Annotated in this window: 52 protein-coding genes, 19 tRNA genes, 2 rRNA genes, 1 pseudogene and 4 riboswitches (2 of these 78 cut by a window edge); of the genes and pseudogenes, 18 read left to right on the top strand and 56 right to left on the bottom strand. The window is 46.3% G+C overall.

Features of this window, described 5'->3' with window-relative positions:
• Window positions 1-749: the 5' portion of an HD domain-containing protein gene (locus tag DNHGIG_RS01810; protein ID WP_282198070.1), read on the bottom strand. It extends 520 nt beyond the left edge of the window; 749 of the gene's 1,269 nt are visible here — the first part of the coding sequence; it begins with the start codon at window positions 747-749; its stop codon lies beyond the left edge, outside the window.
• Between the two features lie 168 nt (window positions 750-917).
• Between DNHGIG_RS01810 and DNHGIG_RS01815 the strand changes: the two genes are divergently transcribed.
• Entirely contained in the window at window positions 918-1,355 is a 438-nt protein-coding gene (locus tag DNHGIG_RS01815) for a hypothetical protein (protein ID WP_282198071.1), read from the top strand.
• Between the two features lie 49 nt (window positions 1,356-1,404).
• Here the strand turns inward: DNHGIG_RS01815 and erpA are convergent, their stop codons facing one another.
• Together erpA and bcp are read right to left on the bottom strand one after the other, a co-directional pair.
• Entirely contained in the window at window positions 1,405-1,758 is a 354-nt protein-coding gene (gene erpA / locus DNHGIG_RS01820; protein ID WP_282198072.1) for an iron-sulfur cluster insertion protein ErpA, read from the bottom strand.
• A gap of 142 nt (window positions 1,759-1,900) precedes the next feature.
• A complete protein-coding gene (gene bcp / locus DNHGIG_RS01825; protein WP_282198073.1) occupies window positions 1,901-2,368 on the bottom strand; it encodes a thioredoxin-dependent thiol peroxidase in 468 nt (155 codons plus the stop codon).
• A 229-nt stretch (window positions 2,369-2,597) separates the two neighbouring features.
• On the opposite strand from bcp, the gene DNHGIG_RS01830 reads away from it, so the two are divergent.
• Window positions 2,598-3,347 carry an SDR family NAD(P)-dependent oxidoreductase gene (locus tag DNHGIG_RS01830; protein ID WP_282198074.1) on the top strand — a complete coding sequence of 250 codons (750 nt, stop codon included), beginning with the start codon at window positions 2,598-2,600 and terminating at the stop codon, window positions 3,345-3,347.
• Window positions 3,348-3,448: 101 nt separating this feature from the next.
• Here DNHGIG_RS01830 and DNHGIG_RS01835 read toward each other — a convergent pair whose 3' ends face one another.
• From DNHGIG_RS01835 to DNHGIG_RS01875, 9 genes are all read right to left on the bottom strand, one after another.
• Window positions 3,449-5,656: an alkaline phosphatase family protein gene (locus DNHGIG_RS01835; protein WP_282198075.1), complete on the bottom strand. Its 2,208-nt coding sequence runs from the start codon at window positions 5,654-5,656 to the stop codon at window positions 3,449-3,451.
• Window positions 5,634-6,788, bottom strand: a complete 1,155-nt coding sequence (locus DNHGIG_RS01840; protein ID WP_282198076.1) for a glycosyltransferase family 4 protein — start codon at window positions 6,786-6,788, stop codon at window positions 5,634-5,636. Before DNHGIG_RS01840 ends, DNHGIG_RS01835 begins: the two co-directional genes overlap by 23 nt.
• A gap of 109 nt (window positions 6,789-6,897) precedes the next feature.
• The gene (locus tag DNHGIG_RS01845; RefSeq protein WP_282198077.1) at window positions 6,898-7,674 is read right to left on the bottom strand and encodes a LysM peptidoglycan-binding domain-containing protein; all 777 of its coding nucleotides are present in this window, start codon (window positions 7,672-7,674) and stop codon (window positions 6,898-6,900) included.
• Between the two features lie 4 nt (window positions 7,675-7,678).
• A riboswitch (cyclic di-AMP (ydaO/yuaA leader) is annotated at window positions 7,679-7,813 on the bottom strand.
• Between the two features lie 98 nt (window positions 7,814-7,911).
• Window positions 7,912-9,375: an aminotransferase class I/II-fold pyridoxal phosphate-dependent enzyme gene (locus tag DNHGIG_RS01850; RefSeq protein WP_282198078.1), complete on the bottom strand. Its 1,464-nt coding sequence runs from the start codon at window positions 9,373-9,375 to the stop codon at window positions 7,912-7,914.
• 91 nt (window positions 9,376-9,466) lie between these two features.
• Window positions 9,467-9,931 carry a YwhD family protein gene (locus tag DNHGIG_RS01855; protein ID WP_282198079.1) on the bottom strand — a complete coding sequence of 155 codons (465 nt, stop codon included), beginning with the start codon at window positions 9,929-9,931 and terminating at the stop codon, window positions 9,467-9,469.
• Between the two features lie 199 nt (window positions 9,932-10,130).
• Complete coding sequence (dapF, locus tag DNHGIG_RS01860) at window positions 10,131-10,997, bottom strand: diaminopimelate epimerase (protein ID WP_282198080.1); 867 nt, start codon at window positions 10,995-10,997, stop codon at window positions 10,131-10,133.
• 10 nt (window positions 10,998-11,007) lie between these two features.
• Window positions 11,008-11,634, bottom strand: a complete 627-nt coding sequence (gene ytpR / locus DNHGIG_RS01865) for a YtpR family tRNA-binding protein (protein ID WP_282198081.1) — start codon at window positions 11,632-11,634, stop codon at window positions 11,008-11,010.
• Window positions 11,635-11,774: 140 nt separating this feature from the next.
• Complete coding sequence (locus DNHGIG_RS01870) at window positions 11,775-12,134, bottom strand: arsenate reductase family protein (protein ID WP_282198082.1); 360 nt, start codon at window positions 12,132-12,134, stop codon at window positions 11,775-11,777.
• A 69-nt stretch (window positions 12,135-12,203) separates the two neighbouring features.
• Window positions 12,204-13,382 (bottom strand): MalY/PatB family protein, encoded by a 1,179-nt coding sequence (locus DNHGIG_RS01875; RefSeq protein ID WP_282198083.1) that lies wholly within the window; start codon window positions 13,380-13,382, stop codon window positions 12,204-12,206.
• A 467-nt stretch (window positions 13,383-13,849) separates the two neighbouring features.
• Here DNHGIG_RS01875 and DNHGIG_RS01880 point away from each other — a divergent pair, with 467 nt between their 5' ends.
• Both DNHGIG_RS01880 and DNHGIG_RS01885 read left to right on the top strand, forming a co-directional pair.
• Window positions 13,850-14,815 carry an FTR1 family iron permease gene (locus DNHGIG_RS01880; RefSeq protein ID WP_282198084.1) on the top strand — a complete coding sequence of 322 codons (966 nt, stop codon included), beginning with the start codon at window positions 13,850-13,852 and terminating at the stop codon, window positions 14,813-14,815.
• Between the two features lie 260 nt (window positions 14,816-15,075).
• A riboswitch (cyclic di-AMP (ydaO/yuaA leader) is annotated at window positions 15,076-15,215 on the top strand.
• 11 nt (window positions 15,216-15,226) lie between these two features.
• Window positions 15,227-15,862 carry a LysM peptidoglycan-binding domain-containing protein gene (locus tag DNHGIG_RS01885; RefSeq protein ID WP_282198085.1) on the top strand — a complete coding sequence of 212 codons (636 nt, stop codon included), beginning with the start codon at window positions 15,227-15,229 and terminating at the stop codon, window positions 15,860-15,862.
• 37 nt (window positions 15,863-15,899) lie between these two features.
• Here DNHGIG_RS01885 and DNHGIG_RS01890 read toward each other — a convergent pair whose 3' ends face one another.
• From DNHGIG_RS01890 to DNHGIG_RS01935, 10 genes are all read right to left on the bottom strand, one after another.
• Window positions 15,900-16,925 (bottom strand): LacI family DNA-binding transcriptional regulator, encoded by a 1,026-nt coding sequence (locus DNHGIG_RS01890; RefSeq protein WP_282198086.1) that lies wholly within the window; start codon window positions 16,923-16,925, stop codon window positions 15,900-15,902.
• Between the two features lie 47 nt (window positions 16,926-16,972).
• On the bottom strand, window positions 16,973-17,629 hold the full coding sequence (locus DNHGIG_RS01895; RefSeq protein ID WP_282198087.1) for a bifunctional 4-hydroxy-2-oxoglutarate aldolase/2-dehydro-3-deoxy-phosphogluconate aldolase: 657 nt from the start codon (window positions 17,627-17,629) through the stop codon (window positions 16,973-16,975).
• A gap of 14 nt (window positions 17,630-17,643) precedes the next feature.
• Window positions 17,644-18,600: a sugar kinase gene (locus DNHGIG_RS01900; protein WP_282198088.1), complete on the bottom strand. Its 957-nt coding sequence runs from the start codon at window positions 18,598-18,600 to the stop codon at window positions 17,644-17,646.
• A gap of 337 nt (window positions 18,601-18,937) precedes the next feature.
• Window positions 18,938-19,465 carry a 1,2-dihydroxy-3-keto-5-methylthiopentene dioxygenase gene (locus DNHGIG_RS01905; RefSeq protein ID WP_282198089.1) on the bottom strand — a complete coding sequence of 176 codons (528 nt, stop codon included), beginning with the start codon at window positions 19,463-19,465 and terminating at the stop codon, window positions 18,938-18,940.
• A gap of 44 nt (window positions 19,466-19,509) precedes the next feature.
• Window positions 19,510-20,199: a methylthioribulose 1-phosphate dehydratase gene (locus DNHGIG_RS01910; RefSeq protein ID WP_282198090.1), complete on the bottom strand. Its 690-nt coding sequence runs from the start codon at window positions 20,197-20,199 to the stop codon at window positions 19,510-19,512.
• Window positions 20,196-20,873 carry a 2-hydroxy-3-keto-5-methylthiopentenyl-1-phosphate phosphatase gene (locus DNHGIG_RS01915; protein WP_282198091.1) on the bottom strand — a complete coding sequence of 226 codons (678 nt, stop codon included), beginning with the start codon at window positions 20,871-20,873 and terminating at the stop codon, window positions 20,196-20,198. Before DNHGIG_RS01915 ends, DNHGIG_RS01910 begins: the two co-directional genes overlap by 4 nt.
• The gene (locus DNHGIG_RS01920) at window positions 20,873-22,111 is read right to left on the bottom strand and encodes a 2,3-diketo-5-methylthiopentyl-1-phosphate enolase (RefSeq protein WP_282198092.1); all 1,239 of its coding nucleotides are present in this window, start codon (window positions 22,109-22,111) and stop codon (window positions 20,873-20,875) included. The genes DNHGIG_RS01915 and DNHGIG_RS01920 overlap by 1 nt, the downstream gene beginning before the upstream one ends.
• A gap of 362 nt (window positions 22,112-22,473) precedes the next feature.
• Window positions 22,474-22,588, bottom strand: a riboswitch (SAM riboswitch).
• Between the two features lie 77 nt (window positions 22,589-22,665).
• Window positions 22,666-23,838, bottom strand: coding sequence for a pyridoxal phosphate-dependent aminotransferase (locus DNHGIG_RS01925; RefSeq protein ID WP_282198093.1), 1,173 nt, complete (start codon window positions 23,836-23,838; stop codon window positions 22,666-22,668).
• Between the two features lie 614 nt (window positions 23,839-24,452).
• Entirely contained in the window at window positions 24,453-25,610 is a 1,158-nt protein-coding gene (rodA, locus tag DNHGIG_RS01930; protein WP_282198094.1) for a rod shape-determining protein RodA, read from the bottom strand.
• A gap of 51 nt (window positions 25,611-25,661) precedes the next feature.
• The gene (locus DNHGIG_RS01935; protein WP_282198095.1) at window positions 25,662-26,252 is read right to left on the bottom strand and encodes a DedA family protein; all 591 of its coding nucleotides are present in this window, start codon (window positions 26,250-26,252) and stop codon (window positions 25,662-25,664) included.
• Between the two features lie 263 nt (window positions 26,253-26,515).
• Between DNHGIG_RS01935 and DNHGIG_RS01940 the strand changes: the two genes are divergently transcribed.
• The 6 genes from DNHGIG_RS01940 (at window position 26,516) to DNHGIG_RS01965 (ending at window position 31,652) form a co-directional block, all read left to right on the top strand.
• Window positions 26,516-27,016, top strand: a complete 501-nt coding sequence (locus tag DNHGIG_RS01940) for a hypothetical protein (protein WP_282198096.1) — start codon at window positions 26,516-26,518, stop codon at window positions 27,014-27,016.
• A gap of 109 nt (window positions 27,017-27,125) precedes the next feature.
• On the top strand, window positions 27,126-27,470 hold the full coding sequence (locus DNHGIG_RS01945) for a hypothetical protein (RefSeq protein ID WP_282198097.1): 345 nt from the start codon (window positions 27,126-27,128) through the stop codon (window positions 27,468-27,470).
• A gap of 128 nt (window positions 27,471-27,598) precedes the next feature.
• Window positions 27,599-28,792 (top strand): putative lipid II flippase FtsW, encoded by a 1,194-nt coding sequence (ftsW, locus tag DNHGIG_RS01950; RefSeq protein WP_282198098.1) that lies wholly within the window; start codon window positions 27,599-27,601, stop codon window positions 28,790-28,792.
• 68 nt (window positions 28,793-28,860) lie between these two features.
• Complete coding sequence (locus tag DNHGIG_RS01955) at window positions 28,861-29,835, top strand: MBL fold metallo-hydrolase (RefSeq protein WP_282198099.1); 975 nt, start codon at window positions 28,861-28,863, stop codon at window positions 29,833-29,835.
• Between the two features lie 51 nt (window positions 29,836-29,886).
• Window positions 29,887-30,066: a hypothetical protein gene (locus DNHGIG_RS01960; protein ID WP_282198100.1), complete on the top strand. Its 180-nt coding sequence runs from the start codon at window positions 29,887-29,889 to the stop codon at window positions 30,064-30,066.
• Window positions 30,067-30,160: 94 nt separating this feature from the next.
• Window positions 30,161-30,262, top strand: a riboswitch (purine riboswitch).
• Window positions 30,263-30,350: 88 nt separating this feature from the next.
• Window positions 30,351-31,652 carry an NCS2 family permease gene (locus DNHGIG_RS01965; RefSeq protein WP_282201328.1) on the top strand — a complete coding sequence of 434 codons (1,302 nt, stop codon included), beginning with the start codon at window positions 30,351-30,353 and terminating at the stop codon, window positions 31,650-31,652.
• 71 nt (window positions 31,653-31,723) lie between these two features.
• On the opposite strand, the gene DNHGIG_RS01970 is transcribed toward DNHGIG_RS01965, so the two are convergent.
• From DNHGIG_RS01970 to DNHGIG_RS01985, 4 genes are all read right to left on the bottom strand, one after another.
• Window positions 31,724-32,449 (bottom strand): phosphocholine cytidylyltransferase family protein, encoded by a 726-nt coding sequence (locus DNHGIG_RS01970; protein ID WP_282198101.1) that lies wholly within the window; start codon window positions 32,447-32,449, stop codon window positions 31,724-31,726.
• A gap of 1 nt (window position 32,450) precedes the next feature.
• Window positions 32,451-34,289: an aminotransferase class V-fold PLP-dependent enzyme gene (locus DNHGIG_RS01975; protein ID WP_282198102.1), complete on the bottom strand. Its 1,839-nt coding sequence runs from the start codon at window positions 34,287-34,289 to the stop codon at window positions 32,451-32,453.
• Window positions 34,286-34,999, bottom strand: a complete 714-nt coding sequence (locus DNHGIG_RS01980; RefSeq protein WP_282198103.1) for a CDP-alcohol phosphatidyltransferase family protein — start codon at window positions 34,997-34,999, stop codon at window positions 34,286-34,288. Before DNHGIG_RS01980 ends, DNHGIG_RS01975 begins: the two co-directional genes overlap by 4 nt.
• A 169-nt stretch (window positions 35,000-35,168) precedes the next feature.
• Window positions 35,169-35,666, bottom strand: a complete 498-nt coding sequence (locus DNHGIG_RS01985; RefSeq protein WP_282198104.1) for a free L-methionine (R)-S-oxide reductase MsrC — start codon at window positions 35,664-35,666, stop codon at window positions 35,169-35,171.
• Between the two features lie 473 nt (window positions 35,667-36,139).
• Here DNHGIG_RS01985 and DNHGIG_RS01990 point away from each other — a divergent pair.
• The 4 genes and pseudogenes from DNHGIG_RS01990 to queC all read left to right on the top strand — a co-directional run bounded on the left by DNHGIG_RS01990 (window position 36,140) and on the right by queC (window position 39,046).
• A pseudogene (locus tag DNHGIG_RS01990) lies at window positions 36,140-36,891 on the top strand (tRNA threonylcarbamoyladenosine dehydratase).
• 374 nt (window positions 36,892-37,265) lie between these two features.
• Window positions 37,266-37,691: a 6-carboxytetrahydropterin synthase QueD gene (gene queD / locus DNHGIG_RS01995; protein ID WP_282198105.1), complete on the top strand. Its 426-nt coding sequence runs from the start codon at window positions 37,266-37,268 to the stop codon at window positions 37,689-37,691.
• Window positions 37,678-38,334 (top strand): radical SAM protein, encoded by a 657-nt coding sequence (locus tag DNHGIG_RS02000; protein ID WP_282198106.1) that lies wholly within the window; start codon window positions 37,678-37,680, stop codon window positions 38,332-38,334. Before queD ends, DNHGIG_RS02000 begins: the two co-directional genes overlap by 14 nt.
• A gap of 1 nt (window position 38,335) precedes the next feature.
• The gene (gene queC, locus DNHGIG_RS02005; RefSeq protein ID WP_282198107.1) at window positions 38,336-39,046 is read left to right on the top strand and encodes a 7-cyano-7-deazaguanine synthase QueC; all 711 of its coding nucleotides are present in this window, start codon (window positions 38,336-38,338) and stop codon (window positions 39,044-39,046) included.
• Between the two features lie 41 nt (window positions 39,047-39,087).
• Here queC and murC read toward each other — a convergent pair whose 3' ends face one another.
• From murC to DNHGIG_RS02045, 8 genes are all read right to left on the bottom strand, one after another.
• On the bottom strand, window positions 39,088-40,437 hold the full coding sequence (gene murC, locus DNHGIG_RS02010; RefSeq protein WP_282198108.1) for a UDP-N-acetylmuramate--L-alanine ligase: 1,350 nt from the start codon (window positions 40,435-40,437) through the stop codon (window positions 39,088-39,090).
• A gap of 238 nt (window positions 40,438-40,675) precedes the next feature.
• A complete protein-coding gene (gene yfmH, locus DNHGIG_RS02015; protein WP_282198109.1) occupies window positions 40,676-41,959 on the bottom strand; it encodes an EF-P 5-aminopentanol modification-associated protein YfmH in 1,284 nt (427 codons plus the stop codon).
• Window positions 41,952-43,238 (bottom strand): EF-P 5-aminopentanol modification-associated protein YfmF, encoded by a 1,287-nt coding sequence (yfmF, locus tag DNHGIG_RS02020; protein WP_282198110.1) that lies wholly within the window; start codon window positions 43,236-43,238, stop codon window positions 41,952-41,954. The genes yfmH and yfmF overlap by 8 nt, the downstream gene beginning before the upstream one ends.
• Window positions 43,239-43,497: 259 nt before the next feature.
• On the bottom strand, window positions 43,498-43,731 hold the full coding sequence (locus DNHGIG_RS02025; RefSeq protein WP_282198111.1) for a hypothetical protein: 234 nt from the start codon (window positions 43,729-43,731) through the stop codon (window positions 43,498-43,500).
• Between the two features lie 346 nt (window positions 43,732-44,077).
• Window positions 44,078-44,368: a hypothetical protein gene (locus DNHGIG_RS02030; protein WP_282198112.1), complete on the bottom strand. Its 291-nt coding sequence runs from the start codon at window positions 44,366-44,368 to the stop codon at window positions 44,078-44,080.
• Window positions 44,369-44,463: 95 nt separating this feature from the next.
• A complete protein-coding gene (locus DNHGIG_RS02035; protein ID WP_282198113.1) occupies window positions 44,464-45,948 on the bottom strand; it encodes an AGE family epimerase/isomerase in 1,485 nt (494 codons plus the stop codon).
• 102 nt (window positions 45,949-46,050) lie between these two features.
• Window positions 46,051-46,278, bottom strand: coding sequence for a hypothetical protein (locus DNHGIG_RS02040; RefSeq protein ID WP_282198114.1), 228 nt, complete (start codon window positions 46,276-46,278; stop codon window positions 46,051-46,053).
• Window positions 46,275-47,444, bottom strand: a complete 1,170-nt coding sequence (locus DNHGIG_RS02045) for an NAD(P)/FAD-dependent oxidoreductase (RefSeq protein ID WP_282198115.1) — start codon at window positions 47,442-47,444, stop codon at window positions 46,275-46,277. The genes DNHGIG_RS02040 and DNHGIG_RS02045 overlap by 4 nt, the downstream gene beginning before the upstream one ends.
• A 198-nt stretch (window positions 47,445-47,642) precedes the next feature.
• Between DNHGIG_RS02045 and DNHGIG_RS02050 the strand changes: the two genes are divergently transcribed.
• Entirely contained in the window at window positions 47,643-48,566 is a 924-nt protein-coding gene (locus tag DNHGIG_RS02050) for a selenium metabolism-associated LysR family transcriptional regulator (RefSeq protein ID WP_282198116.1), read from the top strand.
• A 125-nt stretch (window positions 48,567-48,691) separates the two neighbouring features.
• Here the strand turns inward: DNHGIG_RS02050 and DNHGIG_RS02055 are convergent.
• The 3 genes from DNHGIG_RS02055 to DNHGIG_RS02065 all read right to left on the bottom strand — a co-directional run bounded on the left by DNHGIG_RS02055 (window position 48,692) and on the right by DNHGIG_RS02065 (window position 49,544).
• Window positions 48,692-48,768, bottom strand: a tRNA-Pro gene (locus tag DNHGIG_RS02055).
• 5 nt (window positions 48,769-48,773) lie between these two features.
• A tRNA-Ser gene (locus tag DNHGIG_RS02060) sits at window positions 48,774-48,863 on the bottom strand.
• Between the two features lie 123 nt (window positions 48,864-48,986).
• Window positions 48,987-49,544, bottom strand: coding sequence for a UbiX family flavin prenyltransferase (locus tag DNHGIG_RS02065; RefSeq protein ID WP_282198117.1), 558 nt, complete (start codon window positions 49,542-49,544; stop codon window positions 48,987-48,989).
• Window positions 49,545-49,672: 128 nt separating this feature from the next.
• Here DNHGIG_RS02065 and DNHGIG_RS02070 point away from each other — a divergent pair, with 128 nt between their 5' ends.
• The 3 genes from DNHGIG_RS02070 (at window position 49,673) to DNHGIG_RS02080 (ending at window position 51,715) form a co-directional block, all read left to right on the top strand.
• Window positions 49,673-49,798: a hypothetical protein gene (locus tag DNHGIG_RS02070; RefSeq protein WP_282198118.1), complete on the top strand. Its 126-nt coding sequence runs from the start codon at window positions 49,673-49,675 to the stop codon at window positions 49,796-49,798.
• A gap of 392 nt (window positions 49,799-50,190) precedes the next feature.
• Window positions 50,191-51,048, top strand: coding sequence for an AraC family transcriptional regulator (locus tag DNHGIG_RS02075; RefSeq protein ID WP_282198119.1), 858 nt, complete (start codon window positions 50,191-50,193; stop codon window positions 51,046-51,048).
• Window positions 51,049-51,169: 121 nt separating this feature from the next.
• A complete protein-coding gene (locus tag DNHGIG_RS02080) occupies window positions 51,170-51,715 on the top strand; it encodes an SRPBCC family protein (RefSeq protein ID WP_282198120.1) in 546 nt (181 codons plus the stop codon).
• 217 nt (window positions 51,716-51,932) lie between these two features.
• On the opposite strand, the gene DNHGIG_RS02085 is transcribed toward DNHGIG_RS02080, so the two are convergent.
• The 19 genes from DNHGIG_RS02085 to DNHGIG_RS02175 all read right to left on the bottom strand — a co-directional run.
• Window positions 51,933-52,006, bottom strand: a tRNA-Gly gene (locus DNHGIG_RS02085).
• Between the two features lie 6 nt (window positions 52,007-52,012).
• A tRNA-Leu gene (locus DNHGIG_RS02090) sits at window positions 52,013-52,095 on the bottom strand.
• Between the two features lie 4 nt (window positions 52,096-52,099).
• Window positions 52,100-52,176 (bottom strand) — tRNA-Pro (locus tag DNHGIG_RS02095).
• A 37-nt stretch (window positions 52,177-52,213) separates the two neighbouring features.
• A tRNA-Ile gene (locus tag DNHGIG_RS02100) sits at window positions 52,214-52,290 on the bottom strand.
• Window positions 52,291-52,293: 3 nt separating this feature from the next.
• Window positions 52,294-52,367: transfer RNA gene (locus tag DNHGIG_RS02105), tRNA-Gly, on the bottom strand.
• Between the two features lie 12 nt (window positions 52,368-52,379).
• Window positions 52,380-52,471: transfer RNA gene (locus DNHGIG_RS02110), tRNA-Ser, on the bottom strand.
• 3 nt (window positions 52,472-52,474) lie between these two features.
• Window positions 52,475-52,558, bottom strand: a tRNA-Leu gene (locus DNHGIG_RS02115).
• 19 nt (window positions 52,559-52,577) lie between these two features.
• Window positions 52,578-52,654 (bottom strand) — tRNA-Pro (locus tag DNHGIG_RS02120).
• Window positions 52,655-52,658: 4 nt separating this feature from the next.
• Window positions 52,659-52,745, bottom strand: a tRNA-Leu gene (locus DNHGIG_RS02125).
• Between the two features lie 3 nt (window positions 52,746-52,748).
• A tRNA-Gln gene (locus DNHGIG_RS02130) sits at window positions 52,749-52,823 on the bottom strand.
• A gap of 11 nt (window positions 52,824-52,834) precedes the next feature.
• Window positions 52,835-52,911, bottom strand: a tRNA-Met gene (locus DNHGIG_RS02135).
• 5 nt (window positions 52,912-52,916) lie between these two features.
• Window positions 52,917-53,000 (bottom strand) — tRNA-Tyr (locus DNHGIG_RS02140).
• A gap of 4 nt (window positions 53,001-53,004) precedes the next feature.
• A tRNA-Thr gene (locus DNHGIG_RS02145) sits at window positions 53,005-53,080 on the bottom strand.
• Between the two features lie 6 nt (window positions 53,081-53,086).
• Window positions 53,087-53,162 (bottom strand) — tRNA-Phe (locus DNHGIG_RS02150).
• Between the two features lie 3 nt (window positions 53,163-53,165).
• Window positions 53,166-53,241 (bottom strand) — tRNA-Met (locus DNHGIG_RS02155).
• 66 nt (window positions 53,242-53,307) lie between these two features.
• Window positions 53,308-53,383 (bottom strand) — tRNA-Ala (locus DNHGIG_RS02160).
• A gap of 87 nt (window positions 53,384-53,470) precedes the next feature.
• A tRNA-Thr gene (locus DNHGIG_RS02165) sits at window positions 53,471-53,546 on the bottom strand.
• A 10-nt stretch (window positions 53,547-53,556) separates the two neighbouring features.
• A 5S ribosomal RNA gene (gene rrf / locus DNHGIG_RS02170) occupies window positions 53,557-53,673 on the bottom strand.
• A gap of 63 nt (window positions 53,674-53,736) precedes the next feature.
• Window positions 53,737-53,972 (bottom strand): 23S ribosomal RNA (locus DNHGIG_RS02175) (it continues 2,819 nt past the right edge of the window).

Below are 53,972 nucleotides of genomic sequence, written 5' to 3' on the forward strand. Positions count from 1 at the left end.
CGGCTTAAAATTTTCCCTAAAAGCACGTCGCTTCCAATGGTCGTGGAATGAAGATACACCTGTGTATACATGAAGTAGCGTGCCAACAAATACTGTTCGACCGTATGCATCCCGGATTGCTTGATAACAATATCATGCCCGAATGGTCTCATGATTCGTATCAGACGCTCCAACTCAAACCGTCCGTACGTCACGCCTGTATGTAACGCATCACGCAACAGATAATCCATGCGGTCAACATCCATTTCTGAGGCGATGAGACGCTCCAACAGGGGAAATTTCTGCCCTTTACTGATCACGGAGAGAAGGTCGGAAGGGAAATCTGTATCGATCTGAGACAAGATGCCGTGAATCTCGCGATCCTCCATGAGAATACGCCTCGTCCACGTTTCATGGTGGGTTTTGAAAACGCCCTCGAATGCATGAGAAAAGGGTCCGTGCCCGATGTCATGAAGCAACGCGGAAGCCAGAGCCAATCGTACCATTCTCTCATCTTGCGGCCAATTATGATTGCGGGAAAAATGGGAGAGCACTTGCCGCATGATTTCATAGGTTCCCAACGAATGTGTAAATCGGCTATGTTCAGCTCCGTGAAACACAAGAAACGATGTTCCCATTTGCCGGATCCTGCGAAGCCGTTGGAATGCACGTGTGTTTATTAATGACCAAACGAACGGGTCTTTGACATAAATGTAATCGTGCACAGGATCTTTAAATACTTTTTCTTCGCGAAAATGCAGGTCGGCCACGCTTCTCCCCCCTGCTTAAACATTTGTAGTCATTCAGATTGAACACCATAAACCTAGTTTACCATATTTAGGGTGGCTGTTTAACCTCTTTTGCGGCCATGGTATTTTTGAGAAATAATTCGTATAATGATTGGAGACGACTATCTCTTGCGAGAAGGAGCAAAAACGATGATAGTGAACCGGGAACGTTTCCTTGAACTCCTCGAACAGATCACTCCGGAACAACAGGAAGATCTGTTGCGCTTGATGGAAAAATGGGCGGCTATGCCGAAACCGGGTCATAACGCGACGGATGGGGAGCTATCACCTTCTCACTCTGTGTTATCCAATCCCATTCTCTCTAAGGAATGGCATTGCTTGTCCGCGTTGAAGAAAGTGGTTGAAAAACATTTTCCGGCCCAGATTGAACTTGCATATATCGCTTTCCATCCTGACTTAAACAGTATCTCGACTGCCAAGACGAAACCCGCGGCACGTAAAATGTACGCATTGGAAGCCGCCTATGAATTAAAAAGCATCCTTGAACATTCACCGGATTCCGACCTTTTGGACGAGGATGTACTCAAAACATTACATGATTATCTGCACTTAAAACATGATGACTAAAGACAAAGAGCGTATCTCAGAAGCAAGATACGCTCTTTGTTATGCAGGTTCAACAACAAGAACCCGGTTGACCGTGTTCCTTTGCAGTTCGGAAAGAGCTTCCGCACCCGCAGGTTGAAACGGCGTTAGGATTGTCGATTTTGAAGCCTCCGCCCATCATGTTTTCAACATAATCGATCGTTGCCCCTTCTACAAAGGGTGCGCTGTTCGGATCGACAAAGATGTTGATTTCATGTTGCGTAAAGGTCTGATCATCCTCTTTTTGCACATCCAGCGCAAGACCATAGTTAAAACCACTGCAACCGCCCGGTTTGATAAAGAGACGAAGACCAAGCTCTGGCTTGTTCTTTTGCTCAATCAAAGCGCGCACTTTATCGGCTGCCGCTTCTGTCAATGTGATCATGTTTCTCACCCCTTTACTTACTATTCTATACCCTTTATCAATCATTCGGCAAACTCATGTTCACCAGTTATTTTGTGAAGGCTCATCAAAGATGTTGTTTGTTAAACATCTCGACTTCTTTGTATGGGGCTGTGAACACTCTTTATAAAGTTTTCACAAAAGCGAGAACCTCTTCCATATGTCCATTTACCTTGACTTTTGGATAAATCTTGCGGATTACACCAGTTTTGTCAATCACAAATGTCGTCCGCTCAATCCCCATATAGGTTCGTCCGTAATTTTTCTTCTCCTTCCATACACCGTAAAGCTCAGCCACTCGATGTTCTGTATCCGCCAGCAACAAAAATGGCAACCCATACTTTTCAATAAATTTCACATGTTTGTTCACTGGATCGGGGCTGACACCTAAGATGACCGCATCTGCACTCGCAAAATCATCATGAAGATCGCGGAAACCGCATGCTTCCGTCGTACATCCAGGCGTATCATCTTTCGGATAAAAATAAAGAACCACATGTTTCCCGCGGAAGGAAGAGAGTGTTACATCTTCTCCGTTGGATGCAGGCAAAGTGAAATCAGAAGCAGACATGCCTTCTTGTATGTTTTCCATACGAAATACTCCTTTCGTTTTTACACTATTAACCATTCTAACACAGAAACGAATGCTTGTCTTTTCTCGTGAAACCGAAAGAAAATCCTCTATAAAGCCATGATCCTTTTGATTCGACACTTCTTTCCATGCAGAGATGTATAAAAATTGATACACTAATTGCTGGAGACTTCCGGTATGTTTGGCAAAGCCGGCAAACCAATCTCTCTATTCGAGAAAGGAGTAGACGATGAGCAAACGTGTCGTACTGATCACAGGAGGAGCACAAGGGATCGGCGAGGCGATCGTACGTTCTTTTGTGCAAGCTGGAGAGCAAGTGGTATTTATTGATGTAAACGAAGAAAAAGGTTTGTCTTTACTCGCCCAATTGAGGGAAATGGGCGGGCATGCCCATTTTATCTGTGCTGATGTGGCAAAAGCAGATGATGTCAAACGTGTGATCAAAGAGATCGAGACGAAATTCGGAAACTTGCATGTCCTGATCAACAATGCTGGAGTTTCATGGTTTCACCCCCTCGAAGAGATCGAGATCGAAACGTTTGATCGCATATTGGCCATCAATCTGCGCGGTCCGTTCCTCTTGGCTAAATTTGCTGCTCCATTGATCAAAAAAAGTGTTCAACAAAATGGGGAAGGTGCCATCATAAATATCGCCTCGACACGAGCTTTGATGTCCGAACCGCACAACGAAGCGTATGCCGCATCCAAAGGCGGACTGCTGGCATTGACACACGCACTCGCCAACTCCTTGGGGCCAGCCATTCGCGTGAATGCAATCTGCCCGGGATGGATCGATACGACCGGCGGAAAAGATATACGCCCGGAAGATCATTCCCAACATCCGGTGGGACGGGTAGGAACTCCTTGCGACATCGCCGAAGCCTGCCGTTTTCTCGCGAGTGAGGCGGCCGGCTTCATTACAGGACAAAAGATCGTCATCGACGGCGGCATGACGATCAAGATGCAATATGTGGAGTAGCGGCCCCTCCGACAACCACAACCAGGCGAAATAGACCGCTACGATACTTCCGCTTCCCGGCCAAAGGCTTCCTCTTCGTTCCGTAGTAAAGGCCGGGGGGATTATCTTTCATATCCGATGACTGGAACGACCATATACAAAAGAACACTAGCAGCGGCCACGACTCCCGAATCATTAAGTGCGAAAACGGCGAGACCTGTGACGAGCGCAGTCAATAACCCTTTCTTCCAGAGTGAACTCAGGGTGAACCACTTGCTTCTCATGGGACTGAACAGGAAGAAACATACGCCAGCGAGTGTGATTAGAAATAATTTCCCCCATAATGAAACGGCGAGTAAACGCAAATTCAATTCCGCCTTACGGACGATAATAGAAGCGATCGCATGCAGATCACCCTGTAACAATACAAATCCCGCTCTACCGATATGCGTCTGTTCCCCGTTCGGGACGATCAGATTAAGGGCCAGCAAGGCGATAAAACCGAGAATTGTCGCTCCCGTCAAAAGCCATCCTTTTTGTTTCGGAGTCTGCACATGGGCAAACAGACAGAGCGAATACGTATAGCCGATCACGGCGGCTAGCGCTCCCCCCGCATTGGTACCGAATTGGGGAGCGGCCAACAGGTAGATCACCCCGAGAAAAAGAAGAAATGAAAACGCATACGTCTGTTTTTTGTGGCGCGGATACAATTCTAATAACGTATACACAAACAAAAGAGAAGCTCCGATCAATACTCCCATATACTCATTACCGATTCCGTAATAACGCGCTCCTCCGATCACGTCATACCCCAAGAGGGATTGTCTGACACAGGAAGCTCCTGTTAACATATCGAGCAACAGGGCTCCGGTGGTGAGTCCCCCGATGATCATCAAACGCCGCATTCTCATCTTTACGAAGGAAAGTGTGGCGATCGTCGTCATACTGATTAGAAACAACCATTCGAGAGTAGCCGAAGCTGTCTCCGGATGGAAGACCGGAACGACAACCATAGCGAGAGGAACGACGAGCAGGCGTTCCAGGAAGGATCGGATCATGTGAAACAATCGCCATTTCAATGGATGTGCCAGGAACGCCAGCATGAGAAGAGCGATCAAAAGTTCCACATAGAAACGCAGCACGGGTATCCGCACCAGATTGGGAAGCTCCCATTCTGACGACCATCGGCGCAAATCAGTGAGTGAAAATCCGTCATGCCGCACGCTTGTCATGGGCTGCCCCAAAACGAATTCGCTGCCCGCTGTCCCGCCTAGAAAGGAAAGTATAGTGTGGGCAAGATCATAATTCGTAACGAGTCCTTGGATCTTCGTCGTATTTGAATAAAGGACTCCCGACGGCTTGAAGTCTCCGCCCGCCATGACTAATGGGGTGATCCCTTCTTGCCCGATACCCATGTCCGAGAATGACAGTGGACTCGCAACGATCAATAACGTTTGCGAATCAATTTCAGAGAACAAACGGCCAATCAGACTATCCATGCGTGCGAGATCCTGCATATATACATGTTCCGCGACCGCAGAGTCGATTTGCTCTTTTTCCGCATGTAAGCGCAACAAATCCCCTGTCTCAATCACCGTTAATGTCGCCTTGTCCCGCACTCGTAAATAGGATTGATATAACTTCTCATAATCTGTGCGGATTCCGAAAGGCTGGACAGGGTCTTTACACAACACCTCGTTTCCCACTTGACCGAAATCCGTTTGACCCGCTTGGTTCATTGTAATCAAGGGCGCCAAACGATAGTAACGATTTCCTAGGTCGCTGTTCCCGATCACGGCGGTTTTACCGCCCATGTCTTTGATCTGTTCCCCCATCCAACCGAGTTGAAAACGATAAGGAAGGGACTGGTTCACGTTTGTAAGCGGCATCATATACGGAAAGACCACATCACCAAGAGCGGGAGATCCAAGGTTTCGTTCATACAAGTCACGTCCCTTGATCGCCTGATACTCGTCGGGCAAGATGACCCGTTCATCCTTTTCAAATGACAAACATGCCTGTTTTTCGCCCGTCACTTTGTTTCCGGCACCTATCGTCGCATAAGCGGCTTCCTCCGAACGTATCCCGGCCGTATTGGTACTCATCATTCCAATGGATCCTTTTTTCATCAATGTATATAGATTGGGCGTTTTTTCAGGTGAAATATGTTCAAGGGAGAGACCTGCAGCCAAAACGAGGATCACCCGTTTGTGCGATCGAATGCTTTCCGCGAGCACCGATTTCTGCGGGATAAGCATCATCAAAATGGAGAGCAGAGAGAGAAAGATCAGTTCCTTTCTCCCTTTGTTATAAAGAAACTTTCTCTTCATCAAACGCTCCCCTTTCTTTCATGCAAGCACGATACACTTCTAACGTTTCTTGTAACATTTTGGAAACCGTAAAATAGGCAGTCGCATACTCCTTTCCTTTCATTGCCAATTGTCGTTTCAAAGGCGGATCCATATACATTCGTTCCACCGCTTTTGCCAGTGCACACGCATCTCCCGGTTGGACAAGCAGGCCGGTTTCTCCGTCTTGTACAACTTCTTCTAATCCCCCCACGAATGTAGCGATCAGGGGAACACCCGCAAGCATCGACTCGGCCGCGACAAGACCAAAACCTTCTTGCAAAGAAGGAATCACGCAAAGATCGAATCCTCTGAGAAAACGAACTGCGTCGGGGACGTGTCCGAGAAAACGGATACGACCTTTTGTATCGATTTTTGCTGCCATTCTTTCCAACTTGTCTCGTTCAGGCCCGTCACCGATGATGACGAGATCCATATCATAACCACAACGCAGAAGCGTATGGAATGCGTCTAGCAAGAAGGAAACTCCTTTTTCATAGATCAGACGACTGATCGTCCCGATGACAAAACGGTCGTTTGCTACCCCAAGAAATTTCCTTGCATCAGTAACTGTAAAAGGTTCCCTGGGTAGAGCAACTCCATTATGGATGATACGGATTTTCTCCTCAGACACATCGAGTCGAGATCCGCAATGTTTTGCCAATGCATGAGAAACTGTGATCAAACAATCGGTATCACGCAGCAGCCATTGTTCCAATCCCTGATAGACCCTTTTCCGCCACCTATTCTTCGGTTCTATAAAGTTATGTATGGTATACACGAGACGAGGGGTTTTTTTCATCATTCGTGCAGCCAATCTTCCGACAAGCCCCGCTTTTGCTCCGTGCATATGCAGAATATCCACTGGATTGTTCTCCATCCATTCTTTCAAACGTAAGGACGCCAAGAGATCATGATATGGCGCCCATCCATCATAAATAGGAATACCCACTCGTCTGACTCCTTCAGGAGCTTCACGAAAGAGACGTGAATCAGGCGGACAGGCAACGGAAACTTGAAAGGAAGCGGAAGACCCTCTGAGCAGATGCTGTACATGCTGCAGCATGCCTCCTTCCGCGGGACGAACAAGATGAAGAATATGGATGGATTGCATAAGTACACCACCTTCGTTTCCAGTATTCCCCTCTTATTTCGAAAATATGTAGCATGCAAAAAAGGGCTTCCCTCTCAAAAAGAAGAAGCCCTTTTTACCCACTGAAATCTCACTTCAGTACTTTTACTGTTACATTTTGTACGCCAAATTTACGCACCGTAGCGTCATCCGCATGAATATAGATATCGATACGGTTGCCACGAATCGCCCCGCCGGTATCTTCAGCAGTGGCCATGAAGCCACCGGCCGGGAGGTTCGGATCGTTATAGCCGGAAATCCACACTTTGGATCCCAGTGGAATCACATTCGGATCCACGGCGATCATTCCCTGTGCTACGTGCTTGCCTGTCTTTGTCAAACCGCCCCATCCTGTAGAATCTGCAGGACCGTATGCAGTCGCTACACAATCAAGCGTCTTTACGACTTGCGCATCGGCAACAGGTGAAGCTTGATCCGTATGAACCGGAGCGGTCTTGTTCCCCTCTGTTGGTTCTTCCGGTGTAGCAGAGGCTGCAGCCGTTACCTCCTTGCTGCCAACAGGAAGCTGTAAGACTTGTCCAACCAAGATCAAGGACCCTTGCAAACCGTTTGCTCGTTGAATTTCTTCCACAGTCGTGTTGTATCTCTGCGATAGCTTCCAAAGGGTATCCCCTTCAACAACACGATACGACATCGGTTGATTCATTTCTTTTCCCGACTGAATTTTATCGCTTGTAAGATGATTCGCAATCTTCCAGGCGCTCACAGTCGTTCCTGTCTTCTTCGAGAGGTCATAAAGTGTGTCACCCTTTTGTACCGTATATGTTGTCGCGGACGCTTGTGCAGATCCAAACAAAGCACCACACAGAATGGCTCCCATAGCCAGTGCTTTGACACGTTCTTTCATATTCACTTCCTCCTTCAAAGGCCTCCGGAGTTAGCTGACGGGTTCGGGTGAAGGATCCCCCGCCTGTTGGTTACCAATAGGTTCACCCCAAAAGTTGGTTCCTCCGTACTTGATCAACAAGATTCGGCCATAAAATGTACGCAGAATAGTATACCGATTACCGATCAAAACTTCATTAGTAATCGAATGGTGCAGGAGGAAGAAAGTACATATCAATAAAAAACAGTCTATCTGCAATCAGATAGACTGTGCAACCACCTTCACGTACTCGATATTCGGATCATCCGTTCCTTGTACGGGCAAACCCGCTTTCATATGTTCGCGGATATAATCCACGTTCTCTTGTGTGACGATTTCGCCGGGAAGCAAAATCGGAATCCCCGGTGGATAGACCATCACGAGTTCCGCAAACGTGCGACCGATCGCTTCATCGAGAGGAACGACTTCCGTTTTTGCATAAAAAGCGTCCCTTGGGGACATTGCGAGGAGGGGTACCGCCGGTATCTTCACACGAACTTCTGTTTTATCGCGCTGCCCCACAAATTTCTCCGAAATGCGACGCAAGGCGGATACAAGAATGTCGATCGTTTCGTCCGTATCTCCGAATGTAACGATACAAAGGATGTTATAAAGATCGGAAAGTTCCACTTCAATATTAAATTCTTCCCGTAAGATCTCCTCCACCTGATGACCCGTAATGCCCAATTCTTTCACAGAGATCGTTAATTTGGTGGGGTCGAAGGCAAACTTCGAGGACGAATCCAGAATTTCCTCGCCAAAACAATAGAGCCCGGGGATTTCGTTGATCTCCTTACGCGCCCGTTCCGCCAAACGGATCGCGGTATCGATCAATTCATGCCCGTGCATATAAAGATTCTTGCGCGCCACATCCAGTGATGCTAGCAATAAATAAGAAGTCGATGTCGTATGAAGCATCGATAAGATCGCATGAACATGTGATGGATTGACCAGTCCCTCACGAACGTTCAAGATGGATGACTGTGTCAACGATCCACCCAATTTATGAACCGAGGTAGCTGCCATGTCAGCCCCCGCCTTCATGGAAGAAAGAGGGAGTTTCTCGTGAAAAGGAAGATGCGCGCCGTGCGCTTCATCCACGATCACGGGAATGTTGCGCGCATGTGCCAGTTCCACGATGGCTTGCAAGTCACACGCCACACCAAAATAAGTCGGGTTGATGAGAAGTATCGCTTTCACATCCGGATGGTGTGTCAGCATCATAGAAACAGTCTCTACGGATACACCGTGCGCGATTCCAAGATTGTGATCCACGTCCGGATGCATGAAGATCGGTTGTGCACCCGATAAGATAATCGCCGTCAATACCGATTTGTGCAAATTACGCGGAACGAGAATCTTGTCCCCGGGGCCGACAACCGACATGATCATCGTCATGATCGCGCCGGACGTTCCTTGAACGGAAAAAAACGTGTAATCGGCACCGAACGCTTCCGCAGCCAACTCTTGTGCATCACGGATCATCCCCATTGGATGATGGAGATCATCCATCGGTGCGATGTTGATCAGATCGATCGACAAAGCGTTTTGTCCGATAAATTCACGGAATTCGGAAGGCATTCCGCTCCCTTTTTTATGACCGGGTATATGGAACTGAATCGGGTTTTTTTTCGCGTGTTCAACAAGCGCCGAAAAGAGAGGAGTTTCATTCTGTTTATTCATAAGGCAATTTCCTTTCTCACGTACATAACGAACTGATTATATCAGAACCACCTCTGTAACGGAATGTATTTTTACAAAAATATGTTCATTTTTATGAAAGAGAGGATTTTACATTTTCATCCGTATTTTTCCACAGTTCCCCGCCGCGAAATTCCCGCAAGAAATCGGACAAAAGTTTTTTTTCCTTCTCCGTCAAGGCATCTACCTGTACTTTGCCTTTCATCGCTGCATCCATCTTGTTCACTTGATCAGGAAGACTCTTGTAGCCGGTTCGCGCTTCCTTATCAATCACGAGTACGGAACCGCAAATCCCCGAGTAGCCGAAGCCCCCTTCCGTACGACGCAAAGTGACCCAAATAACAGGGATACGGATGCCCCCCGGTACTTCATCGGGACTTTTAGCTGAAAATGAGATGCCTCGTTCCACGCGGCTCTTCCCGTGAATCGCGCCATTATCAATGAACACCTCTTCTCCGTCAATGATAACCGCCGATAAGGTAGCAAATTCGTCGGGGGTATCATGTCGGGAACGACCTGTGATTCCCAATTGTTCCATATGTTCAACTCCCTTCCAATCTTGAAAAATATGTAGTTTGGCGGCGTATGCTTTGCGTTCGTGCTCCGTGGAGGTCGTCTCGCTGGGAATATGTTTAGTCGTTGCGAGACGACCTCCAAAGTCGCTGTCTCACGCAAAGCATTACGCCCACCCAAAGTCACTTTTCATCCTCTGATGGTGCCGCTTGCGACATGGGGTACTACTTATAAAATATTCCGTCACAAACGAATGTGGCAGGACCCGTCATATACACTTTTCCGTTTTCTTCGCTCCATTCGATCTCAAGATCGCCACCGAGTAAATGAACGAGAACTTTGCGGTTCAATTTCCCATTGAGGATGCCTGCGACGACCGCCGCGCAAGCACCTGTCCCGCAAGCTTGTGTGACGCCGGAACCTCTTTCCCATACGCGGAAGATGATTTCATCGCGCGAGACCACTTGAATAAACTCCACATTGACCCGTTCGGGAAACAAGGGGTGATGTTCCAATTTTGGCCCCAAGTTTGTTACGTCGATTGTTTCCACGTCATCAACAAAGATGACCGCATGGGGATTGCCCATGGACACACAGGTAATCCGATACGTATTTCCATCGACTTCAACCGGTTCCATGATCATCTCCGATTCCGGATCCCCTACAACGGGGATGTCTTTCTTACGTAAGCGGGGCTTTCCCATATCGACTGTGATCGATTCCACCCGATTCTCACCGTTTAGATGCAACCTCGCCTCAACGATTCCCCCCAGGGTCTCGATCGAGAATATTTTTTTATCGGTAAGCCCTCTCTCATACACAAATTTCGCCACACAGCGCAAGCCGTTTCCACAGTTCTTTCCTTCCGACCCATCCTGGTTAAAGATGCGCATTTTAAAATCGGCCTGTTCGGAGGGAGCGATTAAGATCATGCCATCAGAACCGATGCCCGTATTCACATCACTTACACGGATCGCTACATCCGCCAATTCCTCTTCCCGTAAAGTTTCTTCAAATAAATTGACATAAATATAATTGTTCCCCAACCCGTGCATTTTTGTAAATTTCACAAATACCCCCCCACCACTCATGCTAGGCAGGTTATGCTACCATCGCTTTTTCAAAAGATGTTCGCGGTTGTAAGTTTTCCGGCAGAATCAAGAGACCCGGGGTCTCCGAGATCCCCAATTCTTTCGCGGAACATAACATCCCTTTTGAAACGACGCCGCGGAGTTTGGCTTCTTTGATTTCCATTCCGTTTGGCAAAATCGCTCCGATCAACGCGGTAGGAACCTTGATTCCTTCCGCCACATTGGAAGCACCGCAGACGATTTGTAACTCTTCCCCATTTCCGATTGATACCCGACAAACTTTTAGCTTGTCCGCATCGGGATGTTTCTTCACTTCAATCACTTCCCCCACCACGACATGCAGATAGGGATCGTATTCGATCGTCAGATCCACTCCGTTCTTATGTAACGCCCGTTCGATTTCTCCGACTTGTTCCCCATTCGCCTGTACCAAGCCATTCGTTTTTGGCCAGGAAAAATAGTCAGATGCCGAAAAAATGTTCAGGCCAACCACTTCACCCGATTCTTTGCAACGGATCAGGGCAACATCACCCTTGCGTTCATAGACAGTCTCTCCCCTAGAGGAGTTCAGTTCAACGAGCAGAACGTCCCCGATACCTTCCGGATTATAGCAAATACGTACACGATTGGTCTTCAACGTTGAAACACTCCTTCCATATCTATTCATTATATCTCGTTTCTCATGAAGCCGCACCCGATTTATCATCAATGAAAAGGAAAAACTCCCGAGTCGATCGGGAGGTCATTCGGCGATATATTTGAAGTACGGGAATCTGCTTATGAAAGAACTTTGTCCACTTCTTCAGGCTTGAATCCCACGGTGACCTTATCGCCCGATTGGATGATCGGTCTCTTCACCAACATGCCGTCAGATGCCAAAAGTTCGAGCATTTCTTCTTCCGTCATCGTTTTTAACTTGTCTTTCAAACCGAGTTCTCTGTACTTTTGACCACTCGTATTAAAAAATTTGCGTATATCCAATCCGCTTTTCTCGATAAAAGAACGCAACTCCTCTTTCGTCGGCGGATTTTCTACGATATTTCTCTCCGTATATGAGACATCTTTGCTTTCAAGATACTGTTTCGCTTTCCGACAGGTGCCGCACTTCGGGTATTGTAGAAAGAGAACTTCACTCATTGTTGTCCCTCCAATCACAGCTTCATCGAAGCAAACATATCAGAAATTGAATGCTGATCATTCCAGTTTCTACGCTTTCAGTTCTTTCACCGCTTTTTCCAGACGCAACATGGCCTCTTCGAGAGTTTTTCGCGAACATGCGAAATTGATGCGTTGAAATCCTTCTCCTTGAGCGCCGAACATCATTCCGTCATTCAATCCCAATTTCGCTTTCCGTATGATAAATTCCTTTAATTCTTCCCCTCGAAGCCCTAATTCACGAAAGTCCATCCAACCCAAGTAGGTTCCCTCCGGAACCTGCATTTTGACTTGAGGAATCCTTTCTCGCAAAAAATTGCTGATATACTCGGCGTTTCCTTTCAAATACAGCAACAGTTCTTCCAGCCAGTCCTCGCCTTCATTATAAGCGGCAATCAAAGCTTCGATTCCGAACAAATTGATATCTTCCATGCTGGCTTTATGTATCGCCATTTTCAATTCACGCAAAATCTTTGGATTTTCAGTAAAGGCAATCGAGGTGAATAACCCCGCCAAATTAAATGTCTTACTCACGGAGATAAATGTGATACAATGATTCGAAATCTCCGGAGAGAGAGAGAAGAGTGGAATATGTTTCCCTTTCTCATACACTAAATCCGAATGTATCTCATCGGAGATGATGATGATATCGTTTTTCATACAGATATCGGCCAATTCCAACAACTCATCTCTTTCCCATACTCGTCCCACGGGATTATGAGGGCTGCACAAAATCAGCATCCGTGTTCTTTCATCGATTTTCTCCCTCAAATCTGCGAAATCCATATAATATCGGCCGTCTTTTTCCATCAACGGATTCTCGACAATTTGACGCCCACGGTTTCGTATCGCACGGAAGAACGGATGATAGACTGGCGGTTGTACAACGACTTTGTCCCCCGGATTCGTAAAAGCTTCAATAGCAATATGTATGCCAGGAACAACTCCGGGAACCGTAGCCATCCATTCCGGTTGGACATCAACACCAAATCTACGTTTGAGCCAATGGACAGCAGCAGCGTAAAACTCACGCGGCTTACCCGGATACCCGTATATCGGATGCTGCGCCCGTTTGATGATCGCTTCCACAACGCATGGCGGACACGGAAAATCCATATCGGCCACCCATAAGGGGAGTACATCTTCCGTACCAAAAATCTTCTCGCGATAATCCCACTTACTCGAGTTTGTTCCTATACGATCTATCACTTCATCGAAGTTATATTTCATGATTCTTCCTCCTTTTGCTAACCTATATTCCTTTCGAGGAGACTGATTCATGAGTCCGAATACTAACAAAATCACATGTATATTTGTTCCATAATTTATGATTTTACTACAAATCATCAACGAGAACAAAACAATACTCTCCCGTGTCAAATCATATCTTTCATCCAATATCGTTCTATCTACTCACCCATGGTAATATCTTTCCGGAATGAATCCGGACACGCGACCCAAATGGGAATCAGACCGGATACTCCTTTCGTTGTCGGGGCCAGTGATGGAGTTCTTCGCGATCTGGTCGGATCGGTCGACGATCCGTTCACATAAAATCCCGGATGATCCGGGGTTTTCGTATCATGAAATCGTTGTATCCCCACTTTCCCTGAGAGCTCTTGACGAAGAATCAAAGAGGGAATAAAATACCATTGTAATGAAAATGATTCTCATTATTAATAAAGGGGATGAAATCTATGTTACGCACATTTCTTAATGCCAAATCAATTCTCGTATGTATAGCAGCATTTCTGGTAGTAGGTGTCTTCGTCTGGCAGGGCGTTACCGCTCATGGAGCCCCTGATCCCACCGATCAAAACCTGAGTCCAACGGCTGCTATCATAGACACGGGTATTCTTGTTTTTCGTGAGGGACTTGAGGCCATTTTGGTGTTATCTGCAATTATAGCGAGTCTCGTACGTGCCAAAAGCGATTATTGGAAGCCGATTTCTCTTGGTGCAGGATTGTCTTTCTTGGCAACACTAGTCACCTGGTTTGTGGTTGTAGGGATCATCAACTTAGTCGGCAGCACCACATCAGAACTCAATATTCAGGCAGCAACCGGCCTCCTGGCGAACGTGGTACTGCTTGTGATCATGAACTGGTTCTTTCACAAGATCTACTGGACGGGTTGGATCACCCATCATAACCAAAGGAAGCGCGAGATCATCGAATCATCGGGTAACGACCAATCGATTACATACAAGGGACTCATTATTCTAGGACTGACATCCATGTACCGTGAAGGGTTCGAAGTTGTACTTTTCCTACAGACGATACGGTTGCAGGTCGGCACTCATGCGGTTCTCCTTGGGTCAGCGATTGGTCTGGGCTTAACGATGCTCGTTGCCGTGCTTACCTTCTTCGCGCATCAACGCCTCCCTTACAAGAAAATGCTCGTAATCACTGGCATCATGCTGGGAGTTGTCCTCTTTGTCATGACTGGAGAGACCGTTCAGGAGATGCAGCAAGCCGGGTGGATTTCGACAACTCAGATCGACTTAGATATCCCCGATTGGATGGGCTTGTGGTTCTCGGTAATCCCCACTGTTGAAACTCTCGCGTCACAAGTTTTTGCAGTCATTGTTGTCATCGGCTCGTATTTAGCCTACCAATACTTACATGTGTGGCAACCACGTAAACAAGAAAAATTGTCAAACTGAATCTTCTAGATTCTCCTGTACACATAGCTGCATCCGGAATTCCCGGATGCATTCATTGTATTTCTGCACAAGAAAATTTTTCATGTTCTGATTGCCGCTTGAGCATCATGGGGTAACCATTCGGTTGAATCGTGACTGTTGAACGGTCACCAGTTCAAAATATGTTGAATGCGAGAACTCAATGTTAGGTTTTAGACGTTAAATCGAGAGTTAGTTGTAAAATTTTTCGAGTTGCATCGCGCTTATACTATGGTACAGTAAGAAAAGAATAGCCGAATCTTCAAATGTGAAGAACGGGGGACTTTTTTTAGGGGTGAATCTTAAAACTTCGAGTTTTAAGTAGGGTGACTCCTTGACCCGAACCCGTCAACTAACCTCGTAGGCAATTGATAAAGGAGAGTTGTACTAGGAATGAAGAAAGTGAAAACAATGTTGTTGTCAACTGTATTGGGACTTTCCATGGCTGGAATTTCTTCCCAAGCCTTCGCAGCCGCACCAATGAATTTGCAAACCGGACAAGAAAGTTGGACGTATTCCATCAAAAAAGGAGATACGCTCTGGAAACTCTCTAGAAAATTCCATGTCCCGCTTGCAAATTTATTGTCCACCAATCCCGGCGTTCGTCCGCGGAATCTGCAAATTGGCGAAAAGATACGAATTCCTTCTCGCACTTCCAAAAAGAATAGTTCCACAAACTCTCGCGTGGAATCAACTTCTCGGCAAACACTTCCGCATAAAAAGGAATTGTCCATGGTAGCGACCGCTTATACGGCTGCCCCTGGCGAAAACGGAGGATATGCAGGTATTGATTACATGGGAAATCCTCTTCATGTAGGAACCGTTGCCGTAGACCCTTCCGTGATCCCGCTTGGATCTACCCTTTATATCACAGGGTACGATTTCCCGGGGCTTCCTAAAGGGGGAATGATTGCACATGCAACAGATATCGGCGTGCACGGAAATCGCATCGATATTTTTGTTCCAACGTCCCCGCAACAAGCAACAAAATTTGGAATGCAAAACATTAAGGTTTATGTATTAAAATAAGAAGGTCGTTGTACCTTCTTATTTTTTTTATCCCCACTCAATCAACCCCAGCGCGTAGGAATCCGCACGACTCCCGAACAATCAGCTGGCAATCCATGATATGAACCGTACAGTGTTTCGAGTGTGGATTTTCGATCTTATTAAGAAGTAATTCAGCGCTTTTCACACCCATATCATAGGTTTGCTGAACCACGGTCGTAAGCGGTGGCTCAAGAAGTTGCAGCCAAGGGGAATCATCGAATCCAATAACGGCTATATCGCTCGGTATATTCACCTTTTCTTCTTTGAGGACTTTTAGAGTTTCTATTGTGGTCAAATCATTAGTACAGAAGAGGGCCGTTGGCGGAACGGGCAAGTGTAACAGTTCCAAAATGATCTTTCTTGTATCCGAAATCTTATCAACAAATTTGATATATTGTTCTTGAATCTCGATGTGATGCTGGCTCAATGCTCGTAGATACCCTTCGTACCGTTCTTTTCTTTGTGATAATTTTTTGATGGCCGGTGAGAAGAGCGCAATCGATCGATGTCCCAGTTTGATGAAATGTGAGATCGCATCAACAGAAGCCTTGACGTTGTTTGAAAATACTCCATCCGCTTCAATTCCATCTAATTTGCGATCAACCAGGACGAGTGGAAAGCCTCCCTCAACCAGTTTTTTTAATAGGTCATTATTTTCATTCGTAGATGCAAGGATCAAACCGTCTACTTGCTTGGCAAGTAACATTTCGATATATTCACGTTCCTTAACAGGATTGTCATCAGCATTACATACAATGACGTTGAAGCCGTGTTTATTGCAGTAATCTTCGATCCCTCTGCTTATCGCAGTTGAAAAATAGTGCAGAATATTGGCTACTATAACTCCGATCGTATGGGTCTTCTTTACTTTTAGGCTTCTCGCTACAACATTTCGCTGATAGCCTGTTTCTTTGATCGCTTGTTCAATTCTTTGACGAGTTTCAATGCTCATATATTCATAACGTTTATTGAGGTACTGTGATACGGTGCTTTTCGATACTCCTGCCAGTTTTGCTACATCCTCCATCTTGACCCGCGCCATACGCCTCCCCTCCTATTCATCAAACATACATGATATTTCATCCTCTTTCATCTTTGTAATTGTGCCAATGCTTCTTGTGCCTTGCACTTGACTTGATCCGCTGTCCCTTTTGTAAGTGCTCCTCCCATCCCAACAGCCACAGCGCCGGCGGCAAACCAATCATTCATGTCGGCAATGGAAATTCCACCGGTCGGCATAAACGATACCTGGGGAAACGGTTCTCTCAATCCTCTGAGATAACCAGGCCCCAAGACGTTCGCAGGAAACAGTTTCATCAAACGGTGACCTTGTGCCAAGGCAGCCATAATATCTGTAGGAGTGAGCACTCCAGGAATATACGGAACATTTGCATCCTTGGCCGCCATATCGACATCGAACGAGTATCCGGGGCTCACCAAAAAACGTGCACCGGCTGTTATTGCCTCTTGAACCTGTTGCGCGGTTACCACTGTACCAGCACCAACATGACAACCTTTACGTTTTACTAAGTATTGAATGACATCCCCGGCATTCGGGACAGTAAATGTCACCTCTATGCACGTAATACCCGCTTCAATTAAAGCATCCGCTTTTTCAATCGCGTCCTCGGCTGTCTCTGCTCGAAGAACCGCAACCAACGGATGATCAGCGAGAGTAGATCTGAATGATTCAGTTTCTTCATGGTTCTCGGGATTATGATTCCGATTATCTTTCTGATCGCACATCATTCGATTCCCCTTTATCTTGTATTTGTCCGTTGATCCTGCATAAATGATTCGAGTTCATCACGCGTCGGTAACCCATCCATATCACCGGGAGACATCACTGCCAGTGCACCGATCGCATTGGCCCGTGATACAATCTCCGTCAACGATAAGCCATCCAAAATTCCACTGATTATACCTACAGCGAACCCGTCTCCAGCACCAACTGTATCGATCACCCGTTCTACACGATAACCGGGAACCATCTCCTCTTCCTTTTCAGTCCTATAGTAAGCCCCTTCCGAGCCCAATTTCACAACAACAAGCTTCACGCCCTGATCCAAATAGAAAGCCGCAATATCTCGCGGTTGAGTATATCCCGTAAGAATTTCACCTTCCGAAATTCCCGGCAATACAATGTCTGCTTGCATGGCAAACTCGTTAATGACTTGGATCATTTCTTTTTCACTGTTCCATAACTGTGGGCGAAGGTTGGGATCAAATGAAACGGTTCGTTGCATCGACTTCATCAAACATAGAACATTTTTGGAAAAATCCCTCGCCGTAGTTGATAGAGCCGGAGGAATTCCCGTCATATGCAAATGGGAAGCACGAGAAAAATAATCGGGCACAACGTCTTCCGACCCTAGCTTGCTCGCGGCAGACCCTTTCCGAAAATACTCGACTTGAGGATCCCCTGATTCTACTTTGGACTTCAACAGAAAACCTGTGGGGTTGTAAGGATCCATCTGTACATGGGAGGTATCGACACCTTCAGCTTTCAACGTTTCGATGATAAACCTTCCAAACGAATCATTTCCAACCTTACTCACCCATCCGACTTTATATCCTAAACGAGATAAACCTACAGCAACATTTGTTTCGGCTCCCGCTAAACCGCGCGTAAAATGGGTAACCCGATCTAACTCGCCCGTCTGATCCGCAATGAACATCGCCATGGCTTCTCCAAATGTCAGTACATCGAATGACATCCTAAAAACACCTCCATATTGAAAATAATGGGCAAGGAAAAACTCTCACCGAGAAGGCCAAGTATCCAAAGTTCTTTGAATAAACCGATTTAGTTGCATAAAAAAATAAATACTTTTTCGTCTTCTATTTTGAGTTTTATTATAAACCGGTTTATGTAAAAATGTAAACGGTATCGTTCCGTCATCGTGAGGATTGCATTAGATGAGAAGGGCCCTGACGTCAATTTGAGACATAAAAAAGACCTCTCCTAGTTTACCATCGAGAGGTCCGTAATACTTTTTCAGTCGAATCTTTCACCCGAATGGACGCAAGCTTTTTACTCATGCGTCCGCTCGATTAAGCCGTCGCTTCCTCGTAAATCGCTGCCCAGCCTTCCGTAGATTCGAAAATGCGGATACATTTAATTTTTCTGTCATCCATCAACGTAAACCAATGACGTGTACCCGCCGGGACAGAAATCAAATCGCCCGGTTCCAGTTCGACATCAAAGTAGGTGCCATCTTTGCCTTTGATCGCGAAAATCCCGTGACCGTCAACGACAAAACGAACTTCATCTTCTGTGTGATGGTGTTCCGCTTTAAACTTGTCGAGCAACGCGTCCAGGTTGGGAGTGGCATCCGACAGAACAACGATATCCTGGGAACGATATCCCCGTTTCGCGGACAAAGCGGCGATCTCATCTTTGTAGAGATCGATAATCGATTGTTTCTGTTCGTCGGTTAACGCATATTCCTCTTTCAACTCTCCTTGTACGCGCGAGATGTCCCAAGTTTCGTAAACAATCCCCTGCTTCGCCAAGTAGGCAGCCACTTTTTCTTTTCCTTCGATGCGTTCATTCGTTTCATGAATACGAATCGCTGTCATTTGACAAGCCTCCCTATTCCAATTATTTGATATATACTTAATTTTTACAACAAACCAATTGAAACGTTCGCAACCTTAGCAGGTTCGACCGCTTGCAAAGTCCTCACATACCCTAACCATAAGAAGTGATACTGGAACATAAACTCGAACGCTTCTACATGACGCTTCGCGGAAAAAGAATCTTCTCCCCATGCATAAATGCCGTGCTTACGGATCAAAACACCCGGAACTTGCGGATGGATCCGCTTGCCGATCTCTTCCGCAAGACGTGGGATGTCCGCATAGTTCTCAATGATGGGAATCTCGATCGCAGCCCCTTCCTCCCAGATATTCAACCCTTTAATCAGTTCCATATCAGAGAGTACGACCGATTTTTCTTCCGCATAGATCTCGGAAATCAGGTTGTTGTAGACCGTGTGCACATGCAACACAGAACCTGCCCCTGTGAGTTGATAGATTTTTGCATGGATCAAGGTCTCAGCTGACGGTTTTAAACGGGTAGGCTCAATGGGCGAACAATCTTCTTTAACAAAAACGATATCTTCCAATTGCAGATTTTCTTTATCACGGCCGCTTGCAGTAACGCCGAACACGAGCGGGTCATGGCAGAGACTGATAGAAAGATTGCCTGATGTGGCAGGAAGCCAGCCTTTTTGGCTGAAATTGTGCGCAATCTCATTCAATTCCTTAACCACCCGTATGCGATCTTCCTGATAAAAAAGATACTGGCTCATCGCGCAACCTCCTTACATTCTTCTTCCCATTGCTTCAACGTTTCGATCACATCAATAAATGTGTGAAAAGGAGTATGGGGTATAGCGGATTCTCGGCATTTTTCCAACAACAGCGATCGAGCAAACACATGATCAGCCATCTGTGCAGCCTTCCAGTCGGTGATGCTGTCACCGATGACGATCCGTTTCGCATCATTTGCCCCGTATCTGCGGAGGATGGCCGGTTTGCAAAGTCCACATCCCCCATCGCAATGTTCGTCACATCCATACGGCCACAGGATGCGAATCGTTTCCCCTGAAAAATCGGATCCATTGCAAAAGATTCTATTTTCATCCACATACGGCGACAGGATCGGCTTGACGAAAAAATCGATGCCTCCGGAAGTCACCAGAAATAGAATCCCTTCCTGCCGACAATACTGTAACAATTCTTTGAATCCGGAACGAATCTTCGCTGTCTTCTGAGCATATTTGACGATTTGTTCTTTTTCCTCACTGGGAATCTGTGCAAACATTTGTCCGACTCCGCTCTCCACCGAGATTCGCCCCGCCAGTACGTCCTCTTTCAGCATTTCCCACCCAGGACGCCCAAACTTTTCCATAATCGAGATGATCATATCCCGTTCTGTTATCGTGCCGTCAAAATCGCAAAAGATCATCCATTTTTTTCTCATCATGACACCTCTTCCGGACAACCCCACAGCGCGAGTGCCTCTTCCAGCTCACGGCTCTCCGCTGCTGCCTCTTTGAATGGAATTCCTTTACAAGTTGCGTCGATGGCTGCTACAAAAGCACGTCCTCCCGCTGTCGCCCCTTGTGGATGACCATGGATTCCGCCTCCCGCGTTGACCACATGATCCACTCCAAAATCACGATATAACAAGGGTACCATCCCAGGATGAATCCCTGCTGACGGAACCGGAAATGAGGTCTTCAACCCCTCTCGTTTGCCGCGAAGATGTGCAGCGATCTGGAGCGTCTCTTCTCTTTCCATAGCAACCGAACCATAAGGAGACGGATAGAGAACGAAATCAGCGCCCGCGAGCCTCATCAGTTTTCCCAATAGAATAGGTGCAGAGATCCCGTAGCGGTCTGAAGCATAGAAAGCACCAGCCAGTGCGGGATGAGCGACCAGTGGGACTGTGATCTCCGGATCGGCCGCCAAACGATGCAAAACATCATAACCAAACGGTAGCACGTTGATGAGTAGAGCATTGGCACCCGCCCGCACCGCCCGCTTGGCTTTCGTAAAAATCTCAGTGACAGGACCTGTTAAATTAGCCGCATAGAGAACTTTTTTCCCTGTTTCTCGCTCTGCATTCTCAGCCGCGCGCAGACACGCCTCGATCCGTTTCTCAAACGGTGCGTATGTTTCATCAAAGAGAATCTCATCGTCTTTCACCAGATCGACGCCACCGGCCGCTTGCAAGTAAAACTGTTCAGCCATTGTTTTCAAATCATAACCGATACAAGACTTGAAAATCGACATGAGCAAGGGGCGATTGTACACACCGAGCAACTTCCTTATACCATCAATCCCGAATTTGGGACCGGGAAACTGTTTCACAAAGGCTTCAGGAAACGTCACGTCTACGAGACGAATCATCCCGTCCATCGACAATTTGCCGAAGATCGTTGTAAGCAATGCCGGAATGTCAGGTGTCAGGTTGATCATCGGATAAGCAATCGTCAGTCGGGCCTTGATCCGTCCGTTCTCGTCCTTTCCCAATTCTTCAACCGAGACAACATGTCCGAGGTGTTTTTTCATCTCCTCTTTTTTCGTTTCCGGCAGTTCCGTCCATGTACCGACTGTCAATCCATGAGCGATACCCAAAGCTTTCTTATGGAGGTCTCCTCCCTTGCTATGTACAAGGTAGGTTGCCGTCACGAATTGGCTTGTATCTGTATGCATGCCTTCACCTCAAACTTGAAAAATTTCAGTTTGGCGGTCTTATGCTTTGCGTTCGCGCTCCGTGGAGGTCATTTCAGTGGGTATATGCTTTGCGTTCATGCTCCGAGAAGGTCGTTTCTCATGAAATTATAATTATATGTTGCGAAACGGCCTTCAAAGTCGCTATTACGCGCAATGCATATACCCCCATATCGTTCATAAGGTAGCGATGCGACCTCCAAAGTCGCTGTCTCTCGCAAAGCATTACGCCCTCCTAAAGACACAATCCAATCTTGTGGTGGAGCCGTTTGCGGCTTGAATATCAGTCAAGCAGTAAAGAAGCCTCTTCCTGAGAGGAAGAGGCCGACTCACGATATGAGCAGCTCTTATCTCTCAGAATCCTGTGATTCTGCAGGAGTTAGCACCGTGCATAAGCAGTCGCTCATGTCGGTTGCCGGGCTTCATCGGGCCAGTCCCTCAGCCTTCTCTTGATAAGAGGCAAATTTGATTATTTTCATAAAGTTACTCAAAATATACTACGAAAAGTCACCAGCGTCAATACACTCAACCCAACCTCAAGCAAAAAGTTTCAATCGGTCCAGACGATCGACCGCTTCCTGCAAACGCCCTTCCGGTGCCAAAAGTCCGACACGCACATATCCTTCCCCATGCGGCCCGAAGCCGATCCCGGGAGCGACCACTAGGTGCGCTTGTTCCAACAAATAGTCAGCGAACTTCGCTGATGACCATCCTTCAGGAACGGGCAACCACGTGAAAAATGATCCTTTCGGTGCCTGGCAATCCCATCCGATTTCTCGCAATCCTTGAATCCATGTGTCTCGGCGGCGTTGGTAAATGGCGACCAATTCCCTGACACAGTCTTGCGGTCCCTCCAAGGCGGCGATCGCGGCACGCTGAATCGCAGCGAAAAGGCTCACATAGTAGTGATCCTGAATCAAATTGATCAGACGAATCACTTCTTGGTTTCCGAGCGCAAAACCTACACGCCATCCCGCCATATTGTAAGTTTTGGACAGGGTATAAAACTCCACCCCTACATCTTTGGCACCCGGCACCTGCAGAAAAGATACAGGCTTGAGGCCGTCAAAACCGATGGCCCCATAAGCGAAATCGTGCGCCACAATGATCTCATGCTGTTCTGCGAACGCAACCGTCTCTTTAAAAAAAGATAAAGAGGCGACCGCAGCCGTCGGATTAGCTGGGTAATTTAAAAACATCAACTTGGCCCTTCGCAAATCTTCAGTACGCAAGCGGCTGTAATCGGGCAGAAACTCATTTTCCTCAAGAAGAGGCATCATTACCATATCTGCGCCGGAAAGGGCCACGCCCGACCAATAATCGGGATACCCGGGATCGGGAACCAAACAAGCGTCCCCCCGATTTAAAAGACACTGGCTGATCTCTACGAGGCCTGTTTTGCCGCCAAAGAGGATCGCCACTTCCGTCTCCGGATCCAGATCGACATCATATTCTCTCTTATACCATCCAGCGATCGCCTCTTTCAATTCAGGCAATCCAGAGAATGGTGAGTAACGGTGAGTTGAAGGGTCGAGCACCGCTTCCCGCATCGCTTCCACAATATGAGGCGGCGTCGGCAAATCCGGGTTTCCCTGGCCTAGATTGATCACCTCATGTCCATTAGCTATATAGGAACCTGCCCGGCTCACGAGCGAGGAGAAAAACTGGACAGGTAATCGATGAATCCTTTCAGCCGGTTGTATCCTCATGATCAGTCACACCTTTCAAATAGCGAAGACATCTTCTGAAGAAACATCTTAATGCGATTTTTCGAAAATGACAAGACAGATACGGAATTCGTGATTTTTGACAAAAAAAAGAATCTCCCAAGATAAAAAGGAGATTCCTGAGATTTCCCTATCGTACGCCAACGGCGCCAACAGAGAATGAAAAGTTTTTTGTGCGAGAAGAGAGGATTAAGTCTGCCACAAGCAATGGAGTGACTTTTGGGTGGATAATATCGCTTTGCAGCAAAGAGGTGAGTTGAAGGTCGTTCCGCTTCCTTTAAACAGTTAAGAGGGCATATGCTTGGCGTGAAACAGCGACTTTGGAGGTCGTCTCGCTTCCTTTCGGATGTAAAAGGGTATATGCATTGCGCGTAATAGCGACTTTGAAGGTCGTCTCGCAACATTCGTGTTTATTATTCCATGCGAGACGACCTTCACGGAGCATAAGCGCAATGCATATACCCGCTGAAACGACCTCCACGGAGCATGAACGCCAAGCATATGCCCGAAATGACGACCTTCTTCGAACCCAAGCGCAAAGCGATATATCCACCCAAGCACTCATTTTCAAAGTAATTCCAAAAAACATATACGTGTTAGAAGACAAGTTTTCGCCGCCGAATCGCGATCGACAGGACGATACCGACCACAACAAAGTTCGTCAATAACGATGTGCCACCATATGATACAAACGGCAGTGTGATACCTGCAACAGGCATGAGCGATAAGTTCATGCCTATATTTTCGTAAATCTGAAACGTAAACATCCCGACGGCACCGGCGATAAAATGTATCGCAAAATCGTCATCCACCGTTGATGCGATGCGGATCATACGGTTCAACAACAAGAAGAAAAGAAAAACAAGCGTACTGGATCCGACAAAACCGAGCTCCTCGCCGATCGCCGAGAAGATGAAATCGGTCCATTGCTCAGGAACCCATTCTCCTTGCGTCTGTGAACCGTTTAACAAGCCACGGCCGAACAGCTGGCCCGCACCGATGGCGATCTTTGCTTCTAGCGCTTGCCAACCGCCGTTTTGAGGATCGGCTTCCGGATCCACGAACGTGATGATCCGTTCTTTTTGGTGATCATCAAGCGGTGTATTCTGAATCAGACGAATGGTCTGATCCGGATATACGCTCATGACCATAAATACACTTGTCACAAGGAGAGCTCCCATGATGCAATAAAGAACGAGCTGTCTTTTTTCCAAGAACAAAATCAGCATAGCACCCATGATCCCCAGGAGCACCAGCGCTTGTCCAAGCGCGGGCTCTTTGAGGATCAATGCGAAGGGTACACCGACGATCAGCGCGATCAAGGAAAAATGCTTAAAACCGAACCGTTCTTCTTTTTCCTTTACTTTCGCCATATAATCGGAAATCACCAAGATAACGAAGATCTTGGCGAACTCGGAAGGCTGAAACTGAATCCCGGGCAAAATGATCCAACTGTGTGCCCCGTTTACACTCGGGAAGGCAAAGACGGCAATTAACAGAACCAGACTGATCCAATATCCGATCCAAGCCACCCGGTTCCGTAACATCCGGTAATCCACGAGGACAAAAACAAACATAAAAATATAGGAGAGGATTTGCCACATAATCTCTTTAATATACCAATTTTCCATTCCCGCACGCTTGGCCGTAGCCGAATAGACGGCCAAAACGCTGAAAACGGAGATACAGAGCAAAATGATCACCAGCATAAAATCAAAGTCACGTATATGCCGTTTTAACCAATCTATATTCACTGTTTGCTCACCTATTTCTCATCACAAGTCAAAACGTGTCTGCATCGTACTTTATGAAACCTGCCTTTTATTCTTGCGTACTTTCACGTAACGGTAGATCAAGATCGATACTGCCAACAACGCGAGTACTGTAATGATCAAATAACGAAACCGATGAAAAATGTGTCCAATACCATGTAGTTGCATTCCGACGAAACGACCCAGTGTAATAAATGTCGTCACCCAAAGAAGTCCGCCCAGATATGCCACAATCGCAAACTCACGGTAATTCATTTTGCTGAGTCCGGCGACGATCGCTGTCACCTGGCGGATTCCAGGGATGAAATATCCAAAAAACAAAGTTAATTTACCATATTTATCCATAAATTTTTCGACGCTTGCCACTCGTTCCGGGGTGAGATACATATATTTTCCGAAACGGTGGATCACTTCTCGTCCGAGAAAAATGCCAAGAAGATAACTGAAAGTAATCCCCACGATACTCCCGAGTGTCCCCACAAGGATCGACACCCAGTAGTTTAAATAACGAATCGAGACCAAATAACCGACTACAGTCAATAAGGTTTCGTCCGGGAGGGGGAGTCCAACGATGCCAAAAACTAAAAAACCAAACAAACTGATATATCCGTATGTCTCAAACATATGGATAACAGCGCTATATTCTATGGCGATCACCCCCACCCATTATAACGGAATTCTCCGAGTTGTCCATGCTTCCGATACTCGAAATTCAATGGAAAACCTTGCATCGTTGCGTACGTTTGATTCAAGTCCTTCTTTATTATATCAAACATGGGCTGCATGAATATTCATATCACGTGTGACACTAACGCCGTCTCTATTTTAATGACTTCCCCGTTCATATGGAAGTGATGTATCATAAAGAAAAAGGAGGTCGAACGGAAATGACTTTTCTTGGGATCGTGATTATTCTGGTACTTGTGTACTTGTTGATTATACGTCCGCTCACGCGCAATCGTTACTCCAATCCATATTCGTATAGACCGCCGACGTATGGTCCAGAAGGAGGCCCTTATTATGGATCTCCCGATTATGCCAATGGTTGGGGCGGCGGAATCGGTAGAGGTTTGGGGATGATGGCGGGAGGCTTTGCCGCGGGTGCACTTCTCACCTACCTTTTGGAACAAGGAAGAATCAACGCGGATCAATACGATTACTTCAATTCCCTCGACCAAGAGGAAATGATCAGGCAATTGCAAGAGCAAAATATCTTACAGCAGCAGGAAATCGATGAACTCATGAACCGGATGGATCATGACAACGACTATGGCACATATAGCCAGGACGAAGGCGGATTCGGCAATTACGATGATCCCGGTTATAACGACAACGTTTACGATGATAGCAGTTTCGATGGTTATGACGATAACGGTGATTGGGTTTAGAAAAGCTCCGCAGGACGCGGAGTCTTTTTTTTTTGGCCTGACAAGTCCGCACTTGTCCGTTTCAAATCCCATGTCCTCTCATACTATGAAACATAAAGGGGGTGTATGAATGATGATATCTCATGAACACGTAAAGGTTTGCATGGGAAAATGGGTGATCTGCCATACGCGTTACGGTGACTACCGTGGTAGAGTAGAAGCCTGCGGAGGTGATCACGTGATTTTGTATTCCCCCCGTGGGCGCATTGTACCGTCATCCGCATCCTCGAAGACAAGAGGCGGCCGATATACATCCAATCAGGATTCTCTTCAAGTCACTCCCGTTTATTTTGGAGCTCCTGGCTACGGCGGTTTCGGATATGGGTATGGAGGATATGGGATTGGCAGGGTTGCGATCCCGCTAGCAGCCATATTTGGTTTAACGCTTATCGGCGCAAGTGCACTTTGGTGGTAATTGGAATACACGGAAGGTCGAAAGGTCTAATCCTTTCGGCCTTTTTTCACAAAATCAAGGAAGGTTTAGCTATCCGTGTGTCGAATGTAACAATGGACTAAACCATCGATGGAAGTAAGGAGGAAATTATGGGATTCACACATACGAAACTGACAAGACACCGGCCCGATTTTATCCTCTTATTCGTCGTTCTCGTACTCGTAAGCGTCGGCTTAGTTAATGTATATAGCGCAAGTATGATTTGGGCGGCGGAAAATTTGAAAGCCGCGTCTCCAAGCTACTTTTTTATCAGACAAATGATCTGGGCAATCATGGGAACCTTTTTCATGCTGTTCATTATGAATGTTCATTACCGGGTTTGGTTACGTTTGACGAAATTTGCCCTTGTCAGTACAACACTTCTTTTAGTGATCGTTCTCTTTATTGGCCAAGAGGTCAATGGAGCGAAGCGTTGGCTCGGTTTCGGATTCCTGAGTTTGCAACCGTCCGAGTTTTCCATTTTTGCGATCCTCTTATACGTATCATATCTTCTTACCAAGAAAGGAGAGCAAATCACTGATTTTAAAAAAGGGGTCTTGCCGTCGTTGATCATTGCGATCATACCCGCTCTGTTGATTTTGAAAGAGCCCGACATGGGTACGGCCGTCCTCCTCATCGGCACCGTATTTTGTGTCCTGTATTGCGCAGGTGCACGGTTCCGCCATCTTTTTTCGATTTTCATCATAGGATCTGCGGCATCCATTTATTTTATTTTCAGTTCCAAGTACCGGGCTGAAAGGATCACCGCCTTCTTAAACCCGTGGGATGCCTCAAACAGCGATAGCGCTTTTCAAATCAAGAACTCCTTGTATGCGATCGCTTCAGGGGGATGGACCGGTCAAGGTTTGGGGCACAGTATTGAAAAGTTTCTCTATCTTCCCGAACCGCACACCGATTTTATCTTCGCGATTCTCATTGAGGAATGGGGGATCATCGGGGCGATCATTGTGATCATTTTATTTGCCATTTTGATCTGGCGCGGCACTATGATTGCAACCCGCATTCCTGACCGCTTCGCTTCCATCTTTGCAACCGGTATCACTGCAATGATAGGAATCGCGATGATCGTCAATATCGGTATGGTCACGGACGTCTTACCCGTTATCGGCGTACCCTTGCCATTCATTTCCTATGGAGGGTCATCGCTCTTTATCAAGATGACGGCGATAGGGATTCTATTAAACATTTCCCGCTATACATTGGAAGAACGCTCAAAGCTTCGGCCCTCCCCTCCTGTACATGCGGTTCCCCAACCGATCCGTCGCTCACGTTTCGATACATAAGCGGGAACTTAATTCCTAGGGTAGGTGAAGCATAAGCGATAGATAAGATCGAATCAAGAGGTGATACGATGACAAACCGAACAGTAACCGTTCAAGATTTGGGTTACGGTATATCTCTTATCGACCTGATCCAATCGGGCGAACGCGGACGTACCGGCGCCTATATCCTTCGCGGGGAAGAAAAAACTGCAATCGTCGATGTCGGTTCGGCATTAGATATTCCCAACTTACTCATTGGGTTAAAACAACTACAGATTTCTCCTGAACAGATCGATTATGTGATCGTCACACATATACACCTGGATCATGCAGGAGGGGTGGGGACTTTATTGCCGTACCTGCCCCATGCAACCGTCGTGGTTCACCCGCGCGGAGCTCGCCACTTGATCGATCCTAGCCGCCTGATAGCTGGCGCACGTTCTGTTTATGGAGATCAATTAGAAGAATGTTTTGGACAGATCCTCCCCGTACCTGAAGAGCGCATACTCATTCGCAATGATGAAGAAACCTTGTCTCTTGGAGGAGAGCGGCTTCTTACTTTTTATGATTCCCCGGGACATGCTCGACATCATTTTTCCATCTGGGATCCGGTTTCCCAAGGGATCTTTTCGGGAGACGCTCTCGGTATCCGCTATGTCCCGGAACTGACAGGGTTGGATTTTGAGATCATCTACCCTTCGAGTTCACCAACCGAATTTGATCGCGAATCGGTTTTCTCGACAGTCAACCGTTTATCCAAACTTCCTGTAAAACGGATCTACCACGCGCATTTCGGCGTGACGGAACCTGCGCAGATGGCATTCGAACGAGTCCTAAAGGGAGCCGCCGGTTTTGACGATACAGCACGTTCCCTGTTTTACCCGGGGATTTCTTGGAAGATAATCGCTGAAGCGTTGCAGGATTACATGAAGCAGGATATGGAACAACAAGGGTTGCAAGCTCCGCATTCGTGGAAAGAATTTGCACTTGATCTTGAACTTGATGCAAAAGGTCTCTTATATCGTTTGGAGAAAGAAGCGAAAGAAAACGGTTCGGTTGAATAGCCGAACCGTTTTCGCGCATCTTATGAATACGAAAAGAAGGGAGGTATTTCTGTGGTTGAAATCAAAAAAGACAAGGCCAAAGATTTAGAAAATGATCTGTTAAGCGGCGATAAGATCAACATCATCGATCGTTCCGTTCAAGATATGTTTCAAAACAATCGCCTGCCGGGAAACGGGAATGAACCTTTGGTTAAACCCCCGATTCAACAAACGATTCAGGGACATGATTGAATTCGAGCATCCTCCAACCTACTTAGCGAACATTATACATAACGTTCTCACATTTTGTTCGTGATTTTCTATTGACCCCGTACGAACGATAGTATAAGATACTTCTGTAATCGTTCGTATAATGTCGGGAATATGGCCCGACAGTCTCTACCAGGCAACCGGAAATTGCTTGACTACGAACAAAGGAAAAGATCTTTCATAATCTCTTTCCCTTTGTTTGTATTCCGTTGCCTAGGTATCTACCTGGGTTTTTTATTTTTGGGGAGGAGATGTGATTCACATTGATTCGGCAGTATTTCCGCTTTGATGAACGAGGTACGAACCTTCGAACGGAAATTACGGCAGGTGTCACTACATTTTTTACAATGGCTTACATCCTAGTCGTTAATCCCGGTATTCTTTCTCAAGGTGCAGGGATGGATTTCGGCGCCGTCTTTCTGGCGACGGCACTTTCCGCAGGGATCTCAAGCCTGCTCATGGGACTTATCGCCAACTACCCGTTAGCTTTAGCACCTGGTATGGGTTTGAACGCCTATTTTACGTACACGGTTGTCGGGGCGATGGGTGTCAAATGGCAAGTCGCGTTAGGGGCAGTCTTTATCTCGGGGGTTCTCTTTCTCATCTTGACATTAACAAAGGTACGCGAACTCATTATCGATGCGATCCCTCGTGGACTCAAACATGCGATTTCCGCCGGTATTGGACTTTTCATCGCGTTTATCGGACTTAAAGATGCAGGCATTATCGTCGCCGATAAAGCCACGTTTGTAACCCTTGGGCATTTCAACGACAAATCAGTCCTGCTTACCCTTTTCTGTCTGGCTCTTAGTTTATTCTTTATGGTTCGAAAAGTACGGGGCGGTATTCTTTTGGGAATGATCATCACATCAATCGTCGGCATGGTGACGGGCATTATCCAACCCCCGACCGCCATCGTATCGGCACCGCCGAGCTTGGCCCCCACATTTCTGCATCTGGATGTCAAGGGTGCCATGGATCTGGGACTGTTCACGATCGTCTTTGCCTTCCTGTTTGTCGATTTCTTCGACAATGCGGGAACTCTCGTAGGGGTTGCAACGAAAGCCGGTTTGTTAAAAGATAATAAATTGCGGAATGCTAAACGCGTGTTTTTGACAGACTCGATTGCAACGATCATCGGTTCCCTGCTGGGCACTTCAACGGTTACGTCGTATATCGAATCGGCTTCCGGTGTCGCAGAGGGAGGACGTACAGGATTCGCTTCCGTGATTACAGCCATTTTGTTTTTCCTGTCGATTTTCTTCTTTCCTATCGTCAAGTCGATCGCCGTATCGCCTGCAGTCACGGCACCCGTATTAATCATTGTCGGATCCTTGATGGTGACTTCTTTGAAAGAAATCGACTGGAGCGATTTTACCGAAGCGGTTCCCGCCTTCCTGACCATCCTGCTCATGCCGTTGTCGTTTTCGATCGCGACCGGAATCGCACTCGGCTTTATCGTTTATCCGTTTATGAAACTGTTTAAAGGCGAGGCTCGCAACGTGCATCCTATTATCTACGTGCTCGCCGTCCTGTTTATCGCGCGGTTCGTGTTCATTTCTGCGTAAATGTTTCCCTTCTTTCTTACAAAGGCGAAAAAAGAACCTGCTTCCCCGAATGGGGGCAGGTTCTTTTTCTGTTAAGCAAACTTTTCTACCGCACGCTTCAAATCGTTCTGATCGTCTACTTCCACCCAAGGGAGGTCACCGATATCGATCACGCCCAATTTCCAACCTTCTTTCAGATATTCTTGAAACGCACGTTCGTAGTAATCATTGACGATCCCTGCGTCGACGAGCTTTGTGAGGTGTTCGACAATGGCTTGTGCATCCTCACGTACAATATGATTCAGCCCGAGCGATTCCCCATCTCCCTCTTGAAGCGGAATCTCTTTTGACAATCGTACGATATGACCATTTTTGTCTAATACGAATTTCATTGCTTCCTCATCGATCCGCGATTTCATGTCCACCGCAAGGACACTCGTTTCGGAACGGGATACTCGATCCAAAACTTGCGGATCGAGAAGAAGGTCGCCATCTACCAGCAAGAAACCATCGATCAGGAATTCTCTCGCGCACCATAATGAATACCCATTATTTGTACGGTCATACGATTCATTATGTACGATTCTCACCAACAAATCGTGTGCCCGATTCCACTGTTCGACAAACTTCTCGACTTGTTCATGCAAATAACCGGTGATCACGACGGCTTCCTCGAAGCGTCCTTTTAACTGCTCCGCCTGTATAAGCAGGCGCTCAAGGATGGATTGATCTCCAACCTTGATCAAACATTTGGGCTGATGATCCGTCAACGGTCGAAGACGTGACCCGATTCCCGCCGCAAGTATGACTAAACGCATGCTAGCAATCCTCCCCTACTGCAATTTCTGCCAAATGGTTTGTAATCCCCTGCTCCAAAAGATCCAAAAAGGCTGAAATGTGTTCTTTTTTTACATGACCTATATTTGCAATCTGAAAAGCCTTTCCGAGATAGGGACCTTTCCCGCGATAAATCACGAAGTTATGCTTTTTGATCCACTCATGAAAAGCTTCGACATCGATCCCATCCGGGTAGAAAACCGTTGTAAGAACGCGCGACATCAGTGATTCATCGATCACGAACGACAACCCTAATTGTTTTAGACGTTTCCGTACCAAACTGCTTAAATGGGCATAATGTTCCATGCGTTTCTGTAACGTATCACGCAGAAGCTCATCCAAGGCGGCCTCCAACGCGAAGAACAAAGAAACGGCAGGCGTATTCGGCGTCTGAGAGTACAGTTCCTCATATTCGTAGTGACGGTAGAGATCCAAATAGCGCGTGCGCGGTTGGGCATTACGCAAAGCGACGAAAGAGGACTTCTTCCCGCACACGAAAGCAAGACCCGGGAGAGAAGCTATCGCTTTGTTGGCGGATGCCGTACAGAAAGTAATTCCTGCTTCCTCCACAGAAAGGTCCTCCGCCCCGAGCGAAGAGACAGCGTCAACGAGAAAATCCACTTGGTGCTCTTGCAACAACGCGCCCATCTCATAGATTGGATTTAACATCCCTGTGGATGTCTCATGATGAACCATCATCAGAGCGTCCACGTGTTCCCGTTCGATGATTGTTTCCACTTGTTGAAGGTCAATCGCTTCCCCCCACCCGAACTCAATAGGGACGACATCCAGGTCATGACAACGGGCGATGTCAATCAAACGATTGCCGAACTCACCGTTCGACACAATCGCGATTTTTTTTCCAGGCCCGTAAGAAGAAAGCACTGCTTCGTTTGCCGCCGTACCGGAACCGGTCAGAATCACATTGGTATAGTGATTCGATTTGACCCCAAATACCTTGTTCAGTTTTTGTCTCGTTCTTGCTAATGTCTCGATAAACTCTGTCTCCCGATGACCAATATCCGAATGAAGGAGAGCCGATTTGACATGCTGTGAAACCATAACAGGCCCCGGACACAAAAGAATTTGTTCAGAGACGACAGGGGCCGGTCGTTTGGAAGCAAAATTTTTCACCGCTTCCAAGTAATCGGTTACAAAATCGACTTCAATCCAGGAACCATGTTCAACCGGCAGCAATGAAAAACGATGTGTGCCGGAAATCCGGTTGATCGCCTCTTCATAATAGGAAAGCTTCGATCCATGAAGTTCCTCACGCAAAACCGCAAAAAACGCTTCTCCCGCCTCCTCATCGAAGCGTACGATCCCAATAAATTCTCCCAGTGACTTTTCTGTCGGAATCTCTTTGCTAAGATAAACGGAATGATCCCTTATACACACTTTCATTTCTTCCGGCGAAGAAATCGCCTTCGATTCAAAAAAAAGTGTATTTCCCTTCGACGAGCAGGCTTGGTCAAACAAGTGGTCTGCAGCAACGACATCCCCGTCGATGAGGAAGAATGACTCCCCTTCCACGTAAGGAGCAGCCAGAAAAGCGGAGTGAGCCGTGTTCGTGACCGCATAATCCTTATTTTCGATGAAGCGAATCGGAACGGTGGAGTGCAGGGAAATGACATGTTCGCGAATCGCATCCGCTTCATAACCGACCACGATGAAGATCTCGTCAATGCCTCTTTGCGACAATTGTCCGATTAAACGGCTTACAATCGTTTCAGATCCGATCGGCAGGAGCGCTTTCGGCAAATGTTGCGATACGGGTGCCAACCGCTCACCGCTTCCGGCAGCTAAAATTACAGCTTTCACACGTGTCCACCTCTCTTCGCAGCATAATATCGCATCCAGCCTTTCAACGGTTTATAGATGGCCATGAGACCTGCCAACAGCACGATTCCGTACAACGTATATTTGGCTCCGAGAATGATGGCTCCGACCACCACGAAGAAATATTGCTCATCGATCGAAAAATCGATCACAACACGCTTCACCGGTCCGAGTCGTGGAGATTCTTGCACGGAAGCGGATGCTGACGCGGATTCAACCGAAGGTATGGCACGGTTCATTTGTCCGTAATACTCCAGCAAAAACAAGAAAAAAAGCGCCAAGAGTGCGGCGAGAAATACTGACGTATCCCCCGTTTGCCGATAATTCCCATAGGCTAATGACGTAACATAAGCGAAGTCTTTGATCCGGTCACACATCTGATCCAACCAACCGCCAAACGGACTGGTTTGCCCGGTAAATCTTGCGAGCTGGCCGTCACACCAATCGAGCACATAGGATACATATAAAAGAAACGCACCGATCACAACGTATAGGGTTTCACCGACGAGGAAAAGACTTGTGGCCACCAGTGCAATGGCGAGCGAGAGAAGCGTCAAGACATTGGGATGCCATCCCCAACTGGCTGCCCGTTCGGTAATCGGTGTAGATAACCATGTATAACATTTTCCAAGGTAATAATTGGAATATTTAGTTACTGATTCAATCTGTTGGTAACGTTCCCTGATGGACACTTTCGATCCTCCTATCAATTAACTGTTCGCTGACAAGCATACATGGTTTCCTTTAAGAAAACAACACCATTTCTTTAAAAAAGCTTTACAATTAATATAGACCAAAACTGCGCCCTTCGCATCAGGGCGCAGTCCGCGTGCAGATGTTTTCGCTATTTGAAACATCGATTCATGCCATCTTCGACCAATCGATATGTTTATGTAAGACTTCTATAAATGCTTCAAGGTAATCGCGGTCGATTTCGTCGAAACGGCCCATGGTCGGGCTGTCGATGTCCAGAACACCGATGAGCCGTTCACCATCCATGATCGGAACGACGATTTCGGAACAGGATGCCGCATCACATGCGATATGCCCGGGAAACTCATGCACATTGGGCACGAGATATGTTTGACGATCCCTCGCAGCACTGCCGCATACCCCTTTTCCCAACGGAATGCGAATACAGGCGGGTTTTCCCTGAAAAGGTCCCAAAATCAATTGCTGTTCTCTCCATAAATAAAACCCTGCCCAATTAATATCAGGGAGTTGCATCCATAACAGAGCAGCCGCATTGGAGAGGTTTGCTAGCCAATCGCTTTCCCCCGCCAACAGATGCTCGGTTTGTTCCAACAATTGTTCATACATCGCTTTTTTGTCTCCCGTGATCTTTGCAAAATGAAACATTGTCCTCATCTCCCCTCCCATATCTTTACTTTATCACAGCTTACTAAAAGATGCTTCAATCCTCGTACATTTCTTTAAAAACTTCGTCCGGTGCCAGTCACAAGAGCCGTTTTCCCTTGCAAGCAGAACAAATTTCCAAATTCATACTCCCTTTCGACGAAAATAGGTTACTGCCCGGTGTCCAAACAGAACCTTCCGTGAATACAGTAACAGAGGTAAAAAATTTTTTCCAAACTTACAATCCCTCGGTTTCCCTTCAATCACCTCCACGAAAGCTTAACACATCCCTTGTGATACCTATGCTTCATAAGGGGGTGATGTATGGCCTGAAGACGCCACTACTTAAAGCCAAGGGATACAGTCGGAAAAATACATTCCCCTCGTTCTTATGGGAATGTATTTTTCTTTTGCCTGATTTTTTGGTATGATGGCGCTTGATGAGGAATCATTCAGGAGTTACAGGAGGCTATCCCATGTTGCATCGTTTTTCACGTACTGAACTTGCCATCGGCCCGGAAGGGCTTGAGAAAATGAAAAAAAGCACCGTTTGCGTTCTCGGGATGGGCGGCGTTGGCTCTTATGCCGCCGAAGCGCTCGCACGAACGGGGATTGGAAAACTGATCCTGGTAGATCGCGATGTGGTCGATATCACAAATATCAATCGCCAGATTCCGGCACTTACGCATACGATTGGACAGGAAAAAGTACTGCTTATGAAAGAAAGGATTTTGCAAATCAATCCTGAGTGCGAAGTCGTGGCACTTCGCATGTTCTACAATGAAGATACCAAAGAAGAAATCTTTACATACCAACCTGATTATGTCGTAGACGCAATCGATACCATCTCGGCAAAAATTCATGTGATCGTCGAATGCAAGAAAAGGGGTATCCCGATCGTCTCTTCCATGGGGGCAGCCAACAAAATGGATCCGACAAAATTTGAAGTGATGGACATTTCGCAAACGAAGATTGATCCGATTGCCAAAGTCCTGCGTCGGGAATTAAAGAGATACGGGATATACAAAGGGGTGAAAGTCGTTTGCTCGACAGAACCGCCGATGAAACCCCGGGAAGATGTTCGTCAAAAATTGTACCGCGAGAGGTTGAAGAAAAACACGGACCGCGCAAAGCAAAGCAACCGCCCGCCTCGATCGCATTCGTTCCATCCGTTGCAGGCTTGATTCTCGCCTCAGTCGTCACCCGTGATTTGTTAACCATAAAGTAATCCATTGCGGAAATGAACTCCTGGTATTCATTCGTACGGACACCTTCTGCAAGGAATAAAGGTTCCAAACTATTCGTACTCGGCAATCCCAAGATCTATGCCTAAATCAACCCCTGTTCGATCATATGTGCCGCTAGACTGCGACGAAGTGAAGACAAGCCCACATGCCCAACGATACCCGCTTTCATACAAATCCCTGCGAATGTCACTTGCATCTGAGCCCGGTTTAACGGGCTCTTTTCATTGTGTGCGGTAGCATTTCATGTGTTTTTCGTCAGAAAGACGAAGAATAAAAATGTCGCAAATCAGGTATCGTATGGTAAGATGAAAGTTAGGCATTTTCATGCACTAGATGAATAGAAGGAGCGTCTTGTATGTCTAACAAGTTACGTTACCATTCAAAGGAAGTGACTGTAACCAAGATCTTTACATTTGATTCGGCTCATCGCTTGGACGATTATGTCGGCAAATGTGCAAATTTGCACGGTCATACGTATAAGCTGGAAGTTTCATTTCGCGGCAAGACGGATGATAGGGGAATCGTTGTCGACTTTACGGAAATCAAACGCATCGTCAATGAACAGATTCTTGCAAAATACGACCACCAATTTTTAAATGATCATTTTTCCTTCAACACAACGGCAGAAAATATGGTCGTTTTCTTTTTTGAATTGATTGATTCCTATCTGAAGAAAATAGATTCGAACCAAGGGGTACAACTTGTAAAAGTGCGTCTTTGGGAAACACCTACCTGTTACGCGGAAATCGACCGGGAGGCATTCGATCGTGAAGGTGAATGAGATATTCTTTTCCATACAAGGAGAATCATCATCGATAGGTCTCCCTACCATTTTTGTACGTTTTACCGGTTGCAATTTACGTTGTACCTATTGTGATACCAAATATTCGTATTTTGAGGGGGATCCGGATACTCCGCAGGGAATTATGGAGAAGATCCGCAACTATCCGATCAAACGCGTCTGCCTCACCGGAGGGGAACCGCTCATACAACCCCGTTCGGAAATGCAAGAACTGCTTGATCTCCTCTATGCGGAACAATACGAGGTTTCCATAGAGACAGACGGATCCGTTGACATATCAAAAGTCAAACTCCATAACAAACAACGATTTATTCTCGATATGAAGGTTCCCTCGTCAGGCATGTCGGAAAAGATGGATTTTGAAAATCTAAAACGCATCATACCCGAACGGGATGAGATCAAGTTTGTAGTCGGGAACCGTGAGGATTATGAATGGTCCGTTCAGCTCATTCGCGAGCATGGCCTTGATCCACGCAAGGGCTATCGTTTGATTTTCTCGCCCATTTTCGGTGAGATTTCTCCCCGGGATCTGGTGGAATGGATATTGGCAGACCATTTGGATGCCCGCTTCCAAGTTCAATTGCACAAGATCATTTGGGATCCGCAGCAAAGAGGTGTATAAGATGACAGAAAAACAGAAAGCGGTGGTCATTCTTTCGGGAGGCTTGGATTCTACAACCTGTATGGCGGTTGCCAAGCATCGGGGATTTGAAATTTGGCCACTTACATTTTTTTACGGTCAAAAACACTCGATTGAGTTGGAATCCGCAAAAAAAGTCGTTCAGGCATACGGACTGAAAGAGAGACACTTTATCGCCAATCTGAACGGAATCATCCGTGGTTCTTCTCTCACTGATGAAGACAAGGAGATTCCGCTTGACCGTTCCGAGGAAGAAATGAGCAAGGAGATTCCCAATACGTACGTTCCGGCCCGCAACATCATCTTTCTCTCCATCGCCCTTTCTTATGCTGAATCGATCGACGCAAGGGCGATATTCATCGGAGTTAACGCGTTAGACTATTCGGGATACCCGGACTGTAGACCTGAGTTTATCCGCGCTTTTCAAGAAGTGATCAATAAAGGAACGGTAGCCGGGGCACACGGAAAAGGAATCCGTATTGAAACACCACTGGAAAACATGACAAAAGGGGATATCGTCCGTCTGGGAATGGAACTGCATGCGCCGCTTGAGCTCACCCATTCTTGTTATTCGGGAACCCATCCTTCCTGCGGCATGTGCGACTCCTGCCAATTGCGTATCAAAGGTTTCAAGGAAGCAGGTATCATCGATCCCATCCCCTATGCGATTGACATTGATTGGGAAGTGAAATAAACGATAAAAAAGCCAGGAGACTCTCCCGGCTTTTCTTTTTATCAACTTCCCATATAAAGAAGACGGCTTTGCAGAACTTTTTCGCCTTCCTTGTAAATATCCCCTGCCCCCATCGTGAGGAAAACGTGAGGCTCTTTCTTCTTGGCTTCTTCGCAAATCCATGAAGTGAGTTGGGTTTTCGGAATATAGGTAACCCGTGGATGGTGTTTCTTTGTTTCCTCAACCAATTCGCCGATATCCATCACCTGATCTTTTTCCCGTTCCGACGCAAAGATGTCGGTCAATATCACGCGATCCGCCGATTGAAACGACTGGGCAAACTCCCGTAAAAGAGATTTCGTGCGCGTATAGGTATGCGGTTGGAAAATAGTCACTACTTCTGCTTCAGGGAAATTTTCCTTAACAGCACGCAACGTCACGCGGATCTCCGTCGGATGATGAGCATAATCATCATAAATCAGGTTTCGATTCAATTCGCCCTTGAATTCAAGTCTGCGTTTGACACCGCAATACGATAACAATGTAGAGCGCATCACTTCAGCATTCACATTGTAGAACAAACCGACGGAAACCATCGCCAATGCGTTCAGCACGTTATGGTCTCCAAGTAACGACATACGCATTTCTCCCAGATGGCGTCCGAAAGCATACACATGGAAACGCCCTGGTTCAATCTTTTCGGCATAGACATCATTGCTCTTATCAAAACCGAATGTGATTTTCCTTGCTGGAGAAACCAATTGTTTCGCCAGATTATCCCCGCAAACGATCAATGCCCCGTCGGAAGGTAAGGTGTTCGCCAGGTGCTGAAACGCATCGAACGTATCTTCGATGTCTTTAAAGTAATCGGGATGATCGTAATCTATGTTCGTAACGACCATCACACGGCCCTTATAGTGATGGAAATGCCGTCTGTACTCACAGGCTTCTAAGATCAGGTGCGATCCTTTACCTGCACGCGTATTGTTCTTCAAGGACTCAATATAAGAACCAACCACGATCGAGGGATCAAGTCCCGCCTCCATAAACAACGAGCCCACAAGCCCCGTTGTTGTGGTCTTACCATGGGTTCCTGTAATGAGTATCGATTCGTACTCCTTTGTTAATTCACCGAGCAAACGGGGATACGAGTAAATCGGTATCCCGAGCTCCTTCGCTTTGGATAATTCCGGATGTGTCATGTTATACGCTGCCGATGAACAAACTAAATCTACTCCCCGCACGTTCTCTTCATCGAAAGGGAGCACCTCGATCCCCGCGCGCTTAAGCAGTTGATCAGTAAAAAAAGTCTCTTCAACGTCACTTCCGGTCACATGATGGCCCTTATGTTTATATAACTGAGCCAGCGAGCTCATACCTGACCCTTTTATTCCTGTGAAATGAATCCGCATATCAGGTGCCCTCCAACAAATACATATCCTAGTCAAATTCCTCTTATAAGTGTGCCCTTGTATGGCGCAATTTACAAGGGCCTTTATTCCCGATTGTTGTCGAACTAATGATACGAGAAACGCTAGGATTTCGCAAACGCGGGTATTTTCTAACTCTCTACCCCTTAGATTGTAACTTATGCAAAGATAAAAGAAATTGGTGACAACAACGTGTACATATACACACCTGACGTAACGTCTATTTCGGCCAAACAATCGAAACCGCCTGTGCATCTTGAAGGAAATAATTGCGCAAGCGATCGTTCACCATGTCTAATGTCATCTCTTGTAGGATAGGTAGCGTATCGAAAAAGTCGACATCTTTGAAGCGATAGGATGTGAAATTTCGCGCAATATACCTTGGTGAATCGAGCCCCTCAAGAAATTTTCCGATCATCTTTTTGCGGCTTCGTTGAAAATCTTCCTCAGTGATTCCTCGTTCTTTGGTTTTCTCGATATAATCCTGAATCGTTTGCATGAGTCGGTCGGGATCTTTCGTATTTCCGCCGATCACAGAAAAACCATAGGTAGGCGTGACTTCATACTCCCAGGAAAAACCGCGGTCAATCAAACCTTCGTTGTATAACAGATTGAACAATTCCGCACTCCGTGAAAAAAGGCAATCAAAGACGACAGCGGTGACCATCTCCCGTTCCAGAAGAGAACGGCCAGAAACCCCCGGATTGACTTCTTTATAGCCAAACAAACAACGGGGAAGCGAGACGGATAAATGGGTTTCCACCCTCGGATTCGCAACGGTCGGTGGTTCTTCAGGAAAAAACCGCTTGATTTCCGCTTGACGAGAAAACGTTTTTTTCGCCTGGTTCTCCCTGATCTTTTCAATGACTTCTTCAGGCTTGACAGGACCGACGATGAAAAAAGCCATGTTGCTTGGATGATAAAACGTCTGAAAACAAGTCGTTAACATTTCCTTGGTGATCTGTGAAATACTATCGATCGTACCTGCAATATCGATTTTTATCGGGTGGTTTTTAAATAACCCTTGCAAGACTCCAAAGTAAGAACGCCACTCGGGGTTATCATCATACATTCGGATTTCCTGCCCGATGATCCCCTTTTCTTTTTCGACATTTTCATCGGTTAAATACGTCTCCTGACACATATTTAACAGAATCTCGATATTTTCCATAATATGATCCGTTGCGGAGAACAGATATGTCGTAATATCAAATGATGTAAAAGCGTTCGCTGATGCCCCGTACTTTGCATACAGGTTAAAAACATCCCCTTCTTCCCGCTCGAACATTTTGTGTTCCAAGAAATGGGCGATCCCGTCAGGAACAACGGTTGGCTGATCTTCCCCGGGGATGACGAACTCCCGGTCAATCGAACCATACTTTGTCGAGAATGTGGCAAACGCCTGTTTAAAATCCGGCTTAGGAAGCACATACACCTGTAATCCGTTATCGAGAGTTTCTTGAAAAATCGTTTCCCCTAATTGCCCGTATGTCTTCTCATGCATGTGCACGTTCCTCCTTGTCACGCAAGAAATAGATGGTATCCAGACTGATTTGCTTAGCCACTTCGACAACATCCTCAATGGTGACACGAGCGACTTGCTCGCAAAGATCCTCCGGAATCCACTGCCGTCCTGCTACCAACCCGTTCAAATATATATCGATCATGGCCTCCGGTGAATCCATCAACGTGCGGAACTGGTTAATCAGACCGTTCTTCGTGAATTCCAGTTCGCGTTCATCGATCTGCCCGTTTCTCATCGCTTCGAATTGTTCTTTAATAATCGAGACAGCCTTTTCGTAATTGGCAATTTCAATACCGGACTGGACGTAAAGAAGCCCTTTAATCGAATCGAGACGGCTGGATGCGTAATAGGCAAGCGACGATTTTTCTCTCACGTTTACAAATAGCTTCGAATGTGGGAACCCCCCGAATATCCCATTATAGACCAGTAATGCCGGATATTGATCCGATTGGTATGTAAGACCTCCCGTACGAAAGCCGATGTTTAACTTTCCTTGCGTTACATCCTGGCGGTCAATCACTTCTTTGACATCTTTCGCTCGGGGAACGATTTGCGGTGCTTGTAATTGGCGGACGGATGCCCTTTCCAATTGTAGCTTGGATGCAAACAAGTTCCACACCCTTTCCGGTTCCACATGACCAACGACCATCAAATTCATGGGTGCCGTGCGCAACAAGTCCCGATAAGCATCATACAGCGTTTGTGCATCGATTTTTTGTAAATCTTCTTTCTGTCCGAGTCTGGGAATCGCATAACGTTCACCTTTTGTCATCTCAGACAAACAGCGTTCTACAGCATACTGAATCTTATCGTCAAACAAGGAATCGATTCGCTTGATATGCTGTTCCTTTTCTTTCTCAAGAAAATCTTTTACAAACGCCCCATCTTCCAATGCCGGTCGTAGAAGGACATCCACGAGTAAATCGATCCCTTGCTCAAGCAGTGGTTCACCAGTCCCCAAATATTTTTCATTGGCGATTTTCATTTGAAACTCGATCACCTGTTGCTCTCCCTTTTTAGCTACGCCCACGGAGAGTGATGCCCCGTACAAGTTTGCCAGTGTCTGTTGAATATGTTCCGACTGCGGATACGTTTGTGAACCGCGCATCAAAACATGTGGAATTAATGCAACCTTCGTTGCCTTGTCTTCTTCCAGATCGGTTTGCAGATTTACAGCGATGGTCGTCATCTTAAATTTCTCCGTAGGCAAGACATGAACAGACAATCCATTCCATCCCCGTGTTACGAAGTTTTTCATTAACATCCATCCTCTCATGAAGCTAACATAAAAAAAGGCTTCGATCGTAGCACTTCAATCTCATGTTAAACGATTCAAAAAAGAAGCTTTTATAACGTCCTTCCAAATCTCATAAGTTCCCCATCCGTTAACAAAACGTATGAATGACGGCTCACAATCATCCCTGACACATCATTTTATACAGGTAGAATTTACGTACCAGGAAAAATTATGTATAGATAAGACCCTACCTTTCATCGGCAGGGTCTATATATCCTCTCTATCCACGCTTCAATTGACTTCTTACAGCTGCCTGAGCAACGTCGAAATCCAACCTGGTTATAATCGTGGATTCACGAATCCAATTCTGTACTTCGCGACTCATCAATGGCGACACATATTTGGGTGTTCCATACTTCTCGATCAATTCTTTCTTCGTGATCGAATGACGTGACATACAATGATAATTCGTCAAGATCTCCATAAGCTCTCCACATGCCGGACATTGAAACATCAGCATTCCTCCTATATGGCAGAGACAAAAAATCATCTGCCGAATAAGGGTTTCACTGCACAACCGGACAAACATATAACGAACAGTCCCGTCGTGACTGCCACTGGTTTGATGAGTTATGGCGAATATCAATCATCAATATTTTTTTACACTTCCCAGTCTACTTTAAAACATATGAAAGTACAACCCCATTTCATACATTTTACAGATTCTTCATACACTATCATAAAAGGAAAGTCATACTTCCTTTACGTTGTTCTCCAAGACATATCCCATGTAGTAATTCTTGCGGTATGGATGAACAAAAAAAATGAAAGCCCATCCATAGCGAGATGGGCCAACTTCTTTATTTCGTGAGTTTTCCGATAATATCCATGATATATTTGATTACGATGCCAAGCGATGCGAGGTAATAGGCAATTGTTAAAACCCATCCTGTTGGATCCATGGGAATTAGAGATACTAAGATGGTCAATGGAAATACGAGATAGAGAATTCCACTTTGCAGGAAGCCCGCTAATTTTGCAAAACTAAAGGAGTTCGTAGTTATCGCTTTGTATAAACCAGCAAGGATATCAAGGGAAATCAACCCCAGAATGATATACATGGTGTACAACATGAAACCGCTTAAAGCCATCGGATTCACCACCTTTCCATTGGCAAAGCATGTTTTACTATATCCTATGGAACCGGGAAAGGAATGTGTGATAGGCAGAAGCGGATATTGTCACGTTATTCGTGGATCACAGAAAATGTACAAAAAGTCTCTTCTTGTTGTTCTCGCGAAATCAAAATATCGATAAACGGCCTTCCATCCGATAAATATCCGTGTTTAATTTTCGTCGGCAATGAGCAAACAAAGCGAACAAACTGCCCACCAGGTGAAATGATGCGATACGATTCGGTTTCGCTGTGTTCACCCGTCAAAGCGATATGAAGGGTACGTTTGTCTTCCTCATATAATACATCCTTAATCGAAGGATCTCCTTCGTGCAGTTGCCATACGGAAACCGCTTGCGGTTTCAAATGCAAATCACAGAGAGACAAACCTTCCAAGATGGCTGTCAATTGCCATATTTCCCCTAATCCAGCGGCATTTTTCTCCATAGAAGTCCAATCAATCGCATGTGAATGTGGAATAAAAGGAGGTATACATCCATTGGCTTGCTGTTTCGTTAAAACCGCTTGAATCGTTTCAATCGCTTCAAGGAAGTAATCATCTCTTCTTGATAATAAATACGTCCAATAGGTTTGGCATGCGGCATAGATGGACCACCCCAACATTTTATCATCTTTACGATTGTATCCGATTAATCCGTCCTTAAATCTTGCCTCCTGAAGGATCCAATCCGTTGACTGCACCAATTTATCATATCTTTCCTTATCTTCCGTTAAGACGATGTCCCGGGAAATGAAAAACTGTGAATACGTCGTGTGACTCTTATTGCATATTTCTTTCCTCGTTCCTTCTCCATATGGAATCGAATACGGTCCTACGACCCAGGCATGCCGTCTGCCCCCTCCTAGGGCACGAAATCCTTTGTCTAAAAACAAAAAAATCTCTTTGTACCGTTTTCGATATTCTTCACGTCCTGTTAACTTCCATAAAGAATAGAAACCGATAAGGAGTTCTGCGTGATCCGCCAAATAGCGCCGATCATCCGTTTGTCGCCCACGTGTTCCGTAACCGATCTTATATGTTCCCGTTTCGTCACGATTCTTGGGAATTTGCAGCATCAACTTCTCTACCCAAGAATTGTACGTGCTGTCACCTGTTATGTGCCAATAACGATATACGCTCAAAGCCAATATGCCCAGGTGATTCGACTCAACCCACCCCGAAGAGCGATTAAAATCCACACTCCACCAATCTTCGATCCCCCGTTTCACAGTTCGTTTGCGGCAGAATTCAATTCCTTCTTTCAGATGTGTCAGGTACATTTCATCGCGTGTCGCTTCAAAAAGAAATGCTTGTGCTTCCATCAGTTTCACGTGCCCAAAAAAACCAAGAGTTTCTCTTTTGCTATTGTTAAACGTGGCTCCGTCATCTTTCCGACGAAACATCACATCGATATATTGATAGAGCTTTTTCAAATGTGATACAAACAATGGCATCACATGATATCCCATGACCGTATCATCACCTCTCTTCGTTACTTTCAACTTCTCTGGAGTTTGAGAGCAAACGAACACACGATTCTCAAAAGATTTCCGCATAGAACTCCGCATATGCATCTCTTCATTATCAGTATTCATAAACCCGCAAGCTTGGGAATAGATGGTCAAAAAAAAAGGCGGTCAAACCGCCTTTTAAAACCATTATATTCTGGAAAAAATGGACATAATACGTTCATATTCTTCTTTTGGCTCGTTAGCGAAGCGTTTACGTGCCCAAGCTTGAACTTCTGCCTTACTCAAAAAATCAAACGTTTCTTCACCATAGATGGAAGAGATTTCTGAAACGACAATCCGTTTCCCATGTACAATGATATTCATCTGATTCCATTTGTCATGTTTGTATACGTTCAGTTGCCGTTTGCGGCTCATTTAAAGATCATTCCGATTTTCGCTAAATAACGGACTTGTGACATATCCTTGATGCGATACGCAATCCATCCTTTGGTCTTGAGGCTTTTGCCTACTTTACCGATCGCATCTTTCCGTCCGAGGGACGCAACGGAACCGAGAAGGTTCGGAACGAATTTCTCTTTTTGCGTTCCTTTAATCGATGCATACAGGTTGGCTGCACAGTTTTCGCCCATTTGGATCGCAATTTGCGCGGTAGGCGGATAAGGACGTCCCGTTTCCTCATTCATGACAAAACAGGAATCACCGATGATGAATACATCTTCATGACCGATAGCACGCAAATATTCATCGACTTTCGCGCGCCCGCGGGGTTCAGTCTCAAATCCTGCATCAATTACAATTTGGCTACCACGCACACCGCCTGTCCAAACCAGTGTTTGTGTCTCAATGATCTCGCCGTTTTTCAAGTGGACCTTTCCAGGTTCCACACGAATGATCGGTACGCCGACCAAGAAGTTGACACCACGTGATTTCAGGCTATGTTCAGCTACTTTTACAAGTTCTTCGTCGAATCCGGGGAGAATCATTGGCGCAGCTTCCACGTTATAGAGCTTGACCCTCTCGTAAGGAATGTTGTTTTCTTCTGCAAGTTTCGGGAGTGCATCCGCCAACTCGCCTACCAATTCGATACCGGAGAAACCCGCACCTCCGACTACAAACGTTAGCTTATCTGGAGTCGGATCATAATGGTAATCTGCAAAACATTTTTCGATGTGGATACGAATCAATCGCGCCTGATTGATCGATTTGAGAGAAAAACTGTATTCTTTCAGACCAGGAATTCCAAAATACTCCGATTCGCTGCCTAACGAAACGACAAGGTAATCATAAGACAATACTTGTGATTTCAACTTCACTTGCTTCGCTTGTTTATCAATCGCTTCGACCGTATCTTTAATAAACTTAATATTCTTACCTTTTAATACACTCGCCAGAGGAATTCTTATATCACGGTCACTCTTCGCCCCTGCAGCCGATTCATGCAATTGTGTAATCATTTGATGGTAATCATGTTTATTCACGAGAATAATTTCACAATCTCCTGCAGAAGCCAGCTTGTTTAATTTTAAAGCGGTCACTAATCCAGCATAGCCGGCACCCAATATCACTACTTTTTTTGCCATTTCTCCCACCCTGTTTGTGTCATTTTTCACATACTTGCTATTTTTATCATACCAATTTTCAAAGAGAAGTCAACAAATTTTCGACGTTTTTGTGACGTGCTATCTTCCAGCTTTGGTCATTCCTGTTACGGGATGACTTGGAATATATATCAACTTCTGTAGTACAATAGAATTCAGAATAATAATAGAGGTGTTCACATGCTTGATTATCATTTGCTTGTATTTACCACTGTGGCTGAGAAGAAAAATTTCTCTCGCGCCGCGGAGGCGTTGAATCTAACACAGCCTGCAATCTCTTTGCAGATTCAAACGTTGGAAGAACACTACGGGGTACGTTTGTTCGAACGTAGCAACAAGCGCGTAGAATTGACGCGTGCAGGCGAAATTCTTTATGACTATGCGATTCAAATCCTTGGACTCCATAACGAAGCTCAGCAAGCCCTGAACGATCTCATTGGACTTGTCACCGGACGTTTGGTCATCGGTGCGAGCCTCACGATTGGAGAATATGTACTCCCTCGTCTGCTAGCAACGTATACTCAAATGTATCCGAAAGTATCTGTGGAAGTTTTTATCGGCAACACGGAGGAAATCGCAGAACATGCATTATCCAATATGATCGATGTAGGTCTTGTGGAAGGTCCAGTAATTAAAAAGCGTCTTTTGATCACGCCTTTTATGGACGATGAATTGATGTTAATCGTACCTTCGAATCATCGATTGTCCGCTTATTCTTATGTAGAATTAAACGATCTTAGCAACGAAATTTTTATTTTGCGGGAAGCGGGCTCGGGTACGCGCTTCGTCATGGATGAGCTTTTGCATGAACTTCCATTTGAACCCAAAAAGATGATTCAACTTGGATCGACACAATCGATCAAAGAGGCGGTTGAAGCCGGTCTTGGAATCTCGTTTATTTCAAAATGGACCATTCGAAAAGAACTTTCTCTTGGAACCTTGAACGCATTGCGCGTCAAAAATCACGAACTTAAACGCCAGTTTTCGATTCTTTATAAGGAAAATCAGTTTCAATCCCGCGCGGTGACAGAATTTATTCAACTGACAACACAGACGAAAATTCCTGACCCGGTCGACATCCAACATCGACATGAAGAATCTTGATCTTATAAGCCATGAGCATACGCTTGACCTCACGTTGAAGCGATGAGACCATGTTTTCCGGAACTATGTACATGAATGTGAAAAGGAAGAGGTCACACAACTATGTGCCCCTTCCTTTTTCGTTGTGGTCGGAATGCAGGGATTCGAACCCTGGACCTCACGCTCCCGAAGCGTGCGCGCTACCAAGCTGCGCTACATTCCGTCACATGGCGGAGAGAGTGGGATTCGAACCCACGAGACGCTTTCACGCCTACTCGCTTTCGAGGCGAGCTCCTTCGACCACTCGGACATCTCTCCACTCATGGTGATATAAGAATTTGACGGACTATATAATAACAAGGTTCTTTAAGTCTGTCAATAACAAATCATAGATTAAGAAGCATCAAAGATCTGCTTTCAAAAAGATCCTAAGTATTTACCTTACATTCCTGACCAACGCCGAAACAAATCTGCATCAATTCCAAATTGATCCAAGACTTTGCCAACCGTATGATTGATAATGTCATCGATCGAGTTTGGTAAATGGTAAAACGATGGTACTGGCGGCAAAATAATTCCTCCCATTTGCGTAACATGAACCATATGTTGAAGGTGTCCCAAGTGCAATGGCGTCTCCCGAACGACCAATACAAGCTTACGTCTTTCTTTAAGACTCACATCGGCGGCACGCGTTAATAATTCCGAATTAAAACTGGTCGAGATCGCCGACAAAGTCTTGATCGAACATGGTGCGATAACCATGCCGTCGACCTTAAAAGAGCCACTGGATATCGCCGCACCTAGATCTTTATTGTCATATACATAAGAAGCCATCTTGATCACTTCGTCCGGCGTGTAAGTTGTCTCGTATTCGATTGTTTTCGCGGCCGATTCGCTGAGTACGAGATGTGTTTCCACTTCAAGTTTTTGTAAAACTTCCAGCAGGCGTACTCCATAAATGGCTCCGCTGGCTCCTGATATTCCAACTACAATTCGCATCGAAACCTCCTACTTCCTCTATACAGTTTCTTAATCAATGTATCATAAGCGCTGGAAAAGTTAAACGGAATAAAATGAGTGCATGTTCAAAAACTATGGCAAACGAGCATCAGATTAGGAGGGCCACTATGGAGAATTTAGAGGTAGCTGTACACAACATACAGGAATATGTGAAACAACAAGAGAAAAAGGTGTCCGTTTTGAGACGGCATTCGATATCGCTGATCAATTGGGTGTTCCTGTATCCGTCGTGAATCGGGCTTTACAGGGACTCAATCAAAACGAGGAGATTCAATACCCCTACGATTCATCTGAGGTCTTTTAGTTAACTTCTTAACATCGTTTTGTTATACAGAATGTGAGTTATCACATGGTGGTATTCATGAAATCAGAACGCGATTTGAATGTGGATATGATCGTACTAGGTACAGAAAGGTAGACTCGCTTGAATGTAGCAATCCTCAATTTTCGATCCACGATGGTTGAATCACACGTAACGGTAACTTTTGATACGGTTCCCCGTGCTGTCTGTAACGGCAAGTTTATTGTATAATTGAGGAAATGAGATGGAAGCCTGTTCACGGAAAGCACGCAATGACAGGATGGCCCGTTCCATCAGTGATACGATGTTGAACAAAGGGAGGTGATGCGGTTGGAATGGTTACACCGAATGAAAGAGGCGCTTGACCTCATGGAGAAAAAAATGGATGAACGATTGGATATTGAAGAGATTACAAAGGCGGCTTATACGTCACCGTTCCATTTTCAACGCATGTTTTACATGTTAACCGGAATGACGGTGGTCGAATACATGCGAAAACGCAAACTGACATTAGCTGCACAAGAGCTGGCATCGTCATCATCCAAGGTGTTGGACGTAGCGCTTAAATACGGCTATGACTCACCAGAGTCTTTCTCCAAAGCATTTCGGAAAATTCACGGCATTGCGCCTTCGGAGGCTCGTAATCCGGGCGTGAGCCTGAAAGCTTTTCCCCGTATCTCCTTCCATCTGACACTGAAGGGAGACAAGGATATGGATTATCGAATCGTGGAGAAAGAGGCTTTTACGGTCGTCGGCAAGTCTACGAAGGTCTCGTGCCGGGAAGAAGAGCATATGCGCCAAATCCCGAGGTTCTGGGAGGAATGTCTTCGGAATGGCACCACGGACAAGCTGGGCTCTATCAGCACAGACGGGAATTTGCTTGGCATTTGCATGGATATGCAGCCAGATCAGGAAGTTTTCACTTATATGATCGCAACTCGTACCGATCTAACAACACCTTCTGAAGGATTCTTCCTTCGCACGATCCCCGCTTCCACTTGGGCGATCTTCACCTCTGTCGGACCGATTCCAAGCGCCATACAAAATGTGTTCGGCCGAATATTTCAAGAATGGTTTCCCTCTACAGGATATGAACACGCCGAAGCGCCCGAGCTGGAGGTATATCCACCGGGAGATACGACAGCAGATGATTATCGGTGCGAGGTTTGGATTCCCATGTGAAAAAATAAGAAAAAAAGTGACAAGAAAAAGCCTAACAAGGAGTTTCAGCGGTACGACCAAACTTTTTTGGATTGTCGCTATGATTCTTTAAAACAATATTATTTAATTTTGGAGGAATGGCATGACCAATAACAATGCAACAAACAACATCGCATCGAACGATGGCGAACGCGAGTTAGTTATCACGCGCACCTTCGATGCTCCTCGCGAGCTTGTGTTCAAGGCGTGGACCGATCCAGTGCACCTGCAACACTGGTGGGGACCGAAAGGCTTCTCGTTCGGTGTCGCCAAATTAGATCTCCGCCCGGGTGGCATCTTTCACTACAGCATGAGATCACCTGATGGCCACGAAATGTGGGGGAAGTTTATTTTTCAAGAAATCGTTGCGCCGGAGAAAATCGTCTTCGTCAATTCCTTCGCTGATGAGAAAGGCAACATAACTCGGGCACCATTTAGCCCAACGTGGCCGCTCGAAGTATTAAATACGCTTACACTATCCGAGAATGATGGCAAAACCTCACTTATCCTTCGAGGAGGCCCTATAAACGCGACAGAGGAAGAGCATAGGACCTTTGAAGCAGGGTTCGAGTCAATGAAACAAGGTTTTAGCGGAACCTTTGATCAGCTCGCGGATTACCTGGCGAGGATGTATCCAACTCGAATTTAGCCGTCTTGCGCATAAAAAAAGAGCACCGACTATCGGTGTTTTTTCTTTACCCCGGTTCTTTTCGCCAAATTGAACAGCAGGTAAGTTGCACTCTTCTGCCCGTTAGCCCGTTATTTAAATAACTAGTTATCACGTAGGTTACTAGCTTTGATGATTGCGGTATGAACGTTCAACAAAAACAAAAGACCACCTAGCTGAACTAGATGGTCTTCCTCTTTGGAGCGGGTGATGGGAATCGAACCCACGCCGCCAGCTTGGAAGGCTGGAGTTCTACCATTGAACTACACCCGCAAATTTTGGTGCCGAAGGTGGGACTCGAACCCACACGGTTTCCCGCACGATTTTGAGTCGTGTGCGTCTGCCAATTCCGCCACTTCGGCATAATGGTCGGGATAGCGGGATTTGAACCCACGACCTCACCCACCCCAAGGGTGCGCGCTACCAGGCTGCGCTATATCCCGTCCTGTATGAAGTAATATTGCCTATTACACTTAATACTGGTGGGCCTAAGTGGACTTGAACCACTGACCTCACGATTATCAGTCGTGCGCTCTGGCCAGCTGAGCTATAGGCCCATATGGAGCGGGTGATGGGAATCGAACCCACGCCGCCAGCTTGGGAAGCTGGAGTTCTACCATTGAACTACACCCGCATCGATTTATAATGGCGGAGAGAAAGGGATTCGAACCCTTGAGACGCTGTTAACGCCTACACGATTTCCAATCGTGCTCCTTCGACCAACTCGGACATCTCTCCGTATGGTGTCGAGGGCGGGACTTGAACCCGCACGGGAAACCCACACGCCCCTCAAACGTGCGCGTCTGCCTATTCCGCCACCTCGACGTACTCATGATTTGAAAACTGGTCGGAATGCAGGGATTCGAACCCTGGACCTCACGCTCCCGAAGCGTGCGCGCTACCAAGCTGCGCTACATTCCGCAATTGGTGCGGTCGAGAGGACTTGAACCTCCACGAGTTTGCACTCACAAGAACCTGAATCTTGCGCGTCTGCCAATTCCGCCACGACCGCATCTGGCTGGGGAGGTAGGGATCGAACCTACGCATGACGGAGTCAAAGTCCGTTGCCTTACCGCTTGGCGACTCCCCAAAGTTTACAAATGGTGGCTCGGGGCAGAGTCGAACTGCCGACCTACGGGTTATGAATCCGTCGCTCTCACCAACTGAGCTACCGAGCCATATCTGGTGGAGGGGGTAGGATTCGAACCTACGAAGCTTACGCAACGGATTTACAGTCCGCCCCATTTGGCCACTTTGGTACCCCTCCATACTGGAGCCATCTACCGGACTCGAACCGGTGACCTATTCATTACGAGTGAATCGCTCTACCAACTGAGCTAAGATGGCTTATGGTGGTGGCTCGGGACGGAATCGAACCGCCGACACGAGGATTTTCAGTCCTCTGCTCTACCGACTGAGCTACCGAGCCTTCTGGTTGCGGGGGCAGGACTTGAACCTGCGACCTTCGGGTTATGAGCCCGACGAGCTGCCAACTGCTCCACCCCGCGACGATTATATATCAGTGAGACGCGATTTATCATATCATATTTTATCGATTTAAGTCAAGCATTTTTTGGTGGAGGTAAGCGGATTCGAACCGCTGACCCCCTGCTTGCAAGGCAGGTGCTCTACCAACTGAGCTATACCCCCAAAAGACTGCTTGAATAAAATTCCGTTGTGCCATGAAGACAACTCTTCAAACGAAACTGCGAAGCACACATTCAAATAGCATGATCATGGAGCTTCCTGCCGGGATCGAACCGGCGACCTCATCCTTACCATGGATGCGCTCTGCCAACTGAGCTAAGGAAGCATGTCATTCTGCCTAGTAGCGACCTACTCTCCCAGGGGCTCCCACCCCAAGTACCATTGGCGCTGGAGAGCTTAACTTCCGTGTTCGGGATGGGAACGGGTGTGTCCTCTCCGCCATTGCCACTAGACAGAAGATGTTTGGTGAGGAGGTTCCCTCATAACTGAAAGCGAATGCGACCGCGTATGAGATTTAGGTTAAGCCCTCGACCGATTAGTACGGGTCAGCTCAACACCTCGCGGTGCTTACACCTCCCGCCTATCCACCCTGTCATCTTCAGGGGGTCTTACCTCGTTGACCGAGTGGGAAGTCTTATCTTGAGGGGGGCTTCGCGCTTAGATGCTTTCAGCGCTTATCCCGGCCCGACATAGCTACTCAGCGATGCGGTTGGCACCACAACTGAGACACCAGCGGTCGGTTCATCCCGGT

The sequence above is a fragment of the Collibacillus ludicampi genome, assembly GCF_023705585.1.
Taxonomy (GTDB): domain Bacteria; phylum Bacillota; class Bacilli; order Tumebacillales; family BOQE01; genus Collibacillus; species Collibacillus ludicampi.

Excerpts from the sequence above, each read along its gene's own strand:
- yfmH (WP_282198109.1), bottom strand. The coding sequence starts at position 41,959 with ATGCATGAGAAGACATACGGGCAATTAGGGGAAACGATTTTTCAAGAA.
- DNHGIG_RS01955 (WP_282198099.1), top strand. The coding sequence starts at position 28,861 with ATGACAAACCGAACAGTAACCGTTCAAGATTTGGGTTACGGTATATCT.
- bcp (WP_282198073.1), bottom strand. The coding sequence starts at position 2,368 with ATGGAAAACATACAAGAAGGCATGTCTGCTTCTGATTTCACTTTGCCT.
- murC (WP_282198108.1), bottom strand. The coding sequence starts at position 40,437 with ATGCGGATTCATTTCACAGGAATAAAAGGGTCAGGTATGAGCTCGCTG.
- DNHGIG_RS01985 (WP_282198104.1), bottom strand. The coding sequence starts at position 35,666 with ATGTTTCATTTTGCAAAGATCACGGGAGACAAAAAAGCGATGTATGAA.
- DNHGIG_RS01895 (WP_282198087.1), bottom strand. The coding sequence starts at position 17,629 with ATGTGCGATCAGAAAGATAATCGGAATCATAATCCCGAGAACCATGAA.
- DNHGIG_RS01850 (WP_282198078.1), bottom strand. The coding sequence starts at position 9,375 with ATGAATAAACAGAATGAAACTCCTCTCTTTTCGGCGCTTGTTGAACAC.
- DNHGIG_RS01970 (WP_282198101.1), bottom strand. The coding sequence starts at position 32,449 with ATGCGTTTAGTCATACTTGCGGCGGGAATCGGGTCACGTCTTCGACCG.
- DNHGIG_RS02025 (WP_282198111.1), bottom strand. The coding sequence starts at position 43,731 with ATGTTTCAATGTCCGGCATGTGGAGAGCTTATGGAGATCTTGACGAAT.
- DNHGIG_RS01945 (WP_282198097.1), top strand. The coding sequence starts at position 27,126 with ATGATGATATCTCATGAACACGTAAAGGTTTGCATGGGAAAATGGGTG.
- DNHGIG_RS01935 (WP_282198095.1), bottom strand. The coding sequence starts at position 26,252 with ATGTTTGAGACATACGGATATATCAGTTTGTTTGGTTTTTTAGTTTTT.
- DNHGIG_RS01830 (WP_282198074.1), top strand. The coding sequence starts at position 2,598 with ATGAGCAAACGTGTCGTACTGATCACAGGAGGAGCACAAGGGATCGGC.
- DNHGIG_RS01880 (WP_282198084.1), top strand. The coding sequence starts at position 13,850 with ATGTTACGCACATTTCTTAATGCCAAATCAATTCTCGTATGTATAGCA.
- DNHGIG_RS01890 (WP_282198086.1), bottom strand. The coding sequence starts at position 16,925 with ATGGCGCGGGTCAAGATGGAGGATGTAGCAAAACTGGCAGGAGTATCG.
- DNHGIG_RS01875 (WP_282198083.1), bottom strand. The coding sequence starts at position 13,382 with ATGAAATATAACTTCGATGAAGTGATAGATCGTATAGGAACAAACTCG.
- DNHGIG_RS01915 (WP_282198091.1), bottom strand. The coding sequence starts at position 20,873 with ATGAGAAAAAAATGGATGATCTTTTGCGATTTTGACGGCACGATAACA.
- DNHGIG_RS01845 (WP_282198077.1), bottom strand. The coding sequence starts at position 7,674 with ATGAAAGAACGTGTCAAAGCACTGGCTATGGGAGCCATTCTGTGTGGT.
- DNHGIG_RS01835 (WP_282198075.1), bottom strand. The coding sequence starts at position 5,656 with ATGAAGAGAAAGTTTCTTTATAACAAAGGGAGAAAGGAACTGATCTTT.
- DNHGIG_RS01870 (WP_282198082.1), bottom strand. The coding sequence starts at position 12,134 with ATGAGTGAAGTTCTCTTTCTACAATACCCGAAGTGCGGCACCTGTCGG.
- DNHGIG_RS01855 (WP_282198079.1), bottom strand. The coding sequence starts at position 9,931 with ATGGAACAATTGGGAATCACAGGTCGTTCCCGACATGATACCCCCGAC.
- DNHGIG_RS02075 (WP_282198119.1), top strand. The coding sequence starts at position 50,191 with ATGCGGTTGGAATGGTTACACCGAATGAAAGAGGCGCTTGACCTCATG.
- erpA (WP_282198072.1), bottom strand. The coding sequence starts at position 1,758 with ATGATCACATTGACAGAAGCGGCAGCCGATAAAGTGCGCGCTTTGATT.
- yfmF (WP_282198110.1), bottom strand. The coding sequence starts at position 43,238 with ATGAAAAACTTCGTAACACGGGGATGGAATGGATTGTCTGTTCATGTC.
- queC (WP_282198107.1), top strand. The coding sequence starts at position 38,336 with ATGACAGAAAAACAGAAAGCGGTGGTCATTCTTTCGGGAGGCTTGGAT.
- ftsW (WP_282198098.1), top strand. The coding sequence starts at position 27,599 with ATGGGATTCACACATACGAAACTGACAAGACACCGGCCCGATTTTATC.
- DNHGIG_RS02050 (WP_282198116.1), top strand. The coding sequence starts at position 47,643 with ATGCTTGATTATCATTTGCTTGTATTTACCACTGTGGCTGAGAAGAAA.
- DNHGIG_RS02040 (WP_282198114.1), bottom strand. The coding sequence starts at position 46,278 with ATGAGCCGCAAACGGCAACTGAACGTATACAAACATGACAAATGGAAT.
- DNHGIG_RS01920 (WP_282198092.1), bottom strand. The coding sequence starts at position 22,111 with ATGCATACAGATACAAGCCAATTCGTGACGGCAACCTACCTTGTACAT.
- DNHGIG_RS01815 (WP_282198071.1), top strand. The coding sequence starts at position 918 with ATGATAGTGAACCGGGAACGTTTCCTTGAACTCCTCGAACAGATCACT.
- DNHGIG_RS02080 (WP_282198120.1), top strand. The coding sequence starts at position 51,170 with ATGACCAATAACAATGCAACAAACAACATCGCATCGAACGATGGCGAA.
- DNHGIG_RS01940 (WP_282198096.1), top strand. The coding sequence starts at position 26,516 with ATGACTTTTCTTGGGATCGTGATTATTCTGGTACTTGTGTACTTGTTG.
- DNHGIG_RS02070 (WP_282198118.1), top strand. The coding sequence starts at position 49,673 with ATGGAGAATTTAGAGGTAGCTGTACACAACATACAGGAATATGTGAAA.
- dapF (WP_282198080.1), bottom strand. The coding sequence starts at position 10,997 with ATGAGTGGTGGGGGGGTATTTGTGAAATTTACAAAAATGCACGGGTTG.
- DNHGIG_RS01840 (WP_282198076.1), bottom strand. The coding sequence starts at position 6,788 with ATGCAATCCATCCATATTCTTCATCTTGTTCGTCCCGCGGAAGGAGGC.
- DNHGIG_RS02035 (WP_282198113.1), bottom strand. The coding sequence starts at position 45,948 with ATGCGGAAATCTTTTGAGAATCGTGTGTTCGTTTGCTCTCAAACTCCA.
- DNHGIG_RS02045 (WP_282198115.1), bottom strand. The coding sequence starts at position 47,444 with ATGGCAAAAAAAGTAGTGATATTGGGTGCCGGCTATGCTGGATTAGTG.
- DNHGIG_RS01925 (WP_282198093.1), bottom strand. The coding sequence starts at position 23,838 with ATGAGGATACAACCGGCTGAAAGGATTCATCGATTACCTGTCCAGTTT.
- DNHGIG_RS02065 (WP_282198117.1), bottom strand. The coding sequence starts at position 49,544 with ATGCGAATTGTAGTTGGAATATCAGGAGCCAGCGGAGCCATTTATGGA.
- DNHGIG_RS01905 (WP_282198089.1), bottom strand. The coding sequence starts at position 19,465 with ATGACAGCGATTCGTATTCATGAAACGAATGAACGCATCGAAGGAAAA.
- DNHGIG_RS02030 (WP_282198112.1), bottom strand. The coding sequence starts at position 44,368 with ATGGCTTTAAGCGGTTTCATGTTGTACACCATGTATATCATTCTGGGG.
- DNHGIG_RS01910 (WP_282198090.1), bottom strand. The coding sequence starts at position 20,199 with ATGAGCCAGTATCTTTTTTATCAGGAAGATCGCATACGGGTGGTTAAG.
- queD (WP_282198105.1), top strand. The coding sequence starts at position 37,266 with ATGTCTAACAAGTTACGTTACCATTCAAAGGAAGTGACTGTAACCAAG.
- DNHGIG_RS01900 (WP_282198088.1), bottom strand. The coding sequence starts at position 18,600 with ATGTCATTCGATGTACTGACATTTGGAGAAGCCATGGCGATGTTCATT.
- DNHGIG_RS01885 (WP_282198085.1), top strand. The coding sequence starts at position 15,227 with ATGAAGAAAGTGAAAACAATGTTGTTGTCAACTGTATTGGGACTTTCC.